The sequence below is a fragment of the Phyllobacterium chamaecytisi genome, from assembly GCF_020164455.1.
GTDB lineage: Bacteria > Pseudomonadota > Alphaproteobacteria > Rhizobiales > Rhizobiaceae > Phyllobacterium > Phyllobacterium chamaecytisi.
On record NZ_JAIQWW010000001.1, the window covers coordinates 398452 to 454125 of the forward strand.

Here is a 55674-nt window from a genome sequence, read left to right on the forward strand (position 1 = left end):
TGTCTCTTGTCAGGTCCCGATGCCGCAATCCGGGCCACTAGGTCCGGCAGCGAAGCGGTTTCTGTCAGACGAGCATTGCCGTTCTTTGCCACGTCGTTGCTTCCCTTGGGAAGAACAGCCTGTTTGAACCCAAGCTTATCTGCCTCCTTCAGCCTCTGCACAGCATGCGCCACCGGGCGAACCGCACCAGATAAACTGACTTCGCCGAAATAGACGCAATCTGCGGGAAGGGCAATACCGGCAATTGAGGAAACCAGCGCAGATGCAACTGCAAGGTCCGCTGCGGGCTCGGTTATTCGATATCCACCGGCCACATTCAGGTAAACGTCGTGCTGACCGAACCTTACGCCGCAATGCGCTTCGAGTACGGCGAGAATCATCGACAGCCGGTTTCCATCCCACCCGACAACTGCGCGGCGCGGCGTGCCAAGCGTCGAGGGTGCAACCAGCGCCTGAATTTCGACGAGTATCGGACGCGTACCCTCCATGCCTGCAAAAACCGCAGCTCCTGGAGACTTTTCGTTGCGTTCACCCAGGAAAAGCTCGGAAGGATTGGCGACTTCGCGCAATCCCTTGTCGGACATTTCGAACACGCCGATCTCGTCCGTCGGACCAAAACGGTTCTTTACGGTCCTCAAGATGCGGTAATGGTGGCCGCCTTCGCCTTCGAAATAGAGCACGGCATCGACCATGTGCTCGATGACACGAGGCCCTGCGATCTGACCCTCCTTCGTCACGTGCCCTACGAGAACAACTGCCGCGCCGGTCTGCTTGGCATAGCGGATCATGGCTTGGGCGCCGGCTCGCACCTGCGTCACTGTGCCGGGGGCAGAATCGGCGGCGTCTGTCCACAATGTCTGGATCGAATCGATAATGATCAGATCTGGCCGCTTCGAATCGGAGATGGTGGCCAAGATGTCTTCGACATTGGTTTCGGCCGCGAGCAGCACGTCGGTATCCGCAGCGTGCAATCGCTGGGCGCGCAACCGGATTTGCGCCACCGCTTCCTCACCCGAAACGTAAACGACTCGGTGGCCCTGGCGGGCGAGGGCCGCAGCAGCCTGCGTCAGCAATGTGGATTTGCCGATCCCGGGATCGCCGCCGATGAGAATCGCCGAACCGCGGACAAATCCCCCGCCGGTGACACGATCCAGTTCGCCGATTCCTGACTGGATGCGCGGTGCATCCTCGATTTCGCCGGAAAGCGTGGTCAGCGCTACTGCGCGACCTTTACGTGATGAGAGCTTGCCTGGCCCGCTACCAATGCCGCCAGCCGTACCTTCCTCGACAAGCGTGTTCCACTCGCCGCACTCATCGCACTTGCCGGCCCAGCGGGTGTGTACTGCGCCGCAGTTCTGACAGATAAATTGAATTCTTGGCTTGGCCATCAATCGCTTTCGGATTTGAGATAGCGCCGGTGATAGCGGTTCCCAAGGCTGGTAAGCAACTCATATCCGATCGTTCCAGCGGCGCGAGCAGCGTCGTCCAACGCAATGTTGTGTCCGAAGAGTTCGACGTAGTCCCCTGGGCTGACCGCATCCACTGGAAGATCAGTGATATCGAACGATGTCAGATCCATGGTGACGCGACCAATAATCGGAACTTTGCTCCCGGCAACAAAGCCTACGCCGCCGTTGGGTATGGCGCGGCGCAACGGCACGCCACTGCCCGATGCGGAACGAAGATAACCATCCGCATAGCCTACCGAGCAAACGGCAATACGCGTGTCGCGTTTAAGCGTCGCGGTAGCGCCGTAACCCACGGTCTCGCCCTTTAGTCCAGTGCGGATCTGTACAATGCGTGCTTCCAGCGTCACCACAGGGCGCATGGGATTGGCGGCGGCCGAGAGTGGTTCGCCGCCATACATGGCAACGCCGGGTCGGCTGAGTTCATATTCACCTATACGTGTGTGAAAAATGCCCGGGGAATTTGCGATGCTTGATTCAATACCTGCAAAAGCCACGCGAAGTTTTTGAAATGATTCGATTTGTTTCCGGTTCAACGCATGCGCTTGATCGTCAGCCGTAGCGAGGTGCGTCATCAGTAGAACTGGCTTTGGGTTCCGTAGATCAGCCGTGAAAGTCAAGGCTTCCTCGACGGTAATGCCGAGACGGTTCATACCGGTGTCCACGTGCAGCGCGAAGGGAAGCTTGTCCTTTCGACGGGTATTCAGGCGCTTCCACAAATCGAGTTCATAAACCGAGCCAAGAACGGGAATGAGATCCGATTGGCAGTAGGCTTCGAATGCTTCGGCGAAAAACCCGTTGAGCACAAACACCCGTGCATCAGGCGCGACAGCTTTTACCCGCAGACCTTCCTCGGCCAGCGCGACAAAGAAAGTGCGGCATCCAGCCTGCCACAACGCCGGTACGACATGCACGATGCCGAGGCCGTACGCGTCGGACTTGACGACAGCACTGGCCTCTGCGGGTTTCGATTTTTCGGCGAGGAATAGCCAATTGGCGGCAAGCGCATCGAGATCGATTGTTAGCCGTCCCCCGGCTAGCCGAGGATCTGCGCCGATCGTGGTGGTTTGAGGCTTTTTGGCAGTCAAAGGTTCACTCGAACCGTTCAGGAAGATGCGAATCTTCGGCAAGATCGGTAAAGCGGGTAAATTCCGCCTGGAATGCCAGTCTTACCGTGCCAGTCGGGCCGTGACGTTGCTTGGCGACGATGACTTCCGCCTTGCCCGTAGCTTCGTTGAGATCGGCCTGCCACTTGAAATGCTCTTCCGTGCCGACCTTAGGTTCCTTGTTCTTGATGTAATATTCGTCGCGATAAACGAAAAGCACCACGTCGGCGTCCTGCTCGATCGAACCGGATTCGCGCAAGTCGGAAAGTTGCGGATGCTTGTCTTCGCGGCTTTCCACCTGACGCGACAGCTGGGAGAGGGCGATGATCGGCGTGTTCAATTCCTTGCCAAGCGCCTTTAGGCCCGTGGTGATTTCGGTAATTTCCTGCACGCGGTTTTCCGAAGCGCGCTTGGACGACCCTTGCATCAGCTGAATATAGTCGATGACCAGAACGTCGAGCCCGCGCTGGCGCTTCAGCCGCCGCGCTCGCGCTGCAAGTTGGGCGATAGAAATACCGCCGGTCTGATCGATATAAAGCGGCACCTTCTGCATATGCTGCGAACAGGCAACCAGCTTTTCGAAATCGGCTTCACTGATTTCACCGCGACGGATTTTTGACGAACTGATCTCCGACTGCTCGGAAATGATACGCGTGGCCAGCTGTTCCGACGACATTTCGAGCGAGAAGAAGCCGACAACGCCGCCGTTCTTGGCCTTGAACGTACCGTCTGCCAATTGTTCCGGTTCATAGGCTGCGGCAATGTTGAATGCGATATTGGTCGCAAGCGAAGTCTTGCCCATGCCGGGGCGTCCGGCGAGGACAATCAGATCGGACGGTTGAAGGCCGCCCATGCGGGCATCGAGCGCGCGAATACCTGTCGAGATACCCGAAAGGTGCCCGTCGCGCATGAACGCCGCGTTGGCCATGTCGACGGCAGTCTTGACCGCATCGGTAAAGGTCTGGAACCCACCATCGTAGCGGCCGGTTTCGGCAAGCTCGAACAGGCGCCGTTCCGCATCTTCGATCTGGCCCTGCGGCGCCACGTCAACCGGCGCGTCATAGGCTATGTTGACCATGTCTTCGCCGATGGTAATCAAAGCACGGCGCGTTGCCAGATCGTAGATCGCCCGGCCGTAGTCTTCGGCGTTGATGATAGTTACGGCCTCGGCGGCAAGGCGGGCGAGATATTGCATCACCGTCATTTCGCCGATTTTGGCGTCAGCCGGCATGAATGTCTTCAGCGTCACCGGATTCGCCATCTTCCCCATGCGAATCATATCGGACGCGACTTCGAAGATCTTGCGATGCAGCGGTTCGTTGAAATGGGTCGACTTCAGAAAGTCGGAAACACGGTAAAACGCATCATTATTGACGAGAATGGCGCCCAACAGAGCCTGTTCTGCCTCGATATTGTTAGGGGCTTCGCGGTAAAGCGCTCCTTGAGCCTCGTTGATCTTGCGTACCGTAGCTTCAGCCATTTCAAATTTTCCTGTTCTCCGATCACTATGGCCCAGTGGGGAAAATTATGGCGTGGCAGATTTGCCCTTATCACCACAATTCACACAGATGCGGATAAGAAAACCCGTCGCTTGACTCTGACGGTCGACTATACCGTGAGTCGTGTTGAAAAAGCGACGGTATACGGGCTGAAAGGCACTACCTCTCCGTCATCCTCGGGCTTGACCCGAGGACCCACGGCAAAGGGGTGTCAGCTTGAGCAACGTACTCGACGGGATCCAGTTAGATGATTCGAAATTCGCCATTGAGCATGGCGCTGAGCTAGTATGCGTCGTGCAATCTATCGGCTTAGCGCGTCTCAGCCGTGGGTCCTCGGGTCAAGCCCGAGGATGACGGAGAGGAGGTGCTTTAGCAGAACTGGAGCGGACGGCTCTATCTCGTCGAACGTGGCTGGAACGTTACCGCCCAGCGACTGATTCTTTGGTTTCCACCTGGCTGTTGGCGGAGCTGCGTTCGCATTCGAGCCGCTTGAGCCGCTTTTCTTCCTTCTCGATATAGTTCCGGGTTAGTGGCACGGCTTCCTGCCGGTGTGCGAGCTGGATCTGGAACACCACCAAGTTTTGCCAGCGGAACGCCGCTTCCGAAGCCGCAAGATAGAATTCCCACATCCGACAGAACCGTTCATCGTAGATCGCCTTGGCTTTCTCGCGATTCGCCATGAATCGTTCGCGCCAGATACGCAAAGTGTCCGCGTAGTGCAGACGGAGAATCTCGATATCGGTGACAACGAGGCCAGCCTTTTCGATGTGCGGCAGCACTTCCGAGAGTGCCGGAATATAACCGCCCGGGAATATGTATTTCTGGATGAAGGCGTTCGTATAGGAGGGGCCATCCGAGCGCCCGATAGAATGCAGGAGGAATACGCCGTCCTTCTTCAAAAGCCGCGCGGTGTGCTGGAAATATTCCGGGAAGTGCCCGATACCGACATGTTCGAACATGCCAACTGATACGATGCGGTCGAAGGTCTCTTCAATCGTCCTATAGTCCTGAAGGGTGAATTGCGCTTGTCCCGTCAGGCCTTCTTCAAATGCGCGCTTGTTGGCGATACCGAATTGCTCTTGCGACAGCGTTACACCGGTCACATTAGTTTCGAGGTGCTTGGCGAGATAGATTCCGAGACCGCCCCAGCCACAGCCGATATCGAGCGTTTTGTGACCCTTTTGAACCAAAAGTTTGGCTGCGATGTGCCGTTTTTTCGCCAGTTGTGCCTCTTCCAACGTGGCATCCGGCCGTTCAAAGTAGGCACAGGAATACTGCATGTCAGTATCAAGGAACAACCTGTAGAGATCTTCAGACAGATCGTAGTGGCGCTGAACGTTGCTGGAAGCGCGCGTCAGCGTGTTCATCTGATGCAGGCGGCGGGTGGCACGGCGGATACCTTCGATCGCCAACATCCAGGGTTCCTTGGCGACAGTCGCCCCGGTATTTTCGAAGATAATCTTCAGGACGTCATAAATATCGCCTTCGAGAACGTCGATATCGCCGTTCATATAGGCTTCCGGGAAATGTAGCGACGGGTCGAAAGCGATCTTTCGTTCGGCCGCAGCGCTATTGATGCGAAAGGCGAATTGCTCTCCGGTTCCATCACCGAAGGTTTGAGATTTACCGGAAGAGTCTGTGATAACCAAAGTGCCAGTGTAGATCATCCGCGAGAGCGCGGCTTTTAGTATGGCATTCATGAACAATCTCCATCATTGACGATAGAGCTCGGCCATTAACAGGCTCGGGAGGTGAGCCGTGGTCGGGCGTGGTAGGACAAACAAATCTAATCGTTTTTTTGTTCCTGAAAAGCAAAAAAATACCCGGCACTGCTGCCGGGTACTTTCAAAATGTTGATGAGATCATTCGAAAGAATGATCTATCGAAAAAAGATCAGGCGTTTTCTTCGCCTTCTTCGTCCTCATCGAAGAATTCGTCCGCAAGCGGAACTTCCTCGATGCCGTAGATCGCCTCAGCGGAGGTAAGATCTTCGCCCTTTACCTGACGCTCGGCTTCATCTGCAGTACGGGCAATGTTGATCGTGACCGTTGCTTCGACTTCCGGATGTAGTGTCAGCACGATCTTGTGCAGGCCAATGGTCTTGATCGGCGTGTTCAGTTCAACCTGGTTACGGTTGATCGAGAAGCCTTCAGCGGTGATCAGATCAGCGATATCGCGTGTCGAAACTGAACCGTAAAGCTGACCGGTTTCGCCAGCCGAACGAACGGCGATGAACGACTTGCCGTCGAGCTTTTCGGCGATCGCCTGTGCTTCCGTCTTGCGTTCGAGGTTGCGTGCTTCGAGCTGTGCGCGCTGGCCTTCGAACTTCTTCTTGTTGGCTTCGTTGGCACGAAGAGCCTTGCCCTGTGGCAACAGGAAATTACGGGCAAAGCCGTCCTTTACCTTGACTGTTTCGCCCATCTGGCCGAGGCGGCTGATACGTTCGAGAAGAATGACTTCCATTTGAATTATCCTTGTCTGTTCTAATGTTAATTGTCGTTGTTAGGTGGTGTTGTATTCGCAGCCTTCGAAACCGGGGCGTTGCGCGACGTGTCGAACAAACCGGCAAGAAGGAAGAGGAAAAGCACAAAGGCGAAAAGCAGAACCGCGAGGTAAGCGAACCATAGTGCCACTGGACGCCATGGTGCGCCGCGGGTTCTTGCGTGCAATATGGCGAAACCGGCCATAGTGAAACCGGCACCGAGTGCGCCGGCTATTGCCGTTGCGGCGTAGCCGATACCGCCCGGCAAAAAGCAAGCAGCGCAAACGATGGCGAAGATGATAAGCGCGGAGCGAGGCATACGCAGCGCCCGCGGCCAGTCATCATGCGGTCGGCGTAGTTTGCCGGAAGCCGCCGTCAACCGCAGTGCCAGATAGAGATTGGCGACGATTATCGTCACCCATACGGCCGGCTGAAGGGCGGGCAGTACACGCACGACAAACAGTGCCATGCTCTGCGCAACATCGGCATTTGCAGCAAGTTCAGGGTTGCTTGCGGCAAGCTGCTGCCCCAGTGATTTCGCCAGTTCGCCTGCAAGTTCATCGCCAAAGCCAACGAGCATTCCGATGACGATGAAACTGGCTGCTACAATCAGCGCCAGGCGCAGCAGAGTATCGGCGAGTGGATACCAGACCATGACGTCCTTCGGCCCACCGATTTCATCGGCAGGGCGCGCCAAGCCAGTAAAATAAGAGGCGGCCGCGGCGGGGAGCGCAGTGATCAGGACAACGATAAGGGCCGCCATTGGCGCGGCAAGCACGGACACGGCAACAGCCATGGAAAGGGCGGCAATCAGGCCGGCGGCCGTACCCCAGCCGAGAGCTGCTACAAAAATAGGCAGCGGCGAAAACAGCAATAGCGCCATGGCGAGGGTCGATTGCGTGATAACGCCAACCGAAAGCAGTGCAGCGGCAAAGCCCGCCAACACACCCACGCCGATATCTTTTGCAGTCAGTTTCATTTCGCTCGCTGTCCTGCTTGTTTCAGCAGTTAGAGGCGGTCCTTAGACCACTACCTCAACTCGGGTTTCAATTTGTTTTGACGCAATCCCTGACGGAAAACCGGTTCCCACTTTTCCTGGAATTGCTTTGGTCCACCAGGCCCGCGCCCATCGCGGATGGTGGAATAAGGCGGCGGGTCGAAACCCACCGCCTCAGTTTCATTATTTTACAACGTATGGCAGCAGGCCGAGGAAGCGGGCACGCTTGATCGCCTGGGCGAGTTCGCGCTGCTTCTTCTGGCTGACAGCCGTGATACGGGAAGGAACGATCTTGCCACGCTCGGAAATGTAGCGCGACAGGAGCTTCACGTCCTTGTAGTCGATCTTCGGCGCATTGGCACCCGAGAACGGGCAGGTCTTGCGGCGGCGATGGAACGGACGGCGGGTCGGGATCTGATTGATATCAACCATTATTCTGCTCCTTCACCGGCTTCGTCACGCGGACGGCGTGGACGGCGCGGACGGTCGTCGTCGCGGCCACCGAACTTGTTGTCGTCGCGGTCGCGGCGATCGTCACGGCGAGCGAGCATGGCCGACTGGCCTTCCTCGTGTTCGTCAACGCGGATCGTCATGAAACGCAGGACGTCTTCGTTGATGCGCTGCTGACGCTCGAGCTCGGCAACAGCTGCTGCAGGAGCAGTGATGTTGAGCAGCGAATAATACGCCTTGCGGTTCTTGTTTATGCGATAGGTGAGGGCACGAAGTCCCCAGCTTTCAATACGCCCGACTGAGCCGCCATTGGTCTCGATGATACCCTTGTATTGTTCTACAAGCGCATCGACCTGCTGCTGCGAAATGTCCTGTCGAGCAAGGAACACATGTTCATAAAGAGCCATTTGTCTTTGCCTTTCTTCGTTAATATTGCCCGGTATCAACGGTAAACCTCTGCGAATCTCTCTGCCGGAGACCGGCGAAGAAAGGACGCTGATGGAGACGATCGAGAGCGGAGACACGGGAGGCTGAAGCTCTTATGCTTCGACGGATCGAAATCCGGCCCTCCGTTCAGCCCCCAGCTGACGCCGAGCAATGAACGGGCGCTCTATACGGGCAAATGCCCAAATAAGCAACCCGCCTGGAAATTTTATGCGGAAGAGCGCGTTTGAACTGTAAAACGAGGTGAATGTCCAATCTAAAAGCTCTGTCGACGTAAAGGTGACGATACGCTCGCCCTATCAAAGCTTGACTTCGTGCTTGCCTGTAGGCACATCGCGCGACAGATTCACACTGTAAGCAACCTTTGGAGGCGCAGCTTATGTCCATTGCATTCACCTTTCCGGGTCAAGGAAGCCAGGTTGTCGGCATGGGTAAGGCTCTGGCCGAGAACTTCCCGGAGGCCCGTGCTGTTTTCGACGAGGTGGACGAAGCTCTGGGTGAGAAGCTGTCTTCGATCATCTGGGAAGGTCCCGAAGAAACATTGACGCTGACTGCCAATGCCCAGCCCGCACTTATGGCCGTATCCATCGCTGTACTTCGCGTGCTGGAGTCCAAGGGCGTGTCCTTGAAGGACAAGGTTGCCTATGTAGCCGGCCATTCTCTCGGCGAGTATTCAGCACTTTGTGCAGCAGGCACATTCTCGCTTTCAGACACGGCGCGCCTCTTGCGCATTCGCGGCAATGCGATGCAGAAGGCCGTTCCAGCGGGTGAGGGTGCTATGGCCGCCATCATCGGCCTTGAGCACGAAGATGTCGAAGCCATTTGCGCCGAAGTCTCAAAGCAGGGACCCGTCCAGATCGCCAATGACAATGGCGGCGGTCAGTTGGTGATTTCCGGCGCGAAGGGCCCTGTCGAGGCAGCGGCTGCGCTGGCATCCGCTAAAGGCGCCAAGCGTGCGATCATGCTGCCGGTTTCCGCTCCTTTCCACTCTGCTTTGATGGAGCCCGCCGCGGAGGCCATGCGCGTCGCACTGGCCAATGTTTCCAAAAACGATCCGGTCGTGCCGCTTATTGCCAATGTCCGCGCTGCGCCAGTCAAGTCTGCAACCGAAATCGCCGCATTGCTGGTTGAGCAAGTGACGGGACAAGTGCGCTGGCGCGAGACGGTGGAATGGTTTGGCAATAATGGGGTCACAACGCTCTACGAAATCGGTGCGGGTAAAGTGCTGACTGGTCTTGCGCGCCGTATTAATAAGGACATATCCGGTATTGCTGTCGGCACGCCAGAAGACATCGATGCGGCTGTTGCTGCCCTCAACGCTTAAAAAGGAACGCGCAATGTTTGATCTCACAGGCCGCAAGGCTCTTATCACGGGTGCGACGGGTGGTATTGGCGAGGCAATCGCTCGTGCACTTCATGCACAGGGCGCAATCGTGGGTCTCCATGGCACCCGTGTGGAAAAGCTGGAAGCTCTGGCGTCTGATTTTAGCGATCGCGTCATGATCTTCCCGGCTAACCTTTCCAATCGAGATGAGGTCAAGGCACTTGGTGAAAAGGCCGAGGCTGATCTTGGAGGCGTTGAGATACTCGTCAACAATGCGGGCATCACCAAAGACGGTTTGTTCGTGCGCATGAGCGATGCGGACTGGGACAATGTGCTTGAAGTCAATCTGACTGCAGTTTTCCGCCTGACCCGCGAACTCACGCATCCAATGATGCGCCGCCGTTATGGCCGCGTCATCAACATAACTTCGGTCGTGGGCGTGACAGGAAATCCTGGTCAAACCAATTATGTTGCTTCCAAAGCCGGGCTTATAGGCTTCTCCAAATCCTTGGCGCAGGAAATCGCTAGCCGTAACGTCACGGTCAACTGCGTTGCACCGGGTTTCATCGAATCGGCAATGACCGACAAGCTCAACGACAAGCAGAAAGAAAGCATCATGTCTGCTATCCCGATGCGTCGCATGGGTACGGGCGCCGAAGTTGCTTCGTCGGTTGTCTATCTTGCCAGCAGCGAAGCATCTTATGTCACTGGTCAGACCATTCACGTCAACGGCGGTATGGCGATGATCTGATCGGGTTTGCATCGATCGTATCCACCGGTATCGGTCTCAATCACATTTATGAGATTGAGACCGTGAATAAAGCGTGATAAGTCGCGCACCAGTCTGGGCAGTCAAATCGATTTGATGTCCTTTCAGTTCCGCAAGGAAAGAGCCGCAAGGACGGGTGTTTTAGCTGTTAAACAGGGCGGAACAACCATCTTATTGCTTGATTAGAGTCATCCGTGCCGCTAACCAAGGCATAGGAAAAAACAAACAGGTTGAGGTTTCCACATGAGTGATACTGCAGAACGCGTCAAGAAAATCGTTATTGAACATCTGGGCGTTGATGCCGAGAAAGTCACCGATGGTGCGAGCTTCATCGACGATCTGGGAGCCGACAGCCTTGATACTGTCGAGCTCGTGATGGCTTTTGAAGAAGAGTTTGGCGTCGAAATCCCCGACGATGCTGCCGAGACGATTCTGACAGTCGGCGATGCCGTCAAGTTCATCGACAAAGCATCTGCCTGATTTTTGTTCGGCCCCGCAGCGATCGTGATATAAGGTGTTTAGCCTTGCTCGTTCATGCGTTGGGCCGGAAACAATCATGTTGCATTTGATAGTTAAGGATCTGCCATGAGGCGCGTTGTCATAACCGGCCTTGGGCTGGTTTCTCCTCTCGCATCCGGGGTTGAACTAACCTGGTCGCGGCTTCTTGCCGGCCAGAGCGGCGCCCGGCGTGTGACGGAATTTGAAGTTGAAGATCTTCCTTGCAAGATTGCCTGCCGTATTCCGGTAGGTGATGGCTCTGATGGTACATTTAATCCTGACGACTGGATGGAACCCAAAGAGCAGCGCAAGGTCGATCCTTTCATTATTTACGCTGTTGCGGCTGCCGACCAAGCGCTTGCGGATGCCAAGTGGGCGCCGGAAAGTGATGAAGATCAGATCCGTACGGGTGTTTTGATCGGGTCCGGCATTGGTGGCCTCGAAGGCATTGTCGAAGCAGGCTACACACTCCGCGACAAAGGCCCCCGGCGCATATCGCCCTTCTTCATCCCCGGCCGTTTGATAAACCTGGCTTCCGGCCAGGTATCGATCAAACATAAGCTGCGGGGTCCGAATCATGCGGTCGTTACCGCTTGTTCCACCGGCGCTCATGCTATTGGCGACGCCTCGCGTTTGATCGCATTCGGAGACGCCGACGTGATGGTGGCTGGTGGCACCGAGTCGCCAGTCAGCCGAATTTCGCTAGCCGGCTTTGCTGCATGCAAGGCGTTGTCCACTGCCAGAAACGACGATCCGACAACTGCCTCGAGACCCTATGATGAAGACCGCGATGGTTTCGTGATGGGTGAAGGCGCGGGCGTTGTCGTCCTTGAAGAGCTGGAACATGCCCTGGCTCGCGGCGCCAAGATTTACGCCGAGATCATCGGCTATGGCTTATCCGGCGATGCTTACCACATCACCGCACCATCAGAGAGTGGTGAGGGCGCGCAGCGCTCTATGGAAATGGCTTTGAAGCGCGCAGGCATAACTCCGGGCGATTTGGACTACATCAACTCGCACGGCACTTCGACGATGGCCGATACGATTGAACTCGGTGCAGTCGAACGCGTTGTTGGCGACGCCGCTTCGAAAATATCGATGTCATCCACCAAATCCTCCATCGGTCACCTTCTTGGTGCCGCTGGCTCGACAGAGGCTATCTTCTGCGTGTTGGCGATCCGCGATAATATCGCTCCTGCAACGATCAATCTCGATAAGCCTTCCAAGGAAACGAAGATCGATCTGGTTCCGCACAAGCCGCGCGAACGCAAGATCGATATCGCGCTTTCCAATTCCTTCGGGTTTGGCGGTACGAATGCTTCGCTCGTAATGCGGCGTTATCAACAGTGATTGATTTCTTGGCGGAGCGCTCTCGCGTTTTTGCCATATTCACAATCGATTCTACCGGCGTCAGCCGGTATCATGTCCCGAGGTGCTTGCGTGAGCTCAGATCAGCAGTCTGAAGAGACAAACGGTTCAGCCGCCAACGCGCCGGATCGCAAGCCGATTGTCCCGCAATCGGCTTCCGAAGCGTTGCGTCCTGAACCGGGTACACCGCCACCTCCGCCGAAGCGACGCTCTCGTCGCGCTCGCAGCCAGATCGTTGTTTTTGCCAATTTCATGCTGTCGCTTGTCGTGCTGGTGGTTCTTGCTGCCGCGGCCGCTGTATACTTTGGCAAGCTGGCGTTCAATGAGCCTGGACCTAGCGATGTTACAACCAACTACGTTGTGAAGAGCGGTACCGGGATTGTTGAGATAGCCGACGGGCTGGAAAGGCGTAACATTATCAGTGATGCCCGGGTCTTTAAATATGGCGTTCAGGCCTATGGCCATCAGGGCGACATGAAAGCTGGCGAGTACGAAATCAAGGCGCATGCGTCCATGCGAGAGATCATGGATCTGTTGCGCAGCGGAAAATCGCTGCTTCGTTCGCTGACGATTCCCGAAGGGCTTACCGTCGAACAGATTTTCCAACGGGTGCGTGAGGATGACGTGCTTGTTGGTGATTTGCCGGCAATCATGCCGAGTGAAGGCTCGCTTTTCGCCAATACGATGCGCTTTTCTCGCGGTACAACACGCGAGGAACTCATCAAGAAGATGCAGGCCGATCAGAAAAAGCTGGTTGAAGACATATGGGAACGCCGCGATCCCAAGACTCCGTTGAAAACCATTGAAGAGTTTGTGACGCTCGCATCCATTGTCGAAAAAGAGACCGGCAAGGCGGACGAGCGTCCACGCGTTGCCGCCGTTTTCATTAACCGGTTGAACAACCGCATGCGCCTTCAATCCGATCCAACGATCATTTATGGCCTGTTTGGTGGCAAGGGCAAGCCGTCGGACCGCCCGATCCTGAAGTCAGATCTTGAGAAGCCGACGCCTTATAACACTTATACGATCAATGGCCTGCCACCTGGGCCGATTGCAAATCCTGGTCGTGACGCGCTGGAAGCGGTAGCTCATCCGTCGCAGACCAAGGACCTTTACTTCGTTGCCGACGGCACTGGCGGACACGTATTTGCTGAGACGCTCGAAGAGCACAATGATAATGTGAAACGCTGGCGTGAGGTCGAGAAGAATCGCCTCGACGAGGCCGCCAAGGCGGCAACCGGTGACAAGAATGCATCGCCGGACGCAGACAACGGAAATTGATACTGGAAAGGCCCGAGGAAGTTCAGGGCCTTTCGTTCCAGGGGGTAGACATGTCATTGCAAAGCATGACGGGATTTGCCCGTCACCTCCGGAACAGCGCCGGGGTGCAAATCTTGTGGGAAATCAAGTCGGTTAACGGCAAGGGTCTCGACGTGCGGTTTCGCCTGCCAGCAGGTCTTGAAACGATCGAGCAGAAGGCCCGTATCCTTTTCAGCCAACATTTCAAGCGCGGCAATTTCCAGGCGGCCGTCACCGTCGATCGCAGCGCGGGTGTTGCCAAGGCAATCCTCAACGAACCACTTCTGAAGGAACTGGCAGCGATCGCTGCACGTCTGCGCGAAGATTACGGTCTGGCAGCATCCACGCCGGAGGGCCTTATGGCGCTCCGCGGGGTCCTGGAGGCGCCACAGGAGACCGCCGATCCTGAAGATCAGCACAAGATAGAAGAAGCAGTACTGGCGGTTCTGGACGAGACACTGATTCAACTGGCGCACAATCGCCAGGCCGAGGGCAGGGCGCTGGGCGAGATTTTGACTGTACAAATCGCGGCGATCGAGATGCTGGTGGAACAGGCAAGGCTTGATCCAAGCCGCTCGTTTGATGCTATTCGCTCGCGGCTGGCTGCACAGGTCTCGCTGCTGCTCGATGCCGCTCCCGCATTGGATGAATCGCGGCTGTACATGGAGGCCGCGTTCCTTGCGACGAAGGCTGACATCCAGGAAGAGCTTGACCGGCTGGAAATGCATGTCACCGCCGCCCGTGATCTTCTGAAGGAAGGCAACGGTGTAGGCCGCAAGCTTGATTTCCTGACACAGGAATTCAACCGCGAGGCGAATACGCTCTGTTCCAAGGCCAACGCGGCTTCGATTACATCGATCGGACTTGACCTGAAGGCTGTTGTGGATCAATTGCGCGAGCAGATACAGAATCTGGAGTGACCATGCACAACAGCATCAAGAGACGCGGTCTTATGCTCGTCCTGTCATCGCCGTCCGGCGCTGGCAAGTCGACGATTGCCCGAATGCTGCTTACGCACAAGGAAGAATTAGATCTCGCGCTTTCGATCAGCGTGACGACACGTCCGCGCCGCGCCAGCGAAATCGATGGCGTCCATTATCATTTCATCCAGACACGCGAGTTCGAGCGGCTGCGCGACAGCGACGCGTTGATCGAATGGGCAGAAGTCCACGGCAATTTCTATGGCACCCCGCGGGAGGCCGCGGAAAATGCGCTCGCGGATGGTCAGGATATGCTTTTCGACATCGACTGGCAGGGCGCGCTGCAGTTGCAAGAGAAGATGAAAGGCGATGTTGTCAGCATTTTCATCCTTCCCCCATCCATGGCCGATCTAAAAGAGCGGCTGCATCGGCGTGCCGAGGACGCTGAAGACGTGATCAACATGCGATTGAACAACGCCCGTAACGAGATAGAGCGCTGGCGCTCTTACGATTATGTCATAGTCAACGAAGATCTGGACCGCGCCTATCATCAAGTCCAGTCGATCGTCACCGCCGAACGCCTGCGCCGAGACCGCTGCCCGGGTCTGTTCGATTTCGTCAGCAGTCTTCTCGATGAAAAGCTGGACTAGAGCGCATTCGCTAACGCTACGAACTCTTCGATTGACAGCGTTTCCGCCCGGCGTGTCGGGTCGATACCGACCTTGGCAAGCAAAGCCTCGCCGCCAAGCGATTTGATGCTTTGTCGCAGCATCTTGCGCCTCTGGCCAAAGGCAGCCTGGGTGACACGTCCCAGTACTGCCGCATCGCAGGCGAGCGGGGCCACACGCGGTACCAAATGGACGACCGAGGATGTAACTTTTGGTGGTGGTGTGAATGCTTGCGGCGGGACGTCAAAAGTAATTTTCGCCTCGGTTCGCCAGCCAGCCAGCACGCCGAGACGGCCGTAGGCATCCGAACCCGGACGCGCGACGATCCGCTCCGCCACTTCGCGCTGAAACATCAGCGTCAGCGACGCATAGAACGGTGGCCATGGTTCACTAAGTAGCCAACTGATCAGCAATTGCGTGCCGACATTATAGGGGAGATTGGCAACGATCTTCACCTTGCTGCCGTTTGCTAGCGCAGAGAAATCCGTATCCAGGGCATCGCCGGCAATAACGCGAAGCCGGCCCTGGTAATGATCGGATATTTCCTGCAAGGCGGCCAAGCAGCGTTCATCACGCTCGATGGCGATAACATTGGCACCTTGGGCGAGAAGGGCACGCGTGAGGCCGCCAGGGCCGGGTCCCACCTCGATGACAGTCTGATCCTTGAGATCGCCTGCCTGGCGTGCAACTTTTCCCGTGAGGTTCAGATCGAGCAGAAAATTCTGCCCGAGGGACTTCTTTGCCATCAGCTCATGGCGTTGGATAACTTCGCGCAGCGGTGGAAGGCTATCTATGCTCATGTGTCGAGTGTGCGGTTCGCCGCCAGTTCATCAGCAAGCCGCAGCGCTGCAATGAGGCTGTCAGGCTTGGCCCTGCCGGATCCTGCGATATCGAAGGCTGTGCCGTGGTCCGGCGAGGTACGCACGAAGGGCAAACCGAGCGTAACATTGACGCTGTCATCGAAACCCAGCGTCTTGGCGGGGATCAGTGCCTGGTCGTGATACATGCAGATGGCGGCGTCATAGGTGGCTCGTGCAGCGGCATGGAACATTGTATCCGCCGGGAAAGGTCCACGCGCATCGATACCTTCAGCACACAGCGTTTCCACCGCCGGACGCACGATGACTTCGTCTTCCATACCCATACTGCCGCCTTCGCCCGCATGCGGGTTCAATCCGGCAATGGCAAGCCGTGGCTTGGCGATGCCGAACTGACTTTTGAGTGCCAGCGCAGTGATCCGGCAGACAGTCAGGATCGTCACTGTGTCGAGAACAGCGGGAACCTTGTTCAAGGCAATGTGAATTGTTACAGGAACTGCCCGCAGCAACGGTCCAGCCAGCATCATCACCGGCGTTACAGCATATCCCAGATGCTCACCGGCAAGATGTGCCAAAAACTCCGTATGACCCGGAAATTTGAAACCAGCCTCATAGAGCGGCTTTTTGGCGATGGGACAGGTGACTATGGCGCGTGAGCGGCCTGCAAGCGTCAATGCCACGGCCTGTTCAATCGCCTCGATCGTTCCTGCCGCATTTTCGGACAGTGGAATGCCGGGTTGATCCGATTGCCGGTTCTTCAGCGGCACGATTGGCAGCGCCTCATCGAATATAGCAGCCGCGTCCTCAGGCGTTGTGATTTCCAGTGGAACATTCACGCCAAGCTGTACTGCGCGCGAGGCGATTAATTCCGCGTCGGCAAGCAGAAAAAACGCAGGAAGCTGCATGTGCTTGCGCAATATCCACGCAGCGAGCGCGATGTCAGGCCCAATGCCCGAAGGATCACCGGAACTGACGGCGAGAGCGGCTTTCATGCCAGTGCAATCCCATCATTCAGTGACGATCTTCGCCTTGCTGCGCAGTTCCTCGAGATATTTCTTGTCGACAGCCTCAGCTGATGCATCCGGTTTGCCGTCACCCGCCGCTGCTGTTGCTTCCTGGGAAAAGACAAGGCGAGCCACGCGATCGTCGGAGACTTGACGGGTCGCGCACACGCCGAGAAATTCGACGCCCTTATCCGTATCCAGGGTCGTCGTCGCATGACCGACCGGTGTGGATATGACCAGCTTCGACCATTCGGGCGGCAGTTCCTGCTCTACGAATTTTCCGAGATCGCGCACGGTGACATCCAATGTGCCCTTGGCGATATCGCGTGTTGTCTGGCAGCCGCTGAAACGGCCACGCATGGCATTGGCTTCACCTCGCCGCTTGGCGAGAATGCCGCGATTATTGGCAGGGACGACGAATATCACCTGCTGCAGTTGGTATTCGGTAGAAACGGGCTTCTTCCCGCCGTCCTTGAGCATGCGTTGCACGGCATCCTGCTCGGACACCCTGGTTCCACCCTGTGTGCGATTACGGGTGGCGAGCGCGCGGCCCCAACTCATCTGCATACGGATATATTCTTTGAAGTGCTGCGGCGTCACGCCGGACTTGTCCAACACGCCGTTGAGCTGATTGAGCGTCATCTTGTTGTTGGTAGCAAAGCGCGTATAGGCGTCGTTCACTTCGTTGTCAGAAACAAGCAAATTGAGACGTTTCAATTCCTGGCGCTTGAGCGCGTCGTTGGTCAATTCATCCCGCGCCTGCTGGGTAAGGTTGCCCTTTTTATGCTGAAGTTTCAGAAAGGCAGCACGCTTTGAAATATCGTAGTCGGTGATAGCGGCGCCATTGACGACAATCTTGATCTCGCTTGCTGCAGCAGGCAATGTCACGCCAACCGCCAGAACAGAGCTCAATGCAGTGATCATTGCCGCTGCAAGAATATGCTTCCTCACCATCATTTCTCAACTTGTCCGATCATGGACCATTTTCGCGAAATGGACCGTGTTTTTCTTCTTTTGATGTTCATTTCCTCTTTATTGTCGCTTTACTAAGGCAAAAGCATGACTGGCCGCAAGTGCGGCCAGCTTAGACAATAAGATTAGATCCCGCCGATATCGACTGGCTTGCCGATTCCCCACAAGGTTCGGAAAGAGATGTTGAAGCCAAACGTTGAGGTCTTATCGCCCTCGACGTTGTTCACAGTTACCGGTTGCTCCTGAGTGTAGTACATGCTGTACGTGAAACACTCGTCATCATAGGCAAGCGCAGCGGTACGTTTTACAAGCGTATTTGACACAAGATCATACGTTCCGGTGCCGAGGAGTCGCCAGTTTGGTGTCAACTTGGCCTGTCCGCCGACAGTGACTTCCTGGCGGTCGTCGGGGAAACCATAGGTTTCCTGTGCGGCGATGAAAGCGTATTTCACATAAACAGAGCCATATTTACCAGAGGTTGTAGTTGCCACTGTTGCACGCTTGACTTCAAAATCGTCCTTATCGAATCTTCCGCCAGTCGTGATGTTGAACGCGCCTTTATTGGCACCGATCATTGCAACATAGTCGGAACGAGCCGATTCCAGTCCGGATTCGGCACCAGCATTGACAAAATCTGGCGATGCAAAGGAATTGAGCCCACCTAACTGGAACGATTGGCCTGCAATACCATTCAAGCCCCAGCCATTGTTGAAAGTGCCAGAGTAGCGGAGACCGAGATTGGCACGGGTGCCACCTTCGACGCGATCATATCCGGAAAACTTGTCACGTTCGAACAGGTTTGACGCATCGAATACGAAACTCTGTGCGTCTTCATTCGGCATCTCACCCGGATAGGATTCGTTGTTGCGAACGAAAAGCTGGGCTGTCGGCTCGAGCACATGAGTCGAGTTGGCCGCTGTAAACAGGATTGGCCATTTCGTTTCAAGACCGGCAGTAGCCATCGGACGGAAAGCATCAGAACGTGTGACACCGTCTGTATTGGAATCCACGTACATACCATCGCCTCGCAGGGCGAGGAGGGGGGTGATGACCAATCCGCTTTCGGTGACAAACGTGCGTTTCCATTCGGCTTCCCCGGTGATACGGCCATCGTTGCCTTGTATGCCGGCTATGTAACCGGTCCGATCGACACCGCTGAAATTGCCGTCAAATTCGTCACGCGTCAGGGCCTGCAAATTCAAATTGAAATTGAGTTCGCCGCCTGCAACCGACTGCGTAGGCGTATAGGCATAATCCAGGCTCGGGAGAACCCAGGGCTGCTTTTCCTCAGAGGAACTCGGATCGGAATCTTCGAAACCCTCTTGAACGTGGAACCGGTACAGACTGAGATCGAAATAGTTGCGGTCGTGCAAGCCACGCAGATAGACTTGGTCGGTAATATTATAGTTGTCGTAGTTTTCGATGCCGTAGCGATAGGCAAAAGCCTTGTCCGACTGTGCCAAGACACTCCAACCATACGTCCAGCGCGGGTTTATGTTGAACGCGCCCGTCGATCCGATCATTCCCCGTGTAGTAGCATTTGAGTCGACCTGGTCGCCGGCAATGCTGTTAAACGCACCAGGATCCTGCTGGTCGATGCCAGCAAGCTTGATCGTATATTGACCATTGGCCAGCCGGTGACGCCATTCAGCCTCGCCCAGGAAACCCTGCTGCGTATAGTAGGTCCCCTGCAATGTCAGGTCATAATTGGGAGCCAGTGCCCAGAAATAGGGCACTGTGATGCCGGTGCCGAGTTCAGTCTCATGGCGATAGCTCGGTATGAGGAACCCGCTCTTGCGCTTGACTGTCGGGTCGGCGATTTCGAACGCCGGCAGGAATGCCAATGGCATGCCGAACATCTCGAAGCGGCCGCGCTCAAAACGAATGGTCTTCTTCTTGCCGTTCCAGATAATTTTTTGGGCGCGGACCTGCCACAGCGGCGCCCGATCGGGTTTTGCCCGGCAGGGTTCGCACGCGGTGTAGATACCATTGTTGAATGTCGTCAGCTCGCCGCCGATGCGCTCCGCGCTCTCGGCTGCAAAGCGGGTATTGTCGGCTGCTTCGACCCGCAAGGCGTTGACGAAGCCTTCCTTGAAATCATCGGTAACATCGAGATTTTCCGCATAGATGCGGTTGCCGTCTTTCTCGACGATCTCGACCTTGCCTTCCGCTTTGAGGCGGCCGGTATTCTGGTCATAGGTGACCTTCCGCGCTACGAGGCGGTTTCCGTCATAATCGATCTGCACGCCGCCGACTGCGGAAATGGTCTTGGCGTTGATGTCATAGACAAGCTCATCCGACTCCAGCAGCAATTGTGCGTTTGGATCCGTTTTTACATTTCCAACAAGTGCATCACCCGTCTGGGCGTAGGCTGGGAGCGAAATCCCGCCCGCAAGGCATAGCAAGGCCGTGCTGCACGCAAGCCGTGCAAGCCACGCCGGCAACACCGAGCGCGTTAAATTCAATCCCACTCTAACCATCCTCCTTGTGCAACAGAAAGGAGACCCCAAAAAATGTTGCAATCAACACGGGTGTCCATGCGGCAACAAAAGGCGGAACGAATCCCGCATTCCCGAATGCCTTGACCACAACAGTGACGACATAAAGCACGAAGCCTGCGAGGACGCCACCCAGAATCATCGTCCCCGATTGTCCAAACCGAACAAATTTCAACGAAACGGTTGCAGCAATTAAAGTCATCGCCATCAGCAGAGCCGGCAAAGCCAATAAAGACTGGAAATGCATATCAAAAGCGTTGGCTGGATAGCCAAAAGAGCGAGCTGCGGCAATTTTGTTACGCAGCTCAAAAAAAGGAATGGTCTCGGGCCGCGCGAGGCTTTCTTCAACGAATTCAGGGCGCAGATGGGTTGGAATGCGCACGGTTTCCAAGGAAACCGGCGTCTCTCCCAACACAAATTTCGTCACCTGATTCAGTTGCCAGAAACCATCATCCAGATCGGCGCTCTTGGCGTCCAGCCGCTCGGTAACGTCCTGATTCTTGTCAAGTCGAATGAAGACGGCGTCGACCAAACGCAATCCACGGTTGACGATCGACTTGGAGCCGATGATCGTTTCGCCCTCTTCGGTTTTCTGCCGCAACCAAGGGACGCGATCTGCCGATACATCATTGGCTTTTCCGGCGCGCCAGTTTGCCGTTATCTGTTCGCTTCGCTCAAAACCATAGGCAGCAAGCGGATTGACGACCAGCACAGCCGCCAGGCCGAAAAGAAACGCGCCCGTACAGGCAGGCAGAAGAAACTGCCAGGCCGAAACGCCGACAGAACGCGCGACGACCAGTTCATATTTGCGATTGAGCGAAATAAGCGTCGCCATCGCAGCAAACAGCGCGATGAATGGAAACACCTGCTGCATGATATAGGGGATGCGCATCACCGACAGCCCAAAGGCCCGGATCGCAGAATAATCGGGCAGCGCAGACAGTTTTCCCGATAGTTCGGTGAAGTCGAGGATCAGGGCCAACGCAAAACTGCCCATCAGGAAATAGCATGTGATCGTCACATAGCGGAGGAAGAAGTAGCGCCCGAGCGTCCAGCCGATCATTACCGGTGTCCTCCGCGCTTGCGACCGAACAATCTTGCTCCGGCGCTCGCGAATGCCACCTGCCTGGTTTCAAAAGTACGTTTGAACCAGTTGCTCCACGTTGTCGGGATACCGATCTGGCGATTGGTTGCGAGCGCATAGATCGCGGAAAGCGCTGCGAGAATTGGAATTGCGAAGAGCATTGGCAGCATCGAAGCGTTCTTGTCCGTGCTCTGCCCGGTCGAATATCCCAGCCAGAACACAATGAGACTGATCGTTATGGCCGTAAATGAAGCGGATATGCGCGCTTCGCGATGAGAGCGCGAGTCAGCAGCTGCGGCGAGGGAGATCAACGCAAACACGATCGGATACATCCAGTCCGTCAAGCGCTTGTAAAGCTCGGAAGTGTAGCGAAGCGGACGCTGTTGATATTGTTTGTCGTTGGGATCCGGATTCATGAGGTAATCGAGAGGCCGGTCCTTCGGAAAAATCGTGGCCTCCTTGTCGTCCGACGAAAGAAATGCCGCGAGATCAAGAGCATAAGTATTGAACTTGATGATGGACACATTGCCGGTCTGCACATCACGTCGATGAACCTCGCCATCCTTCATGATCAGCAGGCCTTGATCGGCAGTTTGGACGACAAGGCCTTCCTTGGCGTAATAAATGAGATCCGTCGTCTTGTCGCGGGAATCAGAAACGAACAGGCCCTGGATCGTGCCATTGGAATCGCGGTTCTCGATCTGAAGGTAGAGGTCCGTATCGATTTCCCGGAACGAGCCTTGTTGAACCACGAGATTGATCACATCGCCACGCGCCTCGGCCACCATTTGGCGCATGTTCATCTGCGAATACGGCACGACGAAGTTGGAAATAAGGAACGATGCAGCTGCGATGACGATCGCAAAAAGCATGACAGGACGGATCACGGCGGAGCGTGGCGCGCCCGCCGCATTGATGACCACCAGTTCTGAATCCTGGTTCATCGTCGAAAGCGTTTGCGTCACGGCAATCACCAGAGCAAACGGCATCACCACGGGAAAGGCGGATGGAAGCAGATTGGAACTGAATTTTAGAATATAGTAGAAGCTCTGTCCGCTGGTCGTCAGAAAATTAATACGACCGAGCACCTGGACGATCCATGTGATTCCGACCGCTGAAAGCAGAACGGCAAAAAACATGACGACGATCCGTCGCAAGATGTATATCTCAATCAGGCGCATGTCATGTTTCGCAAAAAGAGTTCCGCCACCTTGTTCGACCAGCCGTTCATTAAAGCCCGACTGTCCAATCCATGCCATGGGAGCCAAGGCATTATTTTGAGCTTTATGGGACGAACCCGTTACATGTTCAATAAACCCGACATATGTTCAATCTAGTCAGGCTTGGCTAAAAATAGGCGAAGAAAGCTAGTTAACAAGGTCTTAGTCAATCCCTTCATGATCCCCCCTTCATTCATCAAGATCGATGATCATGAAAGTCACATTTTTGTTCAAACCGGAGATATCATGTCCAAACGCCCATCCATCAGTTTCGCAAAATATGCAGCCGTCGAAAGCGGCACCGCAATCTTGCTTGTTCCCGCTGAAGGCAAAGCAGCTGCAGAAGCCGAATCTGTTGTCGGACAGGCATTGCTGTCGCGTATCATCAGCGTCTCGGATTTCAAGGGAAAACTTGCAACGAGCCTATCTACCCTCGCTCCAAATGGCACAGAACTGGAACGGTTGGTGCTTGTCGGTAGCGGCGATCCGGCCAAGCTCAAGGGCGACGATTGGCTGAAAATCGGTGGCGCGGCATTTTCAAAAATCGGAAAATCCAAAAATGTCTCGGTGATCCTCGCGCTACCCGGCACAGATATCTCAGCCGAAAACGCTGCCGATTTCGCCCTGGGTATGCTTCTGCGCTCCTACACATTCGACAAGTACAAGACAAAAAAAGGCAAAGACGAGAGCGAGAAGGAAGATAAATTCGTCGCTAGTATCACTATCCAGGTAGCGGATCCTCACGCCGCGAAAAAGGCATTTGCTAGTGCCGAAGCGGTGGCGGATGGCGTTATTCTTGCACGCAATCTGGTCAACGAACCTGCCAATGTTCTCGGTCCAGTCGAATTTGCCGAACGTGTCGAAGAGTTGAAAAAGCTCGACGTCAAGGTCGAGATTTTGACGGAAAAGGACATGAAGAAGCTCGGCATGGGCTCGCTGCTCGGTGTCGCACAAGGGTCCACACGCCCAGCGCGCATCGCGATCATGGAATGGCACGGCGGCAAAAGCAAAGACAAGCCGATCGCCTTTGTCGGCAAGGGCGTGACCTTTGACTCTGGCGGCCTTTCCATTAAGCCTGCTGGCGGTATGGAGGAAATGAAGGGTGATATGGGCGGTGCGGCCGCAGTCACCGGCCTTATGCATGCACTTGCTTCACGCAAGGCCAAGGTCAATGTCGTCGGTGTCATCGGGATTGTTGAAAACATGATCAATGGTGATGCGCAGCGCCCTGGCGATATCGTCACGTCCATGTCGGGCCAGACGATCGAAGTGCTCAACACCGATGCGGAAGGGCGACTCGTCCTCGCCGATGCGCTTTACTATTGCAATGATCGCTTCCAACCCAAGTTCATGGTCAATCTCGCTACCCTGACAGGCGCCATCATGGTGGCTCTCGGCGTTTATCAGGCGGGGCTGTTTTCCAATGACGATGCACTTGCCGCGCAGCTCTTCGATGCCGGCCAGGCAACCGGTGAAAGGCTGTGGCGCATGCCACTCGGCGCCGAATACGACAAACTCATCGACACGAAGAATGCTGACATGAAGAACATTGGCGGACGTCACGGTGGCGCAATCATTGCCGCACAGTTCCTGAAGCGCTTTGTGGGTGATACGCCTTGGGCCCATCTCGACATTGCCGGCACCGCGATAGGTGCGCCGACCAATGAGTATAGCCAGTCCTGGGCTTCGGGCTACGGCGTTCGCCTTCTCGACAGGCTGGTTCGCGACAATTTCGAAGGGTAGAAGTTAAAAGGGACTGGCTTGACGTGAGCCAGTCCTTTCACACAAGACTGCACTCATGACCGAAATCCTCTTCTACCATCTGACTGAATCGACACTGGAGAACGCATTGCCGGGTCTCGTCGAGCGTTCGCTCGACCGCAAATGGAGAGTCGTCATCCAGACTGGTTCCGAGGAGCGGCGCGACAGTCTCGACAATCATCTTTGGACCTGGTCCGATGCGTCTTTTCTTGCGCATGCGACTGACCAGGAGCCTCATCCGGAAGAGCAGCCCATCATTCTGATGACGGGCCACGGCAACCCCAACAGCGCGACTGTGCGCTTTCTTGTCGATGGGGCCGAGCCGCAGAATGTCAAAGTCTATGAGCGGCTCGTTCTCATGTTTGATGGCCACGACCAGCAACAGCTTGAGCAGGCGAGGGCACAATGGAAACTGTTGAAAGAACAGGGTCACAAATTGACCTACTGGCAGCAGAACGCCGAAGGGCGTTGGGAAAAGAAAGCTTGAGAAACTGTTGATGCGTCCGCTTTTGCTACTCCTCTTGATCGCCGGAATTGTGCTCGGGATCGGATATCCTTGGGTGGTCGGCAATTTCTCGGGAGAAGAAATCGGCTCATGGCGCGTCTATGATCGCCCCGGTCCCTACAAACCTGTCACCGTCACTTTGACCGCGGGCGACGCTCCGGTGCGCGCCTTCGTCGATATGCAGCCTTTGCGGAATTTCGTCCCTTCCGTCGGGCGCTCGGCGCTGACAGCCGTCGTCACGCGGCAAGGCAGGGACGTCCTTGTCAGGACCTTGAACTACGAGAACAGCAAAGCGGCCAACAAGGGCTCACCACAGGGCCCGCAGGTCTACCGCGACAGCATCGGAGACATCGATCCGGTGGAAGATGGCGATTATGTCTTCACCATCGGACCTGGCGATTTCGACGGCCTGGAGGTGGCGGAGGTTGATCTTGTCTTGCGCAAGGGCGCGACGGCCGTCGACTGGCGAGCCATGCCAGCCGGCATTGCGCTGATTGTGATCAGTCTTTTTGGGCTCGTTCGCCTGAGACGCAGTCGCAAGGCAGCAGCAAACAATGTACCACCTCCGCCCAAGTGGGGCAGATGATGGTGGATCAGGCGGGGACCTTTCCAAAGATCCTTACCGAAAGACTTCGGTTACGCCGGTTTGAGCCAAAGGATGATGTCGGGCTCCACGCCTGTATTGGAGATGCAAATCTCGTGCGCTATTGGGATTTTTCTGCCTGCAAGAATATTCAGGAAACGCGGAGGTGGGTACGGGTGCTCGCCAAGACCATGTCACCCGATGAATCCATCGCTTGGGCGGTTGCCGAAAGGGACAGCGATAATTGCATCGGCATGGTCAACTATCATCATCGTGAGCCGCTCAATCGCCGCTTGGAGATCGGCTACATTCTTCGATCGGAATGGCACGGCAGGGGTCTTATGAGCGAAGCGGTCCAAGCGGTGATGTCCCATTGCCTCGTGAAGCTGAACACCCACCGCATCGCAGCAGTGATCCATCCGGATAATGCGCCGTCCATCAGGCTGGTGACACGACTTGGTTTTCGCTTCGAGGGCGGGCCATTGCGTGATTACTGGCGTGTGGGCAACAACTATATGAGCCCCATGCTTTACAGCTTCATCGCCAATTGACGGTCCTCATTGCGCTTTTCGACAATGCGGTAGGCGCAGCGCCGGGCACCTTTCAATATATGTTCGAAGCGTTTGACCTCGACATTCGGCCCAAGCGCCGCCTGAAACACCTCGAGCTCTGACCGGCATAGTTTCTGGCAGGCTTTGGCCGCAACGCAGATAGGGCAGTGATTCTCGATCAGTATAAGTTCGCCGCCCGTGTCCCGGCTGACTTCGGCCATATAGCCCTCTGCCGAACGAATTTCTGCGAGGTGTTGGACTTTCTCTTCTAGCGAAGTAATCGGTTCCAGCGCCGTGCGGTACTGATTCAGTGTCGTTTTCTCACGATGGGAAATCAATTGGTCGAGCCCGGCATCACCAAAAACCGCTGACACCGACGCCAGAAGGTCCGCTGTCAATCCGGCATGATTATCGGGAAACTGGGCGTTTCCGGCGTCGGTCAGATGCCAGAAGCGTTTGGGCCTGCCGACGCTCTCCCGGCTGTCCTCGAAACCAACGAGACCGTCCTCGTGGAGACGTGCAAGCATCTGCCGCACCGCCACGGGAGTAACGCCAAGCCGGTCGGCCAGTACGGTGGCGGTCTGCGCCCCAGCCACTTTCAGCGAATAAAGCATGCGATTTGTCGTGCGATCCTGCATGGACATACGATAGCAAGAAAAATTTAAAAAGCTATTGCTTGTTTTATTTGGAGGAATATAAAAATATAAAACTTGTTAAATTGAGGAAATGCCATGCACGAGACGACAGAAGAAACCGGCAGTACCAGCTGGTCGGAACTCCTGAGCCCTGCATATTCGGCGGCGACCCTGACGCTATGCCTTGGTGTAGCGCTGTTCGCCTTCAATGGTTTCCTGGTGTCCACTTCACTTCCGACGGCAGTGCGCGAAATTGGCGGACTCGAGCTGATTTCCTGGGCTTTCACCCTCTATCTCGTCCTCTCCATTGTCGGCGGTGCCAGTGGCGCATTGCTGAAGGCCCGAGTGGGTGCGAGGATGGCGCTGGTGGGGGCCGCGCTGGTGTTTCTCGCGGGCACGCTCATCGCAGCGTTCGCTTCGTCGATGACCGAGGTACTGATCGGGCGTGCGTTTCAAGGACTGGGCGAGGGGATCATCGCCGCGATTTGCTACGCACTCATTCCCGAACTTTTCCCGTCAAGGCTTGTTTCCAAAGTTTTCGGCGCTGAGGCCGTCGTTTGGGCGGTTGCTGCCTTTGGTGGCCCGTTGGTCTCGGGTCTGCTTACTGAACATCTGTCATGGCGTGCCGCGTTCCTCGTCAATGTGCCTTTGGCCCTGATATTCATCGCACTCGTCTTCTATATCGTGCCCAGGTTTTCCGGCGAGATCGCACGCCTGTGCGTACCGTTCCTGCGGCTTTCGGCCATCGGTTTCGGCATCATGCTGGTCGCCTTTGCCAGCATCATGCGGACGGTTGCGACGGAAGTGCTGTTTGTTCTGGGTGCCGCAGTGGTCCTCGCCTCGGTAGTCGTCGTCGACCGGCGCAGCCGCACGCCCCTCTTTCCCTCCGATGCCTTCGCTCTGAATTCCACTGTCGGCATTGGCCTATGGATTGTCCTGCTCATGCCGGTTGCACAAGCCTCCACGTCCGTTTACCTGGTGATGACCCTGCAGAACCTCTGGGGTTACGGCCCGACAAAGGCAGGTGCCTTCAATGCCACGTTCGCCATTGCATGGAGTACCGTTGCCATCCTCGTTGCCAACATACAGGACCAGCGCCGCCGTGCATGGTTGATCCGGCTTGGACCAACTCTTCTCGTTGCCGGCCTCGCCACCATTGTCTTCGGCTTCTTCGTCGATATGCCGCTGGTCGTCATGCTTGGTCAGATCTCCATTGGCACTGGCTTCGGCGCCAGCTGGGGGTTTCTCAGCCAGTCGGTCATGGAATCAGCGCGAAGCGGCGAACGTGACCGCGCCTCGGCCCTGTTGCCGACGCTGCAGTCCGTTGGTTATGCGATCGGCGCCGCTCTCGCTGGTCTCGTTGCCAACGCTGTCGGCTATCCTGAAGCCACGACACCGGCGGCCCTGCGCGACGCCACGATAATTGTCTTTGCCGTTTCGACCGTCATCGGCGTTGGTGCGTTCGTGGCCGGGTTCGCCTTGCCAACGCGCAAGAAAACTCTACTGGCGATCGAAATGCAAAAACGGCTATAGATCGCGGATGGCAATTGATGAGCGAGATTTGAAGGCCGATCCTGCAATCGTCAGGACGTGGGTCGAGGGATGGGCGCTAACCCGTCAGGTAGCGGCGCCCGTTTTCGAAAACGGGGGCTATCGTGTCGAAGTTGGTCTTCCGGATCAGTTGAGGCGCCATGTTTTCTCAGAATATTCCGATTGGGTCCGTCAGCATGCTGAGGCCATTTCCGAGCCGGCGATCTTTCTGAAGGTCTGTGCGCCGCCGGAGTTTGTCCAGCCGAATCTGCCGGCCCGTTGGTATATCCAGTCTCCCGCATTCATGATGTTGCTGTCCGGCGCCATGCCGGGGGAGACCACCTCGTTGCCGGGTGGCTATGTATATGACCATCAGGTGTATGATGGCGTAACCATCGTGAATATCCTTGATAGGGGCGGGGAGGTCGCAGCTACGGGAAGGATCGCATTTCCCGGGGAATTGGCTGTCTATGACCGGATAAGTACCCATGAGAACCATCGCCGCAAGGGGCTCGGCCGGTCTGTTATGAAGCGGCTGGAAATGCTTTCCCGAGAAAAAGGCATACAACGCGCGGCACTCGTGGCAACGCCCGATGGCCGTGCACTCTATGAACCGCTCGGCTGGCAGTTACATTGCCTCTACACAACCGCTGTTATTCCAAAGCCCGGTGCTTGAAACTGGCGCTACTGCGCCAGCTCGGTCATCGCCTCTTCATATTCGCCGGAAAGTGTCAGCCACTCTTCTTCCGCGCGGGCGAGCGAAGATTTGGCATAGCCGATTTCCTTGCCGATCTGCGTCGCCTTGGCCGGTTCGCGCGTATAGATGACCGGGTCGGCGAGTTGTATCTGCAGCGAGTCGATCTTCTTCTGGAAGCGGTGCACCTGTGCCTCCGCTTCCTGGATTTTCTTTTGCAAAGGCTTCAAAGCTTCACGCTTCTGCGCGGCAAGCTTGCGTTGCTCGGCCTTGCTCAGTTTCTGGCCTTCTTCCACCACGATCTTGTTGCCTGACCGCTCGGCTTTCGCATCGGCCAAAACCAGCGAGCGATAGGCATCGAGATCGCCATCATATGGCGCAACGCCGCCATCGCGCACCAGCCAAAGCCGGTCCATAGTCGCTTCGATCAAATGTCTGTCATGGGCGATCAGGATGACGGCGCCGTCGAAATCGTTCAGCGCGTGCATCAGTGCTTCACGGCTGTCGATGTCTAGATGGTTCGTCGGCTCGTCGAGGATGAGCAGGTTCGGACCCTGGAAGGTGGCAAGACCCATCAAAAGCCGAGCTTTTTCACCGCCGGAAAGGTCTTTTGCCGCCGTGTTCATCTTCACCGTGGCCAGGCCCATGCGCGAAACGCGGGCGCGCACCTTGGATTCGGGCGCGTCAGGCATCAATTTGCGCACATGCTCGATCGCGTTGTCCTCGGGGATCAGATCATCGAGCTGATGCTGGGCAAAGAACGAGATTTTCAGGTTTGGCGCAACGGTGATCTTGCCTTTCTGCAAGGGCAGGCGACCGCCGATCAGCTTGGCCAGCGTCGATTTACCATTGCCGTTCGAGCCGAGCAGGGCAATTCGGTCATCCGCATCGATACGCAAATTGAGATGCTTGAGAATGGGTTTGCCAGGCGTGTAGCCGACTTCGCCGCTCTCAATCGCGATAATCGGCGAGGCAACCACTTTTTCCGGCTCCGGAAAATGAAACGGCATCACGTGGTCTTCGATATGGGCCGAAATCGGCTTCAGCTTCTGCAGTGCCTTCAGGCGGGACTGCGCCTGCTTGGCCTTGGATGCCTTGGCACGGAAACGCTCGACGAAAGCCTCCATGTGGCTCCGTTGTGCTTCCTGCTTCACGCGCTGCTTCTGCTGCAATTCGAGCGCTTCGCTGCGAAGCTTCTCGAATTGATCGTAATTGCCCTGCCAAAGCGTCAGTTTGGTCTGGTCAAGATGGATGATCGAGTTCACCGCGGAGTTGAGAAGATCGCGGTCATGGCTGATCAGGATCACTGTGTGCGGATAACGGCGCACATAATCCTCGAGCCACAGCGTGCCTTCGAGATCGAGATAGTTGGTCGGCTCGTCGAGGAGCAGCAAATCTGGCTCAGCGAAAAGGACCGCTGCGAGAGCTACGCGCATCCTCCAGCCGCCCGAGAATGATGAAGCCGGACGCTTCTGCGCTTCCGCGTCGAAGCCAAGACCTGAGAGGATCGCGCCGGCGCGCGCTTCGGCCGAATGCGCATCGATATCCGCAAGCCGAATATGGATATCGGCGATACGGTGCGGGTCGGTGGCTGTCTCAGCCTCGGCAAGCAAGTCAGTGCGCTCGGTATCGGCGGCAAGCACGATCTCGATCAGGGAATCCTCGGTGCCCGGTGCTTCCTGCGCCACCTGGCCGATCTTGATGTTCTTCGGCAGGAAGAAATCGCCGGTTTCCGCGTGAAGCTCACCGGTGATGACTTTGAACAGCGTTGATTTGCCCGCACCGTTACGCCCGACCAGGCCGGCTTTCGTGCCGGATGGCAGGTTCAGGCTGGCGTGGTCGATGAGCAGGCGGCCGGCCATACGCACGGATATATCGTCGAGAATAAGCATGGCCGCGCTTTTGCACGGGAAATGGCTTTTCCGCAAGACTGTACTGTTGCATATCTGCCGTGCGCTTGAGGTAAAGAGACGTCACAATGCATTAGGAGTAGGGCCTGCCTTCTTCCGTTCGCTGGAACTGGATGAGATCAAAGGATGGCGCTGCTTTGCCGAGCGCCGTCAGAATGGCGTGCGCCTGACCACGATGGTGCGTCTGGTGGTTGAAGAGATGTGAGAGCGCCGGCGCGAGACGCTGACTGATCGTCCGCATGTCGCTGACCGTTGTATAGGTGAAGCGTCCGGCGATATCCGAGCTGTCCAGGCTGTTAACCCAGTCGATAATGCGGGCGTCCTCTTTTTCTCGTGCCGCCTTCAACGCGTCGAGTTTTTCAAAAAGGGTCGCATCGAGCGCCTTTGGTGCATCGCCTTCGCCGGTAAAGCGGTAGAGCCAGATACGATCGGTCACCAGCAGATGGTTCAGGGTGCCGTGCAGCGAAGTGAAGAATACCCGCACGTCGCGCCGGTATTCCTCATCGTCGAGCTCGGCTGCCGCGGCATAGAGCCGTTGGTTTACCCAGCGATTATATGCGGCAAGCATCCTGAAATGCTGTTCCATCACGTTGACTTCCTGTAAATAAAGGTCAGTATTATTGACATAATAACCGAAGAAGGAGCAGTTGCGATGGCAATCATTTTGCACGAGCTTGTCGGCACTGACCAAGGCCGTCCTTTCAGTCCACACTGCTGGAAAACAGTGATGTCATTGGCGCACAAAGGTCTGCCATTTAATCGCAATCGCGTTTCCTTTAAAGAGATACCGAAACTTGAGAACGGCTATTCCGCCAAAGTGCCGATTATCCGCGATGAAGACAAGCTCGTAGCAGATTCCTTTGCGATCGCCCTCTATCTGGAAGATAGATATCCGGACCGTCCTTCGCTGTTCAAGGGCGAGGGGGGCCGCGCTATGGCCCGCTTTGTCGAAGGCTGGTCGCAGATGATCATCCACCCTTTCATCAACGTAGTGATCCTGATGCCGGTGCACGATCTGCTTGACACCCCTAACCAAGCCTATTTCCGCGAAAGCCGCGAAAAGGTGTTCGGCCGGACGCTCGAGGCCGTGGCAGCGACGCGCGATGCGAAGCGCGAAGCGTTTACTGCAAGCCTTGAGCCCATCCGCAAGACGCTGCTATCCCAGCCGTTCATTGGTGGTGAAAGCCCCTTGTTTGCCGACTACATTGTCTTCGGTGCCTTTCAATGGGTTCGCGTTTTGACATCCTACAAACTGTTCGATGCAGGCGATCCCGTGCAGGACTGGTTCGAGCGTTGTCTCGATCTGCATGGCGGTGTTGCACGCGAAATCAAGGCTGCGGCGTAAGCTGCCATAAGGGAGGATTGGCAAATGGTCTATTGGCAAATGGGCCTGCTCCCGCTATAGAGCCGCCACCATTCCCCCAAATGACAAGGTTTCATTCCATGGCAATTGAACGCACTTTTTCGATGATCAAGCCCGACGCGACCCGCCGCAATCTGACCGGTGCCATCACCCAGAAGTTTGAAGAGGCTGGCCTTCGCGTCGTCGCTTCCAAGCGCGTCTGGATGAGCCGCCGTGAAGCCGAAGGCTTCTACGCTGTGCACAAGGAGCGTCCATTCTTCGGCGAGCTGGTTGAGTCCATGTCCTCGGGCCCGACTATCGTTCAGGTTCTCGAAGGCGAGAATGCCATTGCCCGCAACCGTGAAATCATGGGCGCGACCAACCCGGCCAATGCTGACGAAGGCACGATACGCAAGATTTTTGCGCTCTCCATCGGCGAGAACTCGGTTCATGGTTCCGATGCCCCCGAGACTGCCGCAGAAGAAATCGCCTACTGGTTTTCCGGTACTGAAATCGTCGGCTGATGCTCTGCTACGCGAATAAAAGAGCCGGGCGAAATGCCCGGCTTTTTATTTTGAATCAATCAATTTTTCTTCGCCAGCTGGGCGATGGTTTTTCCGGCGTCGTCGTGCAGCAGCAGTTTGCCGGTGTCGGCATCGATCGCGTAGGACCGCGTCCGTTCAAGCGCGGAAAAGAATTTTTGTTCCTGATCCATCAGGGCAGGCGGACACATCATGCGCGTTGCAGCCGCTGGTTTGAAAGAGAGACTGGATCCATCGATCGTGGCGCTGGTCATGAAGCGATTGCAACCGCCCGATCCGTTCGCAGAACCGTCGGCATTGATCATCAGTGTCGTTTGCGCATTATCGATGACACCGCGCCCGTCGATGTCTTCGGCGAGCCAGGTCACATTCCTGATTTCGCCTCCCGGTTCGTCACTGCGAGCGGACAATGACAAAACCAGCAGTACCAGGACGGCCAGAAACCCGATGATGAGTGAACCAACTGCGACACGGTTCATTTGGTTTTTTCCCAGCGCTTGAGTGCTTCCTCGTCGGTTGCCTTCGCCTCGACCCAGTCGCTGACTTCACCACTGACGAGGTGCTGCTTTTTCCAGAAAGGGGCAGCATTTTTCAGATAGTCCATCAGGAACGATGCGGCCTCGAAAGCCGCTTGCCGGTGAGCGGAGGCAGCGACGACAAGGACGATATTCTCGCCAGGTTTGATAAAACCGTAGCGATGGACAACCGTCAGGCCCGTCAAACTCCAGCGGTCCAGGGTTTTTTCGGCGATACGGCCAATTTCGACCTCCGCCATGCCCGGATAGTGTTCGATTTCAAGCGCTGCCAGCGTCCCGGCCTCATCTCGGCAAAGGCCGCTGAATGTCACCACAGCGCCGATGCCGCGCCGGTCCTTGGTCATCCGGTCAATTTCGGCGGCTGTATCGAAATCCTCAGCCTGGATGCGGATGAGCGGTTCGACCGTGCTCATACTGCATCATCCCCCGGTCATCGGCGGGAAAAGCGCAATCTCGTGTGCACCCTTGATCGGCGCATCGTGTTCGACATGTTCCTGATTGATCGCGACGCGGATCACATCCTGGTATTCAAGCGCCGATTCATATTCTTCGCCGCGGGACTTCAGATGGGTCAGCAAGTCATTGACCGTGACGATCGAGGGTTCAAGGTCGAGATATTCCTCGCCCTTGCCGATCCGTTCACGCACCCATGCGAAATAGACGAGTTTGGTCATTGGTCAGTCCACCACGTGTTTCAGCCCGGCCCGGAAATAATCCCAGCCAGTGTACAGCGTTATCAGTGCGGCGATCCACAATAGAATAATACCCAATATGGTGATCACTGGCACAATTTCGTCGCCGGCAGGTCCCGCCAGCAGAAATGCGATGGCAACCATCTGAATAGTGGTCTTCCACTTGGCAAGCTGGCTTACCGGCACACTGACCTTGAGTTCCGCCAGATATTCGCGCAGGCCCGATACCAGGATTTCGCGGCAAAGGATGATGATGGCAGCCCAGAGTGACCAACCGGCGATCGTTCCATCGGCTGCCAGCAGCAGCAGGCAGGCCGAAACCAGCAGCTTGTCGGCAATCGGATCGAGCATGCGACCGATGGTCGAGGTCTGCTTCCAGATGCGCGCCAGATAGCCATCCAGGAAATCGGTTATGCTCGCAATAGCGAAGATCGCCAGAGCGCCCCAGCGCGCGGCGTCGCTGGATTGCAGGCGTCCTTCCAGAAAGAAGCACACCACTACAAGAGGCACGGCGATTATTCGGGCATAGGTAAGAATATTCGGCAGAGAGTAGGCGTTGTTTTTGGACATATTTTCAACCAATCAAATCAGTGCCGATCAAAAGGGTTCGACCGTCAAACGTCAAGCTCATCAGCGGGGAGTCGGGCGCATTTATGTCCCGATTACAATAGTTAGAGTTCTATGTACGAAAATGATCGCGAATTGTAATGGCCATGGCTTCAGATATACCGTCGACCTTCATCAAATCTTCGACAGCCGCCCGCGAAACCGCCTTTGCCGTACCGAATTGATGCAACAAAGCGCGCTTGCGTGAAGGACCGATTCCCGCGATTTCATCCAGCGGATTCTTTACCATCTCTTTCTTGCGTTTGGCCCGGTGCGTGCCGATAGCAAAGCGGTGGGCCTCGTCGCGCAGACGCTGCAGGAAATACAGCACCGGATCACGCGGTGGAAGGGTAAAGGAGGGCTTACCCTCCATGAAAAACCGTTCGCGCCCTGCGTCGCGATCGACGCCTTTGGCGACGCCGATGGCAGTGACCTTGTCGGCAATGCCCATCTCCTGCAGGATACCGCGCACTGCGCTCATCTGACCTTGACCGCCATCGATGAGGATTATGTCAGGCCAAGCCGGGAAAGCATCGGAATCATCGTCGAATTCATCGATCTCCACATCCTCCGCCGGTGCATCCTTCGTTTCCGGTGTACCGTGCTCTTTGACCAGACGGCTGAAACGCCGCTCGATCACTTCGCGCATCATGCCAAAGTCGTCGCCCGGCGTGATCTCGGTCGAGCGGATATTGAACTTGCGATACTGATTTTTGACAAAACCTTCCGGGCCGGCCACGATCATCGCGCCGATGGCGTTGGTTCCCATGATGTGAGAGTTGTCGTAAACCTCGATGCGGCGCGGTGTTTTCTCCAGCCCGAAGGTCTCGGCCACGCCCTTGAGCAAGCGCGATTGCGATGACGTCTCTGCCAACTGGCGGCCAAGGGCTTCGCGCGCATTGCTGAGAGCATGCTCGACCAGATCGCGTTTCTCGCCGCGCTGCGGAACTGTGATTGTGACCTTGCGATCCGATTTCGCCGTCAGGGCAACGCCAAGCAATTCCTGATCTTCGACCGTTTCGGAAAGCATGATCAACGTCGGGCATGGCTTGTCATCATAGAACTGCGACAGGAATGCGCCGAGAACTTCGGCGCCCGAGAGCGACGAATCCGCCTTGGGATAATAGGCGCGGTTGCCCCAGTTCTGGCCGGTGCGGAAGAAAAACACCTGGATGCAGGTCACGCCGCCATTTTGATAGATGGCGAAAACGTCGGCTTCCTCCACCGATTGCGGATTGATGCCCGAATGTGCCTGCACGTGCGACAACGCCGACAGGCGGTCGCGATATACGGCTGCCCGCTCGAAATCGAGATCTGCTGAAGCCTCGCGCATCGCATCCGACAAATGCGTTTTCACTGCCTGGCTTTTTCCTGAGAGAAACGCCTTGGTTTCGCTGACCAGTTCGTCGTAGTCCGCTTCGCTGATCTCTCCGGTGCATGGACCAGAACAGCGCTTGATCTGGTAGAGCAGGCAAGGGCGCGTGCGGTTTTCATAGAACGAATCCGTGCAGGTACGCAGAAGGAATGCACGCTGCAGAGCATTGATCGTGCGCCCGACTGCCCCCGCCGATGCGAAGGGTCCGAAATAATCGCCTTTGCTCGAGCGAGCGCCGCGATGCTTGAAAATTCCGGGTGCGAGCCGCCGATCAGTCTGCTTGGGTGCCGTGAGAAGGATATACGGAAACGACTTGTCGTCCCGCATCAGCACATTAAACCGCGGCCGCAAACGTTTGATCAGATTGGCTTCCAGAAGCAGCGCTTCTGTTTCTGTGCGGGTGACAACGAACTCCATTTTCATGGTTTCGCGGATCATCCGCGCGATGCGGTTATTGTGGCCCTGACCGCGGGCATAATTGGAAACACGCTTCTTAAGGCTGTGCGCTTTGCCCACATAAAGCACGTCGCCAGCCTCGTTGAACATGCGATAGACGCCCGGCTTGTTTGGCAAGCGCTTGACCAGCGCAGCGATCACATCGGCGCCGCTGGTTCCATCGCTGACGATCGTCGAATCCCATTCGATTGCACTGATCAGAGCCGCTACGTCCCGGACAGGTCCGTTGCTTTCCTCGATTGGTTCGTCCAGATCCTCACCAAGAGGCAAATCGATATCGTCTTCTTTCACATCGTCGGAAAGAAGCTGTTTTGGGCTGGATTGATTTGCCGGGTCGTTCATTCTGCTATTCCTGAAACATCCGGCGTCTGCCATGCCAGATGCTGCCCGCCATCGAGAGCGATCATTTGCCCCGTAATAGATGGTGTTTCCCACAGATAGCGGATCGTACGGCCGAATTCTGACAGATCGGGCCCATGTTTCAAAAGGAGCGTGCTCACCTGCCGATCGAAGTCGGCCTGGCTCTGCCTGTCACTCGGCATGGTTGGCCCAGGTGCGATCCCGTTGACGCGGATCCGTGGTGCGAGAGCCTGGGCAAGCGTCTGCGTGGCAGTCCACAAAGCCGATTTGGACAAGGTATAGGATATGAATTTCGGCGTAAGCTTCCAGACACGCTGGTCGATCATATTGACCACCAGACCATCTTTGCCTGCTGGCAGCGCCGCTGCCATCGCATCCGCAAGCAGCACGGGTGCCTTGACATGGACGGCGAAATGCCGGTCCCAGATTGTGTCATCCGCCAGATTACCGATGCCGTCTTCCTGAAAAACCGAGGCATTGTTGACCAGCAGTTGCACAGGCCCGAGTTGATCCTGTGCGTCGCGAACAAGGCGGCGCACTGCATTGCTGTCGGAGAGATCGGCCTGCACCACGCAGGCCGTGCCACCCGCCGCATAAATATCCGTCAAAAGCTCTTCGCCCTCGTCGCGGGAATGATTGCAATGAATCGCCACGGCAAAGCCATGTGCAGCCAGATCCTTGACAATTGCCTTGCCGATCCGCTTTGCGCCACCGGTTACAAGAACAACGGGCTGGTCAGTCTTCAAGTGCTGGACTCCTTCATGCGGCGATTCAGTCACGAATATAGGGATCACAGCATGAAAGCGCGAGAGTGAAAGGCCGCAACAGTGTCAGTAGTGAACAGATGCAATCGATCGTCGAAGTTCATCTGCGCCAATGCGGGTGCAGGTCGTATAGCAACACAACATCCTCCTGCAAGCCAAGTCGAATGCAAAACTTAAGCATCCATTAAGCGTAATATATTGCACTGCAATATCGAGAGACTTTCGACCAAATTTCTCTCAAATATCGATTGGCGTCTATTTTATCGGCTTACTTACTTGCTATTGAAATCATTGAAGAATTCGCGATGTTGCATAAAAAACACATCGCATTTCCGCCATTTTATCGACAGTTTCTTTTCACACTGCGGCGCAAGTGCCGCCACAATGCAAAGCGAATGTCTGCCCTGTCAAGCGGATGCAATTCTTGGTTCTTCCCCCCAACCAGTGCCCGCTCCGTGTAAAAGAGTTTAAAAAAGGAGATTGCCATGCGCACTCTTAAAACAACGATCCTCGCTACCGCGGCTGTGTTCACGCTCTCCGCTCCAGTATTCGCCGCCGACGCCATCCAGGAACAGCCACCTGCACCGGCTCCTATCGAAGCACCGGCTGCTGCTGATTGGTCCGGCGCTTACCTCGGCGCCTATGGCGGTTACGGCTGGAACAAGCACAAGACCGACGATTCTGGCAACATCAACGCCGACGGCTTCCAGGGCGGCGCTTACGGTGGTTACAACTTCCAGAACGGCCAGTTCGTCTATGGTGGTGAAGCAGATCTCGGCTACTCCGGTGGCGACGAGACCCGTGGTGGCATCAAGGCGAAGCAGGGCGTAGAAGGCTCGGTTCGTGCTCGCGCCGGTATCGCACTTGATCCGGTTCTGTTGTACGGCACAGGCGGTCTCGCCGTGACGAACAGCAAACTGTCTTCGGATACGGGTAGTGACTCGAACACGCGCGTCGGCTGGACAGTTGGTGCCGGTGCCGAAGCCAAGTTCACGCAGAACATCGTAGGCCGCGTCGAATATCGCTACAGCGATTACGGCAAGAAAGACTTCGACCTCGGCGGTCTTGACGACGTTTCCAGCAAGCTGACAACGAACGAGATTCGTGTCGGTGTTGGTTACAAGTTCTAGACCACGACTGATTTGAAAAGAGCCGGGCAGGAAACTGCCCGGCTCTTTTTTGCTCTTATTTCGGCAGAAGGGCCGCCAAGTCAGGATGCAATTCCTCGAAGCGCTTCTGCCAGCGCTTGAGCTTTGAGCGGCCTTTTTCCCATTTGCCTTCAAAACGCAGGCTTGCATAGGCGAGGGCAGCCGCAAGGGCGATATGTCCGCCATGAATTTTCTTGCCGAGGCGCGGCGGTGCCGCGTTGAGGTGGTCGAGCACGCGGACTGCCTTGCCCCATTGGCGGTCGAGCCATGGCTGATGGATCTTCTCCTCCGGATGGAAGCGGCGCTCATAGACGTGCGCGAGCAGCACATCGCAAAGTCCGTCTGCAACCGATTCCAGTTGTTCGGCCTCAAGCCGTTTTTCGGCATTGCGCGGGAAGATCTTGTTCCCCGACATGCGGTTCAGATATTGCGTGATGACGCGGCTGTCGAAGATTGCCTTGCCGTCATCCAGAATAAGCGTTGGAATCTTGCCGAGCGGATTGGCGCTGACCAGTTCCACGGGTTCCGCGTTGCTGTCCACCAGCACATTCTCGACAGGAACCCCCGCATAAAGCGCCGCCATGCGGACCTTGGTACTGTAGGGTGAGGCGGGGGAATAAAGAATTTTCGGCACTGTGGACTCCCATTGATCGCGATTCGGTGCCGGAACCGTAAACCTGCCATTGGTTTTCGCAAAGAGCGGCATTTTCGCCTCACTACTGCGCAGCAGGCATATCCACGGAGCGCCGCCGGCAAGAAGAACGTTCGACTTCAGGGCAGGGGCGGAAGTTCAGATCCTTGGTCAGGCAAACACGCACTTCCCGGAGATAGTCGCTGTCGCAGGTAACGGCGACACCGTCTTTGGCAAGTCCGGGATTAGCGGAAACAAAGGCCTGCTCCAGAACTTGCGGATTGATCGGCGCGCGCGATGTAGGTTGGCGGTAAGGGGCTGGAATCGCAACACGCTTTACCGCTTGGCGCATAACGGAGAAATAGTCCTGCTGGGTCAAGCCAGTGCAGGAGCCATGTTTGCGCCACTCATAGGTAACGAGGCCGGGCGATGGCATGATATCGGACAATTGTTTGGCTTGGGCGTAGGGAACGTTGCGCGGCTGCGACGTATCGCAATCCTGCGGATAGCCCCGTTCATATTGCGGCCAGAGCCCGTGCACGACGAATCCGTAAGGCCGCCCTGACGAACATTGTTGCCGATTGGCGTTCGGGCCTTCCGCCGCGCAATAGCTGGGTGACCAGGAAAGCGCGAGCACATAGAAGTCGAAGCCCGTGCCGGAGGGCAGTGACGAGGGCTGCCCGGCTTGCCGTTCTATCGGCGTATCCGAAGAAGGTGCGATAGGAACGTTCTTCACCGGCGCATTCTCTTCGCGCAGATAGGAAAGTATTGAAATGCCGATCAGAGCCGCAAACAGCGCATAGCGAGCCAGCTTACCGATCGGCATGCTTTGGCTTGATTAGTAAAGGGTGCGGCAATTGCCGTTGTAGACGTGCCAGCGATCAAATCCGGAGACGCAGAATTCAACGTTATTGCCGATACCGACGAAACCTTGGCCTTCCTCGACCAGATACCAAACCGGACGTTGACCACCGTCCGAGAGATGTGCTGTCGCGCGGCAGTAATGGCGTGCCACGGCATCCATTTCCGGATCGCGGCTAGGCTCAAAGTGAGTCAAGCGCACGTCGGTGAAATCCTGGATCCCCACTTGAGGCAGATTTGGTACATGCCGTACCTGATAGGAAAACCTGTTGATGATGCGATTGAGGACGCGTGCCTGCCCGCACGTATCGTCGTAACCGGGCCCGCTTTCCACATAGTCTGCGGCCCGCGCCGGAGCGGCAGCGGATGCCAGCGCGACGCCAACGGCGAAGCTTGCAGCAAGAAACGATGATACGCGTGTCATAGGATCACTCTCCGTGAAATCTCGTTGGTCGCAATCTCAACCAGCCGTTGCCTTCGGTCAAGCGACAAGTTACTCGCCGCGTATCCATTCGAGCGTGAAACCTGCATTCTGTTCTTCACTGAGGATTTTCGACAACGCTGGCAGTACGATACGCAGTTCGTCATCGAGCGTAAAGGGCGGGTTGATGATGATCATGCCGGTGCCATCCAGCCGCGGTTCCGGCGAGGTTGAGCGAATCATGAGTTCGGTCCGCAATATCTTGGGGATGCCGGTATCGTGCAGCGCGGCTACAAACCGCCGGACTTCCTGCCGGTCCTTGATTGGATACCACAAAGCGAAGGTTCCACCGGAAAAGCGCTTGTGTGCCCGCACCAGCCCATCGACGAGACGGTCGAATTCACCCGCCACCTCGAACGGCGGATCGACCAGGACAAGCCCGCGTTTTTCCTTTGGGGGCACGTGTGCGCCGAGTGCCAGCCAGCCGTCCAGCTTGGTCACACGGACCTGAATGTCGCCCTCGAATATCTCGGCCAACAGCTCTGCATCTTCCGGATGCAATTCCAGCGCGGAAAGCCGGTCCTGCCGGCGCAAAAGATGCCGCACGATCAGCGGCGATCCCGGATAGTGCCGCATCTCTCCATCCGCATTTTCGGCGCGTACGATATCGAGATAGGGCTGGATCAGTTCCGCAACCTTGGCATCGATCTTGGCGTCGAGCAGCCGTCCGACGCCGTTCTGCCACTCGCCGGTCTTCCCGGCTTCGACACCGCTGAGATCGTACCGGCCTATGCCCGCATGGGTATCGATAACGCGAAAGGCTTGCTCCTTGCGTTGGAGATAGAGCACAATTCGCGTCAGGATGATGTGTTTGACCACATCGGCGAAATTGCCGGCATGATAGGCGTGTCGGTAGTTCATGCTGGGCTTCTCTCATGACGCGGGCCCGGTCGCAAGCGGGCTTGGTACTTCATCATTTTCTTTGATGTTGAACTCCAGCTTATCGAATTTGCCATCCGACACAAATCTGTCATACAGCGCATCAGGCACACTCGTATCGCTGGCGTGCTGCGGGTGAGCAATAATGTCCGGAACTGTCGTCCTCATCGTGCTGTTTGCAGCACTCATGCATGCAAGCTGGAATGCCGTTGTCAAATCTGAGGGCAACAAGTTCCTGAACACTGTTGTTGTCGTCACCTCTGCCGGCATCATAGCGGCAGTCTGCCTGCCATTTTTGACGCCACCAGCACGCGAAAGCTGGCCTTTCCTCGCTGCTTCCGGTGTCGCGCAGGTCATCTATCTTGCGCTGGTCGCGGCGGCGTATCGCAGCGGTGATATGAGCCAGGCTTATCCGATCATGCGCGGCACGGCGCCCTTGATCGTCGCCATCGCCAGCGGTCCGCTGATCGGCGAAGTGCTTTCCGTGCAAAAGTGGGCCGGAATCGCGTTGATCTGCGGCGGCGTCCTTGCGCTTGCGCTGGAATCGCGGCGGCGGGCCGGCTCAAATCGCGCCACCACGATCCTTGCGCTCATCAACGCGGTGGTGATTGCGTCCTACACGCTGATCGACGGCGTCGGAGTTCGTCACTCGGGCGCTCCGGCTTCCTATACGATGTGGGTGTTTGTCCTGAATGCAGTGCCGCTGTTCGTCTGGACGACGGTCATGCGTCCGGGTGAATTGTGGCCGCATTTCCTCAAGCGAACGCGTCTCGCGACGATCGGCGGCGTAGGCACGCTTGGCTCCTACGGCCTTGCGCTTTGGGCCATGACCATGGCGCCGGTCGCCGCGGTTGCTGCGTTGCGGGAAACAGCGATCCTGTTTGCGGTGGCTATTTCGGCGTTCATCCTCAAGGAAAGCGTCGGGCCGAAGCGCCTTGCCGCCGTAGCTTTGATCGCAATGGGTGCCGCCGTCATGCGTCTGGCTTAAATTTTTGTAATCTACTGGCAAACATTGGATGTGCGCCCTATCTGCGGTTACGCATTTTGCTCGGGCCTATTCAGACTTGGATAAATCTTGGATATTTGCACCTTCTGGTTCGGTCCCTCGCTTCGTTTTGTTGACCGAATATGTCTGGCATCAATGCTCCTGGCAGGGCATCGCGTAAAACTTTTTTCATATGGCGAGATTGATAATGTACCGGCTGGCGTCGAAATTCACGATGCCGAGCAAATCCTTCCCCATCACACCTTCGCGCGAATCAACCCTAATTTTCCGGCTACGACACCCGGTGTTTCGATTCTCCAGTTCAGCGATCTGTTCCGGGTTATGTTGATGAAGTATGATCAGGGAGCCTGGCTTGATACGGATGTTTACCTGCTGAAGCCGTTTCTTCCATCCCCGGACAAGCCATATCTCGCGCATGATACCCTGACGAGGCTAGGTGTTTCCGCACTGTATCTGCCAACAGGTAATCCTATCATCGGCGATTTTGTCGCCTATATCCAGGGAACCGAAGTTCTCCCCGATTGGCTCGGCTTTCACCGTCGGGTGATCAAGCCGGCCCTGGCCCGCTGGAATGGCAAAGAAGTCACGACGGCGATGATCGGCCATACTGTCTTTGGCAATGATGGCATCTCACGTCTGGCGCGCCGGCACGGTTTTTTCACAGATGCTGCACCGAAACAGAGTTTCTACTATTGGACGGGCCGGGATGCACTTCGCATATTTGACCCGAGATATGGCCTGGAACCGACACGTCACAAAGACTTCATCGGGTTCCATATTCACAAGAAAAAGCCAACAGACCTGCCTGCCGAACCCGGAAGTTTCTATCATTGGGCGATTGAAAGAGTGCAGCACCTGCTGAATTAAATCACTTCGGTACCATGTGGAAATAAGGTTTTGCTTCCTCGATGGCTCTTGCGAAGGATGGCCGATTCATCAGCCTTTCCAAATAACGCGATACGCTCGGATGTTCAGCTCCGAGCGGGAGATTGAGATTGGCATAGAAAAGTGCCGGTGAGGCGGAGCAATCGGCCAAGGTATATTGATCCCCAATGGCCCAGATACGGTCCTTCAGCCTGTCTTCCAGGACGCTATAAGCTGTCCGCAGCTTTGTGACCGCTTCCTCCACCCCGAAGCCATCTTTTTTGCCTTCCGGCCGCAGCTTGTCCCCGACGATCTTCTGCATATGCGTGTGTACGTGTAGATCGAAGAACCGGTCAAACCAGCGCGCTTCATGTGCCATCTCGGGGTTGGTCGGCAGAAGTTGTTCCTTTCCTGGATAATGCAATTCCAGATACTCTATGATCGGTGTGGACTCTGTAATGAGCCTGTCGCGAGCACCGTCTTGCAGTACCGGAAATTTCCTGATTGGCCACATCTCGGTGAAGCGAGCGTTTTCTTCCGGATCGCCGAAGTTGACCAGTTTTGCCTCGAAAGCCAGGTCCTTTTCGTAAAGCGCCGTCAGAACCTTCATACAATAGGACGATAGCGGGTGATAATACAGCTTCAACGACATCTCATTCCTCCCATTACAATACTAAAGTAATTGCTTAACTATCAGGCGAGAACGCACGCGTCAAGCTTGTTACCACGACAAAAAGCAGCATTGTGACTGCCGGAATTTGCGCTAAGGATATCGCATGAACAAACCTGTCCTGCTCCGCACGGGCCATTCCGCCTGTCCCCATGATTGCCCTTCGACCTGCGCCCTTGACATCGAGGTGCTCGATACGGGCCATATCGGCCGCGTGCGCGGTGCCAAGGAGAACAGCTACACGGCTGGCGTCATCTGCGCCAAGGTTGCCCGCTATGCCGAACGCATTCATCATCCTGAACGGCTGCTGAGGCCTGTCATACGTGGTGGCGCCAAGGGCGAGGGCGTATGGAAAGAGGCGAGCTGGGACGCGGCGCTCGACCTGATCGCTGAACGGTTTCTGAAAGCGGAAGCCGAATACGGCTCCGAAAGCGTCTGGCCTTATTACTACGCCGGCACCATGGGTCTTGTGCAGCGCGACTCCATCCATCGACTGCGCCACGCCAAGAAATATTCCAACCAGTTCGATAGCATCTGCACCAACCTGGCCTGGACCGGTTTCTTCGCCGGCACCGGCAAGCTCGGTGGTGTCGATCCGCGCGAGATGGCAAAGTCCGATTGCGTCGTGATCTGGGGCACCAATGCTGCAGCGACGCAGGTCAATGTCATGACCCATGCCGTCCGCGCCCGCAAGGATCGCGGCGCCAAGATCGTCGCCATCGACATCTATGAGACCGCCACTGTCCGGCAGGCGGATCTGGGGCTGGTCCTCAAGCCTGGAACCGATGGTGCCTTCGCTTGCGCCGTCATGCATGTGCTGTTTCGCGATGGGCTTGCCGATTGGGACTATCTCAACGCCTATACCGACGATCCGAAGGGCCTCGAGCAACACTTGAAGGACCGTACTCCGGAATGGGCCGCTGCGATCACCGGCCTGACCATTGCCGAGATCGAAGAGTTTGCCCGGCTCGTCGGCACAACCAAGCGGACATTCTTCCGTCTCGGCTACGGTTTTGCCCGCCAGCGCAACGGTGCGGTCAATATGCACGCGGCGCTGTCAATTCCGGCTGTTACCGGCGCCTGGAAGTATGAGGGCGGCGGCGGCTTCCATTCGAATTCAGGCATTTTCCGCATGGACAAGCGGGAAATAGAAGGCCGTGCATTTGTCGACCCATCCATCCGGCACATCGACCAATGCAAGATCGGTCCGGCGCTCACCGGCGATCCGGCCGCGCTTTATGGCGGCCCGCCGGTCATGGCGATGCTGGTACAAAACACCAACCCCGCCAATGTCGCGCCGGAGCAGCGTCTGGTGAAACAGGGTATGCTGCGCGATGATCTGTTCATGGCCGTGCATGAGCAGTTCATGACCGACACCGCCAAACTCGCCGACGTTGTTCTACCGGCCACCATGTTCATGGAGCATGACGACATCTATCGCGGTGGCGGCCAGCAGCATATCGTCCTCGGCCCCAAGCTGATCGATGGTCCGGGTGAAACACGGCCCAATCTATTTGTCATCAATGAACTGGCGAAACGCCTCGGTGTGGGTGATTTCCCCGGCTTCGATCTCGATGCGAAGACACTCATCGACAACATGATGGCAGCAAGCAATCTGCCCGGCTTCGACGTGCTCAAGGAAACCCGCTGGCTCGACATCCAGCCGGATTTCGAAACGGCGCATTATGAAAAAGGTTTCAGCTGGCCGGACGGCAAGTTCCGTTTCAAGCCGGACTGGACCAATGGTCCGTCACCCAACCGGCCGCCGCAATCAATGGGTCTGCAAGGTCCATTCGAAACATTGCCGCAATGGCCGGACTACTGGCAGGCAATCGAAATCGCCGACGAGAAGCACCCCTTCCGCCTGGCGACGTCTCCTGCGCATAATTTCCTGAACTCTACCTTCTCTGAAACCCCGACTTCGGTGGTCAAGGAGAGGCGGCCGGAGCTGCTTATCCATCCGGAAGATGCGGCCGAACTCGGTATCGAAGACGGCGCGCGCGTAGAGATAGGCAATGATCGCGGCGAAGTCGTTGTGCATGCGCGCATCCAGGCCGTAACCAAGCGCGGCGTGGTAATCTCTGAAGGCATCTTTGCCAATTCGGCTTTCGAGCGAGGCGAGGGCATCAATGTCCTGACCGGCGCCGATGCTCCAGCACCCAATGGTGGCGCTGCCTTCCATGATAACAAGGTCTGGGTGCGGTTGGCAGTGGTATAGACTTGTGACACTGTGGACGTGTTTTTAAAGCTTTGAAATTTTTTGATATCTAGACATTTTGACAACTATGGTTTACAAAATTTGTGAAGAAATTTCAGGAAACAGAGGTATTTTCCTCGTGGTTTAAACAGTTACGAGATATTCGGGCGAGGGCCAGAATAAACCAAAGGCTGCGCCGGTTCATGGCCGGGAATCCGGGAGATGTTAGGCCGGTAGGTGACGGCGTTAGCGAACTTAGAGTCAATTATGGTCCAGGCTATCGGGTCTATTTTCTGGAGCGGGGTGATGTGATCGTTATCCTGTTGTGTGGTGGCGACAAGAATACGCAAAATCGGGATATTAAAGCAGCAAAAGACTTAGCACGAGAATTTAAAGGACGAAAACTATGATCAAATTACGTAAGTTTGATCCGGTACGTTACCTGGACTCCGAAGAAATGATCGAAGAATATTTACTGGCAGCATGTGAGGAAGGTAGTTCTTCGGATATTGCCCGTACATTGGGGGACATCGCCCGAGCTCGTGGTATCACCGATCTTGCCCGCAAGACCGGACTTACCCGTCAAACGCTCTACAAAGCCTTGAGCGGCGAAGGCAATCCGGAATTGGCGACGATTACCAAAGTTGCTGAGGCTCTCGGATTTCGCCTATCCTTTGTCCGAACATCGAAAGACCAACAAGATGCCGCTTAGTCAGGCTAGTCGGTAAAAACCGTCCGCCCGTCCTTCATCACAGCTTTGCCGCTTGCAACCAGCGCGAGCGCCCGCACATAGGTTTTGTGCTCCACTGACAGCACCCGTTCAGCGAGCGTGTCGGGCGTATCGCCGCTCTCCACCGGCACTGCCGTCTGCGCAATGATCGGCCCTTCGTCCGTGCCCGCAGTGACGAAATGCACCGTGCAGCCATGCACACGCATTCCGGCTTCGAGTACCTGCTCATGCGTGTGGAGGCCTTTGAACAGCGGCAGCAGGGAAGGATGGATATTGAGCATCTTTCCCTCCCACTCACTTACGAATTCCGGCGAGATAATTCTCATATAACCCGCAAGGCAGACGATATCGGCCTTTGCAGCCTGCAGCGCTTCGGAAACAGCCTTTTCATGCTCGCGCTTCGAGGGAAAATCGCGATGGGGAATGGCAAATGCTGGAATGCCTTGTGTCCGTGCTGTTTCCAGCCCGCGGGCATCTGTCTTGTTGGCGATAACCGCAACGATTTCCGCCGGATAGTCTGCGTTCTTTGCAGCTTCGATGAGCGCACTCATATTGGAGCCGCGCCCGGATATCAGGATGGCGACGCGTTTCCTCGGTGTGGTCACAGCGCCAGCGTGCCTTGATAGACGACCCCGGCATCGGTGCGTGCAACCATCGTGCCCAGTCGCACAGGCTGTTCGCCCTGTGCTTCCAGGGCCGCAAACACCGCATTGACATTGTCGGGCGCGACCACGGCAATCATGCCGATACCGCAATTAAAGGTCCGCAGCATTTCATCGCGCTCGACGCCGCCGGTCTTTGCCAGCCACGAAAACACGGGCGGAACCTTGATGGCCGACAAGTCGATGCTCGCCGTCAGGTTCTTGGGCAGCACGCGGGGAATATTGTCCGGGAACCCGCCGCCGGTAATATGCGCCAGTGCTTTGATCGCGTTGGTTTCGCGGATGGCGGCGAGCAACGGCTTCACATAGATTCGCGTCGGCGTCAGCAGGGCCTGCCCTAGCGTCGTGCCGGTCCTGAAAGGCGCGTCGGCATCCCAGCCAAGGCCCGAAAGTTCTACGATGCGCCGTACCAGCGAAAATCCGTTGGAGTGAACACCGGAAGAGGCGAGGCCGAGAATGACATCGCCCTCGGCAATGTCACCGGATGGCAGCAACTGATTGCGCTCAGCCGCGCCCACGGCAAAGCCGGCAAGGTCATAATCGCCATCGCGGTACATGCCCGGCATCTCCGCCGTTTCACCGCCGATCAGCGCACAACCGGCCTGCAGGCAGCCTTCGGCAATCCCGCTGACGATAGCCGCACCCTGATCCGGATCGAGCTTGCCGGTGGCAAAATAGTCGAGGAAGAACAGAGGCTCGGCGCCTTGCACGACGAGATCATTGACGCACATGGCGACGAGGTCGATGCCGACGGTGTCATGTACGCCTGCATCGATGGCGATCTTCAGCTTGGTGCCGACACCGTCATTAGCTGCCACCAGCACGGGATCGGTAAAACCTGCGGCCTTCAAGTCGAAAAGTCCGCCAAAACCACCGATTTCGCCATCGGCGCCCGGCCGGCGTGTCGAACGCACGATCGGCTTTATCTTTTCAACAAGCAGATTGCCGGCATCGATATCCACGCCCGCCTGCGCGTAGGTAAGGCCATTCTTGCCACCTTTGGCGGGCTCGTTCTTGGTATTCATGATCTGCTCCGGATTGTTGCCCGCGAAATGGCACGACTCTGGTCCTGCTGCAAGGTCTGAGTACCTCAAGGGCCAGGAAAACGCCATTTATCGACATCTTGCCAGCCGTTTGGGCTTGAGCACCACACCCATTCTCTCCATTTAGGCTAAGACACACTACTTAAGGAAGCGGACCAAGTGACAATTCCCAACTACATCACGATCTTCCGCTTCATTCTCGTTCCATTCATCGTAATGGCCTTGCTGTCCGGATATGTCGGAGCGGCGCTGATAGGCTTCGTTATCGCCGGCGTCTCCGACGGCATTGATGGTTTCATTGCACGGCGCTACAATCAAGGGTCAGAGCTCGGCGCCTATCTCGATCCCATCGCCGACAAACTCCTCCTGGTTTCGCTGTTCGTGGTGCTTGGTTTTGTGAAGGAGTTGCCAGTCTGGCTGGTCGTCATTGTCGTTTCACGCGATATCTTCATAATCGGCGCCGTGCTCCTCGGTGCGGTCATCGGCAAACCGTTGGAAATGCATCCGCTGCTGGTGTCCAAGGCGAATACCGCGTTTCAGCTTGTCCTTGTCGCGGTCACACTGGCGGATATTGCATTTGATTTTTCACTCACCGGCAGTCGCATGGTATTAGTATGGATAGTTGCCCTCTTGACCGCAGCTTCCGCGACTGCCTATCTCATGACGTGGACGAAACACATGGCGGGATATGAGCAAGAGCATAAGCAAGACTAAAACGGATCCTGTTCCGGTCGAAATTCCGGACAAGGACATTCACGTCGATGTCCAGGTCACCACGCTTGGCGCAAGCGTACGCCGCCAAGCCGTGTTCTGGACAGGCGCGATGCTTTTCCTGGCGTTTTTCCTCTACATCTTCTCATCGATCCTCCTGCCTTTTGTCGCGGGGCTTGTACTCGCCTATTTTCTTGATCCTGTCGCCGACCATCTGCAACGTCTCGGCCTGTCCCGTCTGCTGGCGACGATTGTCATCCTCGTCCTGTTTGTCGTCACCTTCGCGCTGCTGCTCATCATCCTCGTGCCTGTTCTGGCCTCGCAGATGAGCGATTTCATCGTGCGTTTGCCGAGTTATGTATCGCGCCTGCAGGAACTCATCGCCAATCGCGACTCGCAATGGTTGAAGGATTTCATAGGTGTCGATGCGTCGGTCATCCGCAGCAGCCTGGATTCGCTTCTCCAGCAAGGCGCCGGCTTCCTTACCACCCTGCTGCAGTCGATCTGGAGTTCTGGCAAAACCTTGATCGATGTCGTGGCGCTATTCGTCGTTACGCCTGTTGTGGCGTTTTATATGCTGCTCGACTGGGACCGCATGGTTACAGAGATCGACAAGCTCGTTCCTCGTGAACACGTCCATACCGTTCGAGTCATAGCGCGCGACATGAACAAAGCCATCGCCGGTTTCGTTCGCGGGCAGGGTACGGTGTGTCTCCTTCTCGGTATCATATATGCGGTCGGCCTCACGGTTACCGGGCTGAACTTCGGGCTGCTGATCGGTCTCTTTGCCGGCCTGATCAGCTTCATTCCCTATGTCGGCTCGCTGGTCGGTCTGCTTTTGGCACTTGGCGTAGCGCTGGTGCAGTTCTGGCCTGACTATATCAATGTTCTCTATGTCGCTCTTGCGTTTGGCGTTGGACAGTTCATCGAGGGCAATATCCTTCAGCCGAAACTCGTCGGCTCCTCCGTAGGCCTGCATCCCGTCTGGCTGATGTTTGCACTGTTCGCGTTTGGCTCGCTGCTTGGTTTCACAGGCATGCTCATCGCCGTGCCGACCGCCGCCGCCGTCGGCGTTCTGGTGCGCTTCGTCATCCATCGCTATCAGCAATCCCCGCTCTACACAGGCGACTATCGCAAAAACGAGAAGACCAAAGAAATCAGATGACAGTGCAGCGTTGCTGGCTGTATTTCATCGCTCCATGACCGATGTAAGTACACCGCGCCAGCTGCCGCTCGATCTCGGCCACGAACCGGGCTATTCCCGTGACGATCTTATCGTGTCCGCATCCAACATGGCTGCAGTGGATATTGTCGATCGCTGGCCGGGCTGGATATCGCCCATCGTCGTGTTGGCTGGTCCGACCGGCTCGGGCAAAACCCATCTTGCCGCCGTCTGGAAAGCGGAATCTGATGCCATCATTCTCGATGCGCAGAGCATCGGTACCGCATCGGGCGAGAAGGGCCCATTCCTGATCGACGACATCGGCTCAGGACCGATCGACGAGTCCGGCCTTTTCCACCTGATCAACACTGTGCGCCAGAGCGGTTCCAGTCTGCTGATGACCTCGCGCAAATGGCCTGCCAACTGGCCTGTGACCTTGCCGGATCTCGCCTCCCGCCTGAAAGCGGCGACTACGGTAGAAATCGGCGAGCCGGACGACACGCTACTCGCGGGCGTCCTCTACAAGCTCTTCGCCGATCGGCAAATTGCTGTCGATCCCAATGTCATCAACTTCCTCGTCAGCCATATCGAGCGCTCGCTCTCCACGGCCAATCGCATTGTCGAGCGGCTGGACCGCGCTGCACTCGAAAAGAAATCGAGAATCACCCGCGCTCTTGCCGCCAGCGTTGTCACCGCGAGCGATGAGGGGCAGGCGGCGTTTGAGCTCTAGAGCAAGTCCAGCAAAGTGGGAACCGGTTTTGCGTCCGGAATTGCGTAAAAACAAAGAGTCAGAGCAATTCCGTGATTCGAGAAAAACGGAATTTCTCTAGTGCGCCTTATCAATTCTGTTCAGGCAGCAGCGGCGCTCCCGGGCGATAGAGCAGGATTGGCCGGATTTCATAAACGGCAGTCGGATTGGCGCGGCGCAGGTCGCGTGCGGCCGCAACGGCGTCCTCAAGCGTCGGGCAATCCACAATGTAGAAGCCGAGCAACTGCTCTTTGGTCTCGGCAAAAGGGCCGTCAATGATCACGCCGGCGTCCTTGCCACGCAAGGTCACGGCGCGCTGCGTTGGACCAAGCCGTGCCGCCGGGCCCAAAAGCTTTTCGCGCACGAGGCGCTGATTGACCTCGAGCAGTTCGGCCATCAGCGCCGCGTCCTCCTCTTTGGTCCATGATTCGACCACGTCCTCCTCGTGATAGGCCAAGATAGCATAGAACACGTTTTATCCCTCCTTTGTATCGGTCAAACTTCGGCTAATCGGGCCTCAGAGTCCTTTTGGAAAGTCGCTGCGGCGAGGCATATGGTGCGGTTTTCGAGAACCGGAGCGCAGCGTACTTAAAGTACGTGAGCGCCGGAAGCACAGAAAATCGCGTCAGATGACCGCTGCAGTAGAGTTTCAAAATGGGCTCTCAGCCTTCACCCTCGTTTTCGATATTGACTATGGCTCCACAGGCTTTGCAATGCACTGCATCGGGATCGTGCCGGCTTAGTCCGCAAGTCGAACATAGATAGCGAACTTTATTTGGCCGAAACAACACTTGGGCAAGGCGCAAGAACAGCGTTACGCCAAAAATCATGATCGACACTGATATCAATCGGCCGCTCGTCCCCTCAAGCGTGATGTCTCCAAAACCCGTTGTGGTTAGGGCAGTGACGGTAAAATACAGCGCGTCGGCATAATTGGCGATCTCGGCATTGGTCCGGTGCTGCGTCTCGTAAACCACACCCGTCATGATGAACAGGAACACCAAAAGATTGAGGACGGCGATCAGCGCATCCTCGTGCTGGCGCACAAACGGGAAGTCGACGCGCAGCCGGGCCAGAACCTGATAGGTGTGAAGTAACCGAAGGGTTCGAAGAATTCGTAGAAATCCGAAACCCTCACCAGAAAGAGGCGCAAGAAAAGAGAAAACGGCGGCAAAATCCGCAAGCGTAGAGGGTCGGAAGATTGACCGCATCGTCATCTCGCCGGTCGAAAAGCGGGCCACCAGATCGAGCAAAATAATCAGACCAATGCCAGTATCTGCCCATTCAACGACCTGGGTCCGCGGAAGGAAGGACGTGCCGATCACGAACAGGACGGTGGCGATATCGAAAGCCAACAACGCATACCGGAACCGGTGTGCCCTGTTGGTGTTTCCCTCATACAGCTCCGATATCAACCTGCTCACGGCAATCCTGTCATCGCGTTTAACCTGGTAAAACCATAAGGCAGAATTCGTTTGCAAATACCATCAAACGAAAATTTTGCGAACAGAAGAGATGGACGTCAGTTCGAGGGCCATCAGCCGTCAGATGTGCTACAGTTACGTACTTGTTCATCGTGGATGCAGAATTCAGGATCGCCGGATACGGCTGTTTCGGCAGTAGGTAGGGCACTTGGGGAAGTGGAGCAGATCATGACGATGTCATTGGATTCGGCCGCGGAGGTTTTCCGTGCGGCCATGCGGGAAACGGTCAAGCGGTACTCCTTGTGGTACCTCATTCAAGGTGCGCTTCTCGTCGTAGCAGGCGTCCTGGCGATCATCTATCCCATTATGTCGTCGGTGGCGGTCATCATCATGTTGGGCTGGCTGTTGATCATCAGTGGCGTTGCGCAGGGCATCAGCCTTGTGGGAGCACGGCACGTGCCGCACTTTTGGCTGCAACTCATCTCCGTCATCCTTGCCTTCCTTATCGGCTTCCTCTTCCTGCGTGATCCCGCACAGGGCCTGCTGACGGTCACGCTTCTCCTGATCGTGTTCTTCATGATCGAAGGCATCTCAAAGATCGTCTTTGCGCTAACGATCCGTCCATTTCCCTATTGGGGCTGGGTGCTGGCCAGCGGGCTGATCGGTGTCCTGCTCTCTCTGGTGCTTTGGGCAAGCCTGCCGGTCACGGCGCTATGGCTCGTCGGATTGCTGCTCGGAATTCAACTGATCAGCGTTGGCGGTGCGCTTGCACGACTTGCCTGGCAGGTGCGGCGAAGCCCGACGACTTGAGACGACTCAAATTCCCGCCACCCTTTGGCGGGCTGGCGGACGAAGCTTCAGCATTCTCTCATCGATTTTCTGCGAGACGAAGCCACTTGATAAAGTGTATTAACAACTTTCGCGCCACTATGCCCGCTCTCGCTCTAGGCAACAGAGTTTTATATGTCAGATGTCCCGCTGCTCGAGTCCGCCGTCATTGCCCGCTTGAAAGCGGAGTTACAGGCTAAAGAATCCATAATCCGCGATCAGGCCACTGCACTGGAACACAGTCGCAAAATCTTTGCACGAGCGTCTGTCGCTGCCCGGATTGGTGTCTGGGAGTGCAGCCTTCCCGATGAGACATTGCATTGGACCGACGTGGTCTATGACATCTTTGACCTGCCGCGCGGGTCGAATCTTAATCGAAACGAGATCGTGGAATGCTATGCGGAGAATACTGCGAAAGAACTCCAGCGACGCCGCAGAAGAGCAATTGATGATCGCAGCGGCTTCGAGATGGATGCCGAAATCATAACGGTGCAGGGCAATCGCCGCTGGATACGAATTACTGCCACGGTTGAATCCGAAAATGACATACCTGTCCGCATTTTTGGTATGAAACAGGACATCACCGAGCAAAAGATTTTGTTGGACCGCACGCGATATCTGGCCGACTTCGACCTTTTGACCGGACTGGCCAATCGCAGCCAGTTCCAGATGAGACTTGCAGATTTGTGTAAACCTGATGCCGGTCAAAGTCCGCGCGGCGCATTGCTCCTGATCGATCTCGATGGTTTCAAGATTATCAACGATAGCCTGGGGCACCCCGTCGGCGATGAGTGCCTGAAAGAGGTCGCCAATCGCCTCCTTGCTTTATGTCACGAAACTGAGGTTGTAGCCCGAATTGGCGGCGACGAATTCGCCATTTTGCTGGGATCCCAATTTGGGCAGGATGCGATTACAGACCTTGCACAGCGGATCGTCGGTTCTCTAAGCAAACCTTTGGAGTTTTTCGGTCAGTCACCAAAGCTTGGGGCATCGGTGGGTATCGCGCTTATCGATGACTGTGTCCCGTCCGACGTCGTAAAGAATGCCGATACCGCCCTCTATGCTGCAAAAGCTGCGGGACGGAACACTTTTCAGGTTTTCGATCCGGCGCGCACTCCCAACGAAAAAGCTGCCTGAATTCCAGCAAGTAGTCAGCCTTCGGCGGCCAATTTGTCCTGGGTCTTCGTTTCGAAGTCACTGGCATCGTGACGCTCACGCAACTGGGTCGAAGGTTCACCCGATGTGCGATTGACCATCCGGCCGCGCTTTACTGTCGGACGTTCGTCGATCTGGTTGGCCCAACGCACCACGTTCTTGTATTCCTGCACCTGCAGGAATTCCGCGCCGTCATAAAGCCGGCCTTTGACCAGTCCGCCATACCATGGCCAGACGGCAATGTCGGCAATGGTGTACTCGCTGCCTCCCAAATACTCGCTTTCCGCGAGGCGACGGTCGAGCACATCGAGCTGGCGTTTGGTTTCCATGGCAAATCGGTCGATCGCATATTCGATCTTGGTCGGCGCGTAGGCGTAGAAATGGCCGAACCCGCCTCCCAGATAGGGTGCGCTGCCCATCTGCCAAAACAGCCATGACAGGCATTCGGCGCGCGCCGCTGTTTCCGTCGGAAGGAGCGCGCCGAATTTCTCGGCGAGATAAACGAGGATAGAACCGGATTCGAAAACCCGGATGGGTTTCGGGCCACTGCGATCCACCAGAGCGGGTATTTTGGAGTTTGGGTTGATCGCGACAAAACCGCTACCGAACTGGTCACCGTCATTGATATTGATCAACCAGGCATCGTACTCCGCGCCCCGGTGGCCAAGCGCCAGCAGCTCTTCGAGCATGATCGTAACCTTCACACCATTCGGCGTACCCTGAGAATAGAGCTGAAGCGGATGGCG

The 55674-nt window shown here is 56.2% G+C and carries 59 protein-coding genes (2 of these 59 cut by a window edge); 26 read left to right on the forward strand and 33 right to left on the reverse strand.

Annotated features, from left to right (window positions below; translation table 11 throughout):
* From radA to rpsF, 8 genes are all read right to left on the reverse strand, one after another.
* Positions 1-1388 carry the 5' portion of a DNA repair protein RadA gene (radA, locus tag LB462_RS01905; protein ID WP_112527853.1) on the reverse strand. Its footprint begins 13 nt before the window's first position, so only the first 1388 of its 1401 coding nucleotides appear in the window; it begins with the start codon at positions 1386-1388; the stop codon falls past the left edge of the window.
* Positions 1388-2554: an alanine racemase gene (gene alr, locus LB462_RS01910; protein ID WP_224505707.1), complete on the reverse strand. Its 1167-nt coding sequence runs from the start codon at positions 2552-2554 to the stop codon at positions 1388-1390. The genes radA and alr overlap by 1 nt, the downstream gene beginning before the upstream one ends.
* Positions 2555-2558: 4 nt before the next feature.
* Entirely contained in the window at positions 2559-4052 is a 1494-nt protein-coding gene (locus tag LB462_RS01915; protein ID WP_224505708.1) for a replicative DNA helicase, read from the reverse strand.
* 438 nt (positions 4053-4490) lie between these two features.
* Positions 4491-5771: a cyclopropane fatty acid synthase gene (locus LB462_RS01920; RefSeq protein ID WP_224505709.1), complete on the reverse strand. Its 1281-nt coding sequence runs from the start codon at positions 5769-5771 to the stop codon at positions 4491-4493.
* Positions 5772-5964: 193 nt separating this feature from the next.
* Positions 5965-6534 carry a 50S ribosomal protein L9 gene (gene rplI / locus LB462_RS01925; RefSeq protein ID WP_114429128.1) on the reverse strand — a complete coding sequence of 190 codons (570 nt, stop codon included), beginning with the start codon at positions 6532-6534 and terminating at the stop codon, positions 5965-5967.
* Positions 6535-6560: 26 nt separating this feature from the next.
* Positions 6561-7532, reverse strand: a complete 972-nt coding sequence (locus tag LB462_RS01930) for a DUF2232 domain-containing protein (RefSeq protein ID WP_224505710.1) — start codon at positions 7530-7532, stop codon at positions 6561-6563.
* A 201-nt stretch (positions 7533-7733) separates the two neighbouring features.
* Positions 7734-7982, reverse strand: a complete 249-nt coding sequence (gene rpsR, locus LB462_RS01935) for a 30S ribosomal protein S18 (RefSeq protein WP_008128538.1) — start codon at positions 7980-7982, stop codon at positions 7734-7736.
* Complete coding sequence (gene rpsF / locus LB462_RS01940) at positions 7982-8407, reverse strand: 30S ribosomal protein S6 (protein WP_106717052.1); 426 nt, start codon at positions 8405-8407, stop codon at positions 7982-7984. Before rpsF ends, rpsR begins: the two co-directional genes overlap by 1 nt.
* Before the next feature lie 416 nt (positions 8408-8823).
* Here rpsF and fabD point away from each other — a divergent pair, with 416 nt between their 5' ends.
* From fabD to gmk, 7 genes are all read left to right on the forward strand, one after another.
* On the forward strand, positions 8824-9768 hold the full coding sequence (fabD, locus tag LB462_RS01945; protein ID WP_224505711.1) for an ACP S-malonyltransferase: 945 nt from the start codon (positions 8824-8826) through the stop codon (positions 9766-9768).
* Between the two features lie 13 nt (positions 9769-9781).
* Entirely contained in the window at positions 9782-10519 is a 738-nt protein-coding gene (gene fabG, locus LB462_RS01950) for a 3-oxoacyl-[acyl-carrier-protein] reductase (protein WP_210002072.1), read from the forward strand.
* Between the two features lie 261 nt (positions 10520-10780).
* Positions 10781-11017 carry an acyl carrier protein gene (locus LB462_RS01955; protein ID WP_091880344.1) on the forward strand — a complete coding sequence of 79 codons (237 nt, stop codon included), beginning with the start codon at positions 10781-10783 and terminating at the stop codon, positions 11015-11017.
* A 105-nt stretch (positions 11018-11122) separates the two neighbouring features.
* On the forward strand, positions 11123-12385 hold the full coding sequence (fabF, locus tag LB462_RS01960; protein ID WP_112527867.1) for a beta-ketoacyl-ACP synthase II: 1263 nt from the start codon (positions 11123-11125) through the stop codon (positions 12383-12385).
* A 72-nt stretch (positions 12386-12457) separates the two neighbouring features.
* Positions 12458-13684, forward strand: coding sequence for an endolytic transglycosylase MltG (gene mltG, locus LB462_RS01965; RefSeq protein ID WP_255626279.1), 1227 nt, complete (start codon positions 12458-12460; stop codon positions 13682-13684).
* Between the two features lie 50 nt (positions 13685-13734).
* Positions 13735-14622: a YicC/YloC family endoribonuclease gene (locus LB462_RS01970; protein WP_224505713.1), complete on the forward strand. Its 888-nt coding sequence runs from the start codon at positions 13735-13737 to the stop codon at positions 14620-14622.
* A 2-nt stretch (positions 14623-14624) separates the two neighbouring features.
* Complete coding sequence (gmk, locus tag LB462_RS01975) at positions 14625-15272, forward strand: guanylate kinase (RefSeq protein WP_224505714.1); 648 nt, start codon at positions 14625-14627, stop codon at positions 15270-15272.
* Here gmk and rsmA read toward each other — a convergent pair.
* The 6 genes from rsmA to LB462_RS02005 all read right to left on the reverse strand — a co-directional run bounded on the left by rsmA (position 15269) and on the right by LB462_RS02005 (position 22847).
* Positions 15269-16090, reverse strand: coding sequence for a 16S rRNA (adenine(1518)-N(6)/adenine(1519)-N(6))-dimethyltransferase RsmA (rsmA, locus tag LB462_RS01980; RefSeq protein WP_224505715.1), 822 nt, complete (start codon positions 16088-16090; stop codon positions 15269-15271). The genes gmk and rsmA overlap by 4 nt on opposite strands.
* A complete protein-coding gene (gene pdxA, locus LB462_RS01985) occupies positions 16087-17100 on the reverse strand; it encodes a 4-hydroxythreonine-4-phosphate dehydrogenase PdxA (RefSeq protein ID WP_224505716.1) in 1014 nt (337 codons plus the stop codon). The genes rsmA and pdxA overlap by 4 nt, the downstream gene beginning before the upstream one ends.
* Before the next feature lie 15 nt (positions 17101-17115).
* A complete protein-coding gene (locus LB462_RS01990) occupies positions 17116-18069 on the reverse strand; it encodes a SurA N-terminal domain-containing protein (protein WP_370637028.1) in 954 nt (317 codons plus the stop codon).
* A 140-nt stretch (positions 18070-18209) separates the two neighbouring features.
* A complete protein-coding gene (locus LB462_RS01995; RefSeq protein WP_224505717.1) occupies positions 18210-20555 on the reverse strand; it encodes an LPS-assembly protein LptD in 2346 nt (781 codons plus the stop codon).
* A 1-nt stretch (position 20556) separates the two neighbouring features.
* Positions 20557-21645 (reverse strand): LPS export ABC transporter permease LptG, encoded by a 1089-nt coding sequence (gene lptG / locus LB462_RS02000; RefSeq protein ID WP_112527881.1) that lies wholly within the window; start codon positions 21643-21645, stop codon positions 20557-20559.
* Positions 21645-22847 carry an LptF/LptG family permease gene (locus tag LB462_RS02005; RefSeq protein ID WP_114429440.1) on the reverse strand — a complete coding sequence of 401 codons (1203 nt, stop codon included), beginning with the start codon at positions 22845-22847 and terminating at the stop codon, positions 21645-21647. The genes lptG and LB462_RS02005 overlap by 1 nt, the downstream gene beginning before the upstream one ends.
* A gap of 285 nt (positions 22848-23132) precedes the next feature.
* Here LB462_RS02005 and LB462_RS02010 point away from each other — a divergent pair, with 285 nt between their 5' ends.
* Genes LB462_RS02010 through LB462_RS02025 form a run of 4 tightly spaced genes read left to right on the forward strand, consistent with a single transcriptional unit; the run spans position 23133 to position 26286 of the window.
* Positions 23133-24629, forward strand: coding sequence for a leucyl aminopeptidase (locus LB462_RS02010; RefSeq protein WP_224505718.1), 1497 nt, complete (start codon positions 23133-23135; stop codon positions 24627-24629).
* Positions 24630-24684: 55 nt separating this feature from the next.
* Positions 24685-25134: a DNA polymerase III subunit chi gene (locus tag LB462_RS02015; RefSeq protein ID WP_224505719.1), complete on the forward strand. Its 450-nt coding sequence runs from the start codon at positions 24685-24687 to the stop codon at positions 25132-25134.
* Positions 25135-25141: 7 nt separating this feature from the next.
* On the forward strand, positions 25142-25738 hold the full coding sequence (locus LB462_RS02020; protein ID WP_224505720.1) for a hypothetical protein: 597 nt from the start codon (positions 25142-25144) through the stop codon (positions 25736-25738).
* Positions 25735-26286: a GNAT family N-acetyltransferase gene (locus LB462_RS02025; RefSeq protein ID WP_224505721.1), complete on the forward strand. Its 552-nt coding sequence runs from the start codon at positions 25735-25737 to the stop codon at positions 26284-26286. The genes LB462_RS02020 and LB462_RS02025 overlap by 4 nt, the downstream gene beginning before the upstream one ends.
* On the opposite strand, the gene LB462_RS02030 is transcribed toward LB462_RS02025, so the two are convergent.
* Positions 26265-26900: a helix-turn-helix transcriptional regulator gene (locus LB462_RS02030; protein ID WP_224505722.1), complete on the reverse strand. Its 636-nt coding sequence runs from the start codon at positions 26898-26900 to the stop codon at positions 26265-26267. The genes LB462_RS02025 and LB462_RS02030 overlap by 22 nt on opposite strands.
* 117 nt (positions 26901-27017) lie before the next feature.
* On the opposite strand from LB462_RS02030, the gene LB462_RS02035 reads away from it, so the two are divergent.
* Positions 27018-28454: an MFS transporter gene (locus LB462_RS02035; protein ID WP_224505723.1), complete on the forward strand. Its 1437-nt coding sequence runs from the start codon at positions 27018-27020 to the stop codon at positions 28452-28454.
* 7 nt (positions 28455-28461) lie between these two features.
* Positions 28462-29127, forward strand: a complete 666-nt coding sequence (locus LB462_RS02040) for a GNAT family N-acetyltransferase (protein ID WP_224505724.1) — start codon at positions 28462-28464, stop codon at positions 29125-29127.
* A gap of 8 nt (positions 29128-29135) precedes the next feature.
* Here the strand turns inward: LB462_RS02040 and LB462_RS02045 are convergent, their stop codons facing one another.
* Positions 29136-31037, reverse strand: a complete 1902-nt coding sequence (locus LB462_RS02045; protein ID WP_224505725.1) for an ABC-F family ATP-binding cassette domain-containing protein — start codon at positions 31035-31037, stop codon at positions 29136-29138.
* Positions 31038-31128: 91 nt separating this feature from the next.
* A complete protein-coding gene (locus LB462_RS02050; RefSeq protein ID WP_224505726.1) occupies positions 31129-31641 on the reverse strand; it encodes a DinB family protein in 513 nt (170 codons plus the stop codon).
* Positions 31642-31707: 66 nt separating this feature from the next.
* On the opposite strand from LB462_RS02050, the gene LB462_RS02055 reads away from it, so the two are divergent.
* Together LB462_RS02055 and ndk are read left to right on the forward strand one after the other, a co-directional pair.
* Positions 31708-32400 (forward strand): glutathione S-transferase family protein, encoded by a 693-nt coding sequence (locus tag LB462_RS02055; RefSeq protein WP_224505727.1) that lies wholly within the window; start codon positions 31708-31710, stop codon positions 32398-32400.
* A 98-nt stretch (positions 32401-32498) separates the two neighbouring features.
* Entirely contained in the window at positions 32499-32921 is a 423-nt protein-coding gene (gene ndk, locus LB462_RS02060) for a nucleoside-diphosphate kinase (protein WP_112527903.1), read from the forward strand.
* Between the two features lie 59 nt (positions 32922-32980).
* On the opposite strand, the gene LB462_RS02065 is transcribed toward ndk, so the two are convergent.
* From LB462_RS02065 to LB462_RS02090, 6 genes are all read right to left on the reverse strand, one after another.
* Positions 32981-33418, reverse strand: a complete 438-nt coding sequence (locus tag LB462_RS02065) for an META domain-containing protein (RefSeq protein ID WP_224505728.1) — start codon at positions 33416-33418, stop codon at positions 32981-32983.
* Positions 33415-33888 (reverse strand): molybdenum cofactor biosynthesis protein MoaE, encoded by a 474-nt coding sequence (locus LB462_RS02070; protein WP_224505729.1) that lies wholly within the window; start codon positions 33886-33888, stop codon positions 33415-33417. Before LB462_RS02070 ends, LB462_RS02065 begins: the two co-directional genes overlap by 4 nt.
* Positions 33889-33894: 6 nt before the next feature.
* The gene (gene moaD / locus LB462_RS02075) at positions 33895-34149 is read right to left on the reverse strand and encodes a molybdopterin converting factor subunit 1 (RefSeq protein ID WP_112527909.1); all 255 of its coding nucleotides are present in this window, start codon (positions 34147-34149) and stop codon (positions 33895-33897) included.
* Between the two features lie 3 nt (positions 34150-34152).
* Positions 34153-34737 carry a CDP-diacylglycerol--glycerol-3-phosphate 3-phosphatidyltransferase gene (gene pgsA, locus LB462_RS02080; RefSeq protein WP_112527913.1) on the reverse strand — a complete coding sequence of 195 codons (585 nt, stop codon included), beginning with the start codon at positions 34735-34737 and terminating at the stop codon, positions 34153-34155.
* Between the two features lie 109 nt (positions 34738-34846).
* Positions 34847-36946, reverse strand: coding sequence for an excinuclease ABC subunit UvrC (uvrC, locus tag LB462_RS02085; protein WP_224505730.1), 2100 nt, complete (start codon positions 36944-36946; stop codon positions 34847-34849).
* Positions 36943-37710 carry an SDR family oxidoreductase gene (locus tag LB462_RS02090; protein WP_224505731.1) on the reverse strand — a complete coding sequence of 256 codons (768 nt, stop codon included), beginning with the start codon at positions 37708-37710 and terminating at the stop codon, positions 36943-36945. The genes uvrC and LB462_RS02090 overlap by 4 nt, the downstream gene beginning before the upstream one ends.
* A gap of 503 nt (positions 37711-38213) precedes the next feature.
* On the opposite strand from LB462_RS02090, the gene LB462_RS02095 reads away from it, so the two are divergent.
* Complete coding sequence (locus LB462_RS02095) at positions 38214-38858, forward strand: outer membrane protein (RefSeq protein ID WP_112527919.1); 645 nt, start codon at positions 38214-38216, stop codon at positions 38856-38858.
* 55 nt (positions 38859-38913) lie between these two features.
* Here the strand turns inward: LB462_RS02095 and LB462_RS02100 are convergent, their stop codons facing one another.
* The 4 genes from LB462_RS02100 to LB462_RS02115 all read right to left on the reverse strand — a co-directional run bounded on the left by LB462_RS02100 (position 38914) and on the right by LB462_RS02115 (position 41710).
* Complete coding sequence (locus tag LB462_RS02100; protein WP_224505732.1) at positions 38914-39510, reverse strand: glutathione S-transferase; 597 nt, start codon at positions 39508-39510, stop codon at positions 38914-38916.
* A gap of 82 nt (positions 39511-39592) precedes the next feature.
* The gene (locus LB462_RS02105) at positions 39593-40333 is read right to left on the reverse strand and encodes a ribonuclease T2 family protein (RefSeq protein WP_224505733.1); all 741 of its coding nucleotides are present in this window, start codon (positions 40331-40333) and stop codon (positions 39593-39595) included.
* Between the two features lie 12 nt (positions 40334-40345).
* Positions 40346-40792, reverse strand: coding sequence for a hypothetical protein (locus LB462_RS02110; protein WP_224505734.1), 447 nt, complete (start codon positions 40790-40792; stop codon positions 40346-40348).
* A 69-nt stretch (positions 40793-40861) separates the two neighbouring features.
* A complete protein-coding gene (locus tag LB462_RS02115) occupies positions 40862-41710 on the reverse strand; it encodes a 23S rRNA (adenine(2030)-N(6))-methyltransferase RlmJ (protein ID WP_224505735.1) in 849 nt (282 codons plus the stop codon).
* 163 nt (positions 41711-41873) lie between these two features.
* Between LB462_RS02115 and LB462_RS02120 the strand changes: the two genes are divergently transcribed.
* Both LB462_RS02120 and LB462_RS02125 read left to right on the forward strand, forming a co-directional pair.
* Positions 41874-42716, forward strand: a complete 843-nt coding sequence (locus tag LB462_RS02120) for an EamA family transporter (protein WP_224505736.1) — start codon at positions 41874-41876, stop codon at positions 42714-42716.
* A gap of 87 nt (positions 42717-42803) precedes the next feature.
* Positions 42804-43601 carry a hypothetical protein gene (locus LB462_RS02125; RefSeq protein WP_224505737.1) on the forward strand — a complete coding sequence of 266 codons (798 nt, stop codon included), beginning with the start codon at positions 42804-42806 and terminating at the stop codon, positions 43599-43601.
* 1 nt (position 43602) lies between these two features.
* Here LB462_RS02125 and LB462_RS02130 read toward each other — a convergent pair whose 3' ends face one another.
* Complete coding sequence (locus LB462_RS02130) at positions 43603-44250, reverse strand: glutathione S-transferase family protein (RefSeq protein ID WP_224505738.1); 648 nt, start codon at positions 44248-44250, stop codon at positions 43603-43605.
* 124 nt (positions 44251-44374) lie between these two features.
* Here LB462_RS02130 and LB462_RS02135 point away from each other — a divergent pair, with 124 nt between their 5' ends.
* The 3 genes from LB462_RS02135 (at position 44375) to LB462_RS02145 (ending at position 47177) form a co-directional block, all read left to right on the forward strand.
* Positions 44375-46486, forward strand: coding sequence for a molybdopterin oxidoreductase family protein (locus LB462_RS02135; RefSeq protein ID WP_224505739.1), 2112 nt, complete (start codon positions 44375-44377; stop codon positions 46484-46486).
* An 83-nt stretch (positions 46487-46569) separates the two neighbouring features.
* Complete coding sequence (locus LB462_RS02140; RefSeq protein WP_224505740.1) at positions 46570-46875, forward strand: type II toxin-antitoxin system RelE/ParE family toxin; 306 nt, start codon at positions 46570-46572, stop codon at positions 46873-46875.
* The gene (locus tag LB462_RS02145) at positions 46872-47177 is read left to right on the forward strand and encodes an addiction module antidote protein (protein WP_224505741.1); all 306 of its coding nucleotides are present in this window, start codon (positions 46872-46874) and stop codon (positions 47175-47177) included. Before LB462_RS02140 ends, LB462_RS02145 begins: the two co-directional genes overlap by 4 nt.
* 5 nt (positions 47178-47182) lie before the next feature.
* On the opposite strand, the gene purN is transcribed toward LB462_RS02145, so the two are convergent.
* Complete coding sequence (gene purN / locus LB462_RS02150; RefSeq protein ID WP_224505742.1) at positions 47183-47800, reverse strand: phosphoribosylglycinamide formyltransferase; 618 nt, start codon at positions 47798-47800, stop codon at positions 47183-47185.
* Positions 47797-48882 (reverse strand): phosphoribosylformylglycinamidine cyclo-ligase, encoded by a 1086-nt coding sequence (gene purM / locus LB462_RS02155; RefSeq protein ID WP_224505743.1) that lies wholly within the window; start codon positions 48880-48882, stop codon positions 47797-47799. The genes purN and purM overlap by 4 nt, the downstream gene beginning before the upstream one ends.
* 177 nt (positions 48883-49059) lie before the next feature.
* Here purM and LB462_RS02160 point away from each other — a divergent pair, with 177 nt between their 5' ends.
* Genes LB462_RS02160 through hdaA form a run of 3 tightly spaced genes read left to right on the forward strand, consistent with a single transcriptional unit; the run spans position 49060 to position 51503 of the window.
* On the forward strand, positions 49060-49614 hold the full coding sequence (locus LB462_RS02160; RefSeq protein WP_224505744.1) for a CDP-alcohol phosphatidyltransferase family protein: 555 nt from the start codon (positions 49060-49062) through the stop codon (positions 49612-49614).
* Positions 49589-50776 (forward strand): AI-2E family transporter, encoded by a 1188-nt coding sequence (locus LB462_RS02165; RefSeq protein ID WP_370637031.1) that lies wholly within the window; start codon positions 49589-49591, stop codon positions 50774-50776. Before LB462_RS02160 ends, LB462_RS02165 begins: the two co-directional genes overlap by 26 nt.
* 34 nt (positions 50777-50810) lie before the next feature.
* Positions 50811-51503: a DnaA regulatory inactivator HdaA gene (gene hdaA / locus LB462_RS02170; protein ID WP_224505745.1), complete on the forward strand. Its 693-nt coding sequence runs from the start codon at positions 50811-50813 to the stop codon at positions 51501-51503.
* A gap of 109 nt (positions 51504-51612) precedes the next feature.
* Here hdaA and LB462_RS02175 read toward each other — a convergent pair whose 3' ends face one another.
* Both LB462_RS02175 and LB462_RS02180 read right to left on the reverse strand, forming a co-directional pair.
* Positions 51613-51993, reverse strand: a complete 381-nt coding sequence (locus tag LB462_RS02175) for a YciI family protein (RefSeq protein ID WP_224505746.1) — start codon at positions 51991-51993, stop codon at positions 51613-51615.
* 190 nt (positions 51994-52183) lie between these two features.
* Positions 52184-52945, reverse strand: a complete 762-nt coding sequence (locus LB462_RS02180; RefSeq protein WP_224505747.1) for a potassium channel family protein — start codon at positions 52943-52945, stop codon at positions 52184-52186.
* A 228-nt stretch (positions 52946-53173) separates the two neighbouring features.
* Between LB462_RS02180 and LB462_RS02185 the strand changes: the two genes are divergently transcribed.
* Both LB462_RS02185 and LB462_RS02190 read left to right on the forward strand, forming a co-directional pair.
* Entirely contained in the window at positions 53174-53755 is a 582-nt protein-coding gene (locus LB462_RS02185; RefSeq protein WP_224505748.1) for an HdeD family acid-resistance protein, read from the forward strand.
* Between the two features lie 153 nt (positions 53756-53908).
* A complete protein-coding gene (locus LB462_RS02190; RefSeq protein WP_224505749.1) occupies positions 53909-54910 on the forward strand; it encodes a diguanylate cyclase domain-containing protein in 1002 nt (333 codons plus the stop codon).
* Positions 54911-54924: 14 nt separating this feature from the next.
* Here LB462_RS02190 and yghU read toward each other — a convergent pair whose 3' ends face one another.
* Positions 54925-55674, reverse strand: partial view of a glutathione-dependent disulfide-bond oxidoreductase gene (gene yghU / locus LB462_RS02195; protein WP_224505750.1) — the 3' portion only. 126 nt of this gene lie beyond the right edge of the window; the window shows 750 of its 876 coding nt (coding positions 127-876); the start codon falls outside the window, past its right edge; it ends in the stop codon at positions 54925-54927.

Coding starts and splice junctions, on each gene's coding strand:
- LB462_RS01915 (WP_224505708.1), bottom strand. CDS start 4,052: ATGGCTGAAGCTACGGTACGCAAGATCAACGAGGCTCAAGGAGCGCTT.
- LB462_RS01920 (WP_224505709.1), bottom strand. CDS start 5,771: ATGAATGCCATACTAAAAGCCGCGCTCTCGCGGATGATCTACACTGGC.
- rplI (WP_114429128.1), bottom strand. CDS start 6,534: ATGGAAGTCATTCTTCTCGAACGTATCAGCCGCCTCGGCCAGATGGGC.
- LB462_RS01930 (WP_224505710.1), bottom strand. CDS start 7,532: ATGAAACTGACTGCAAAAGATATCGGCGTGGGTGTGTTGGCGGGCTTT.
- rpsR (WP_008128538.1), bottom strand. CDS start 7,982: ATGGTTGATATCAATCAGATCCCGACCCGCCGTCCGTTCCATCGCCGC.
- rpsF (WP_106717052.1), bottom strand. CDS start 8,407: ATGGCTCTTTATGAACATGTGTTCCTTGCTCGACAGGACATTTCGCAG.
- fabD (WP_224505711.1), top strand. CDS start 8,824: ATGTCCATTGCATTCACCTTTCCGGGTCAAGGAAGCCAGGTTGTCGGC.
- fabG (WP_210002072.1), top strand. CDS start 9,782: ATGTTTGATCTCACAGGCCGCAAGGCTCTTATCACGGGTGCGACGGGT.
- LB462_RS01955 (WP_091880344.1), top strand. CDS start 10,781: ATGAGTGATACTGCAGAACGCGTCAAGAAAATCGTTATTGAACATCTG.
- fabF (WP_112527867.1), top strand. CDS start 11,123: ATGAGGCGCGTTGTCATAACCGGCCTTGGGCTGGTTTCTCCTCTCGCA.
- mltG (WP_255626279.1), top strand. CDS start 12,458: ATGTCCCGAGGTGCTTGCGTGAGCTCAGATCAGCAGTCTGAAGAGACA.
- LB462_RS01970 (WP_224505713.1), top strand. CDS start 13,735: ATGTCATTGCAAAGCATGACGGGATTTGCCCGTCACCTCCGGAACAGC.
- gmk (WP_224505714.1), top strand. CDS start 14,625: ATGCACAACAGCATCAAGAGACGCGGTCTTATGCTCGTCCTGTCATCG.
- rsmA (WP_224505715.1), bottom strand. CDS start 16,090: ATGAGCATAGATAGCCTTCCACCGCTGCGCGAAGTTATCCAACGCCAT.
- pdxA (WP_224505716.1), bottom strand. CDS start 17,100: ATGAAAGCCGCTCTCGCCGTCAGTTCCGGTGATCCTTCGGGCATTGGG.
- LB462_RS01990 (WP_370637028.1), bottom strand. CDS start 18,069: ATGATGGTGAGGAAGCATATTCTTGCAGCGGCAATGATCACTGCATTG.
- lptG (WP_112527881.1), bottom strand. CDS start 21,645: ATGATCGGCTGGACGCTCGGGCGCTACTTCTTCCTCCGCTATGTGACG.
- LB462_RS02005 (WP_114429440.1), bottom strand. CDS start 22,847: ATGCGCCTGATTGAGATATACATCTTGCGACGGATCGTCGTCATGTTT.
- LB462_RS02010 (WP_224505718.1), top strand. CDS start 23,133: ATGTCCAAACGCCCATCCATCAGTTTCGCAAAATATGCAGCCGTCGAA.
- LB462_RS02015 (WP_224505719.1), top strand. CDS start 24,685: ATGACCGAAATCCTCTTCTACCATCTGACTGAATCGACACTGGAGAAC.
- LB462_RS02025 (WP_224505721.1), top strand. CDS start 25,735: ATGATGGTGGATCAGGCGGGGACCTTTCCAAAGATCCTTACCGAAAGA.
- LB462_RS02030 (WP_224505722.1), bottom strand. CDS start 26,900: ATGCTTTATTCGCTGAAAGTGGCTGGGGCGCAGACCGCCACCGTACTG.
- LB462_RS02035 (WP_224505723.1), top strand. CDS start 27,018: ATGCACGAGACGACAGAAGAAACCGGCAGTACCAGCTGGTCGGAACTC.
- LB462_RS02040 (WP_224505724.1), top strand. CDS start 28,462: ATGGCAATTGATGAGCGAGATTTGAAGGCCGATCCTGCAATCGTCAGG.
- LB462_RS02045 (WP_224505725.1), bottom strand. CDS start 31,037: ATGCTTATTCTCGACGATATATCCGTGCGTATGGCCGGCCGCCTGCTC.
- LB462_RS02050 (WP_224505726.1), bottom strand. CDS start 31,641: ATGGAACAGCATTTCAGGATGCTTGCCGCATATAATCGCTGGGTAAAC.
- LB462_RS02055 (WP_224505727.1), top strand. CDS start 31,708: ATGGCAATCATTTTGCACGAGCTTGTCGGCACTGACCAAGGCCGTCCT.
- ndk (WP_112527903.1), top strand. CDS start 32,499: ATGGCAATTGAACGCACTTTTTCGATGATCAAGCCCGACGCGACCCGC.
- LB462_RS02065 (WP_224505728.1), bottom strand. CDS start 33,418: ATGAACCGTGTCGCAGTTGGTTCACTCATCATCGGGTTTCTGGCCGTC.
- LB462_RS02070 (WP_224505729.1), bottom strand. CDS start 33,888: ATGAGCACGGTCGAACCGCTCATCCGCATCCAGGCTGAGGATTTCGAT.
- moaD (WP_112527909.1), bottom strand. CDS start 34,149: ATGACCAAACTCGTCTATTTCGCATGGGTGCGTGAACGGATCGGCAAG.
- pgsA (WP_112527913.1), bottom strand. CDS start 34,737: ATGTCCAAAAACAACGCCTACTCTCTGCCGAATATTCTTACCTATGCC.
- uvrC (WP_224505730.1), bottom strand. CDS start 36,946: ATGAACGACCCGGCAAATCAATCCAGCCCAAAACAGCTTCTTTCCGAC.
- LB462_RS02095 (WP_112527919.1), top strand. CDS start 38,214: ATGCGCACTCTTAAAACAACGATCCTCGCTACCGCGGCTGTGTTCACG.
- LB462_RS02105 (WP_224505733.1), bottom strand. CDS start 40,333: ATGCCGATCGGTAAGCTGGCTCGCTATGCGCTGTTTGCGGCTCTGATC.
- LB462_RS02110 (WP_224505734.1), bottom strand. CDS start 40,792: ATGACACGCGTATCATCGTTTCTTGCTGCAAGCTTCGCCGTTGGCGTC.
- LB462_RS02115 (WP_224505735.1), bottom strand. CDS start 41,710: ATGAACTACCGACACGCCTATCATGCCGGCAATTTCGCCGATGTGGTC.
- LB462_RS02120 (WP_224505736.1), top strand. CDS start 41,874: ATGTCCGGAACTGTCGTCCTCATCGTGCTGTTTGCAGCACTCATGCAT.
- LB462_RS02130 (WP_224505738.1), bottom strand. CDS start 44,250: ATGTCGTTGAAGCTGTATTATCACCCGCTATCGTCCTATTGTATGAAG.
- LB462_RS02135 (WP_224505739.1), top strand. CDS start 44,375: ATGAACAAACCTGTCCTGCTCCGCACGGGCCATTCCGCCTGTCCCCAT.
- LB462_RS02145 (WP_224505741.1), top strand. CDS start 46,872: ATGATCAAATTACGTAAGTTTGATCCGGTACGTTACCTGGACTCCGAA.
- purM (WP_224505743.1), bottom strand. CDS start 48,882: ATGAATACCAAGAACGAGCCCGCCAAAGGTGGCAAGAATGGCCTTACC.
- LB462_RS02165 (WP_370637031.1), top strand. CDS start 49,589: ATGAGCAAGAGCATAAGCAAGACTAAAACGGATCCTGTTCCGGTCGAA.
- hdaA (WP_224505745.1), top strand. CDS start 50,811: ATGACCGATGTAAGTACACCGCGCCAGCTGCCGCTCGATCTCGGCCAC.
- LB462_RS02185 (WP_224505748.1), top strand. CDS start 53,174: ATGACGATGTCATTGGATTCGGCCGCGGAGGTTTTCCGTGCGGCCATG.
- LB462_RS02190 (WP_224505749.1), top strand. CDS start 53,909: ATGTCAGATGTCCCGCTGCTCGAGTCCGCCGTCATTGCCCGCTTGAAA.